This window comes from Kutzneria viridogrisea DSM 43870 (genome assembly GCF_000525635.1).
Taxonomy (GTDB): domain Bacteria; phylum Actinomycetota; class Actinomycetes; order Mycobacteriales; family Pseudonocardiaceae; genus Kutzneria; species Kutzneria viridogrisea.
Genome location: NZ_CP007155.1, coordinates 3894752 through 3952422, shown reverse-complemented (window position 1 = coordinate 3952422; position 57671 = coordinate 3894752). Strand labels below are relative to the sequence as shown.

Annotated in this window: 49 protein-coding genes (2 of these 49 running past the window's edge); 25 read left to right on the top strand and 24 right to left on the bottom strand. The window is 71.7% G+C overall.

The features are described 5' to 3' along the window. The 4 genes from KALB_RS17705 to KALB_RS17690 all read left to right on the top strand — a co-directional run. Window positions 1–79: the final stretch of a universal stress protein gene (locus KALB_RS17705; protein WP_025357053.1), read on the top strand. It extends 716 nt beyond the left edge of the window; only the last 79 of its 795 coding nucleotides appear in the window; its start codon lies beyond the left edge, outside the window; its stop codon occupies window positions 77–79. Between the two features lie 2 nt (window positions 80–81). Next, window positions 82–699 carry a CBS domain-containing protein gene (locus tag KALB_RS17700; RefSeq protein ID WP_025357052.1) on the top strand — a complete coding sequence of 206 codons (618 nt, stop codon included), beginning with the start codon at window positions 82–84 and terminating at the stop codon, window positions 697–699. After that, complete coding sequence (locus tag KALB_RS17695; protein WP_025357051.1) at window positions 696–3311, top strand: bifunctional acetate--CoA ligase family protein/GNAT family N-acetyltransferase; 2616 nt, start codon at window positions 696–698, stop codon at window positions 3309–3311. Before KALB_RS17700 ends, KALB_RS17695 begins: the two co-directional genes overlap by 4 nt. A gap of 86 nt (window positions 3312–3397) precedes the next feature. Next, window positions 3398–4462: an LLM class flavin-dependent oxidoreductase gene (locus KALB_RS17690; protein ID WP_201771930.1), complete on the top strand. Its 1065-nt coding sequence runs from the start codon at window positions 3398–3400 to the stop codon at window positions 4460–4462. Window positions 4463–4470: 8 nt separating this feature from the next. Here KALB_RS17690 and KALB_RS17685 read toward each other — a convergent pair whose 3' ends face one another. From KALB_RS17685 to KALB_RS17675, 3 genes are read right to left on the bottom strand one after another with little or no spacing between them, the layout of a single operon-like run. Next, complete coding sequence (locus KALB_RS17685) at window positions 4471–5034, bottom strand: DoxX family membrane protein (RefSeq protein ID WP_025357049.1); 564 nt, start codon at window positions 5032–5034, stop codon at window positions 4471–4473. An 11-nt stretch (window positions 5035–5045) separates the two neighbouring features. Further along, window positions 5046–6134 carry an acetate/propionate family kinase gene (locus tag KALB_RS17680; RefSeq protein WP_025357048.1) on the bottom strand — a complete coding sequence of 363 codons (1089 nt, stop codon included), beginning with the start codon at window positions 6132–6134 and terminating at the stop codon, window positions 5046–5048. Then, entirely contained in the window at window positions 6134–8461 is a 2328-nt protein-coding gene (locus tag KALB_RS17675; protein ID WP_236650359.1) for a phosphoketolase family protein, read from the bottom strand. Before KALB_RS17675 ends, KALB_RS17680 begins: the two co-directional genes overlap by 1 nt. A gap of 245 nt (window positions 8462–8706) precedes the next feature. On the opposite strand from KALB_RS17675, the gene KALB_RS17670 reads away from it, so the two are divergent. Next, window positions 8707–9519, top strand: a complete 813-nt coding sequence (locus KALB_RS17670) for a universal stress protein (RefSeq protein ID WP_025357046.1) — start codon at window positions 8707–8709, stop codon at window positions 9517–9519. Between the two features lie 6 nt (window positions 9520–9525). Here KALB_RS17670 and KALB_RS17665 read toward each other — a convergent pair whose 3' ends face one another. The 5 genes from KALB_RS17665 to KALB_RS17650 form a co-directional block, all read right to left on the bottom strand. Then, entirely contained in the window at window positions 9526–10506 is a 981-nt protein-coding gene (locus tag KALB_RS17665) for a Gfo/Idh/MocA family protein (RefSeq protein WP_025357045.1), read from the bottom strand. A gap of 69 nt (window positions 10507–10575) precedes the next feature. Continuing rightward, window positions 10576–12675, bottom strand: a complete 2100-nt coding sequence (locus KALB_RS17660; RefSeq protein WP_236650281.1) for a phosphocholine-specific phospholipase C — start codon at window positions 12673–12675, stop codon at window positions 10576–10578. A 191-nt stretch (window positions 12676–12866) separates the two neighbouring features. Then, window positions 12867–13787 (bottom strand): cyclase family protein, encoded by a 921-nt coding sequence (locus KALB_RS17655; protein ID WP_236650280.1) that lies wholly within the window; start codon window positions 13785–13787, stop codon window positions 12867–12869. Between the two features lie 104 nt (window positions 13788–13891). Then, window positions 13892–14071 (bottom strand): hypothetical protein, encoded by a 180-nt coding sequence (locus KALB_RS46540; protein WP_148309502.1) that lies wholly within the window; start codon window positions 14069–14071, stop codon window positions 13892–13894. A gap of 30 nt (window positions 14072–14101) precedes the next feature. Then, window positions 14102–14542 (bottom strand): MarR family winged helix-turn-helix transcriptional regulator, encoded by a 441-nt coding sequence (locus tag KALB_RS17650; RefSeq protein ID WP_025357042.1) that lies wholly within the window; start codon window positions 14540–14542, stop codon window positions 14102–14104. An 86-nt stretch (window positions 14543–14628) separates the two neighbouring features. Here KALB_RS17650 and KALB_RS17645 point away from each other — a divergent pair, with 86 nt between their 5' ends. Then, window positions 14629–15849, top strand: coding sequence for an alpha/beta hydrolase (locus KALB_RS17645; RefSeq protein WP_025357041.1), 1221 nt, complete (start codon window positions 14629–14631; stop codon window positions 15847–15849). Window positions 15850–15906: 57 nt separating this feature from the next. Here the strand turns inward: KALB_RS17645 and KALB_RS17640 are convergent, their stop codons facing one another. Both KALB_RS17640 and KALB_RS17635 read right to left on the bottom strand, forming a co-directional pair. Beyond that, window positions 15907–17331: a M4 family metallopeptidase gene (locus KALB_RS17640; RefSeq protein ID WP_025357040.1), complete on the bottom strand. Its 1425-nt coding sequence runs from the start codon at window positions 17329–17331 to the stop codon at window positions 15907–15909. A gap of 184 nt (window positions 17332–17515) precedes the next feature. Next, window positions 17516–18289 carry an IclR family transcriptional regulator gene (locus KALB_RS17635; protein WP_042220482.1) on the bottom strand — a complete coding sequence of 258 codons (774 nt, stop codon included), beginning with the start codon at window positions 18287–18289 and terminating at the stop codon, window positions 17516–17518. Window positions 18290–18388: 99 nt separating this feature from the next. On the opposite strand from KALB_RS17635, the gene KALB_RS49230 reads away from it, so the two are divergent. The 3 genes from KALB_RS49230 to KALB_RS17625 are packed head-to-tail and all read left to right on the top strand — an operon-like array spanning window position 18389 to window position 20069. Beyond that, window positions 18389–18754: a hypothetical protein gene (locus tag KALB_RS49230; RefSeq protein WP_236650279.1), complete on the top strand. Its 366-nt coding sequence runs from the start codon at window positions 18389–18391 to the stop codon at window positions 18752–18754. Further along, window positions 18755–19462 carry an amidohydrolase family protein gene (locus tag KALB_RS49225; protein WP_236650278.1) on the top strand — a complete coding sequence of 236 codons (708 nt, stop codon included), beginning with the start codon at window positions 18755–18757 and terminating at the stop codon, window positions 19460–19462. 25 nt (window positions 19463–19487) lie between these two features. After that, window positions 19488–20069 carry a nuclear transport factor 2 family protein gene (locus KALB_RS17625; RefSeq protein WP_025357038.1) on the top strand — a complete coding sequence of 194 codons (582 nt, stop codon included), beginning with the start codon at window positions 19488–19490 and terminating at the stop codon, window positions 20067–20069. A gap of 41 nt (window positions 20070–20110) precedes the next feature. On the opposite strand, the gene clsA is transcribed toward KALB_RS17625, so the two are convergent. The 3 genes from clsA to KALB_RS17610 all read right to left on the bottom strand — a co-directional run bounded on the left by clsA (window position 20111) and on the right by KALB_RS17610 (window position 24183). Then, complete coding sequence (clsA, locus tag KALB_RS17620; protein WP_042220480.1) at window positions 20111–20701, bottom strand: cardiolipin synthase ClsA; 591 nt, start codon at window positions 20699–20701, stop codon at window positions 20111–20113. A gap of 89 nt (window positions 20702–20790) precedes the next feature. Then, window positions 20791–20991, bottom strand: a complete 201-nt coding sequence (locus KALB_RS17615; protein WP_025357036.1) for a hypothetical protein — start codon at window positions 20989–20991, stop codon at window positions 20791–20793. Window positions 20992–21204: 213 nt separating this feature from the next. Beyond that, window positions 21205–24183, bottom strand: coding sequence for an AfsR/SARP family transcriptional regulator (locus KALB_RS17610; RefSeq protein ID WP_025357035.1), 2979 nt, complete (start codon window positions 24181–24183; stop codon window positions 21205–21207). A gap of 153 nt (window positions 24184–24336) precedes the next feature. Here KALB_RS17610 and KALB_RS17605 point away from each other — a divergent pair, with 153 nt between their 5' ends. The 5 genes from KALB_RS17605 (at window position 24337) to KALB_RS17585 (ending at window position 29380) form a co-directional block, all read left to right on the top strand. Next, entirely contained in the window at window positions 24337–25080 is a 744-nt protein-coding gene (locus KALB_RS17605; protein WP_025357034.1) for an SDR family oxidoreductase, read from the top strand. A gap of 246 nt (window positions 25081–25326) precedes the next feature. Continuing rightward, entirely contained in the window at window positions 25327–26358 is a 1032-nt protein-coding gene (gene tdh, locus KALB_RS17600; RefSeq protein ID WP_025357033.1) for an L-threonine 3-dehydrogenase, read from the top strand. Window positions 26359–26401: 43 nt separating this feature from the next. Then, window positions 26402–27586: a glycine C-acetyltransferase gene (locus KALB_RS17595; protein ID WP_025357032.1), complete on the top strand. Its 1185-nt coding sequence runs from the start codon at window positions 26402–26404 to the stop codon at window positions 27584–27586. Beyond that, window positions 27583–28458: a LysR family transcriptional regulator gene (locus KALB_RS17590; protein ID WP_025357031.1), complete on the top strand. Its 876-nt coding sequence runs from the start codon at window positions 27583–27585 to the stop codon at window positions 28456–28458. Before KALB_RS17595 ends, KALB_RS17590 begins: the two co-directional genes overlap by 4 nt. Before the next feature lie 58 nt (window positions 28459–28516). Continuing rightward, on the top strand, window positions 28517–29380 hold the full coding sequence (locus tag KALB_RS17585; RefSeq protein WP_025357030.1) for a 3-hydroxybutyryl-CoA dehydrogenase: 864 nt from the start codon (window positions 28517–28519) through the stop codon (window positions 29378–29380). Between the two features lie 191 nt (window positions 29381–29571). Here KALB_RS17585 and KALB_RS43980 read toward each other — a convergent pair whose 3' ends face one another. From KALB_RS43980 to KALB_RS17565, 4 genes are all read right to left on the bottom strand, one after another. Next, window positions 29572–30591 (bottom strand): IPT/TIG domain-containing protein, encoded by a 1020-nt coding sequence (locus tag KALB_RS43980; protein ID WP_025357029.1) that lies wholly within the window; start codon window positions 30589–30591, stop codon window positions 29572–29574. Between the two features lie 39 nt (window positions 30592–30630). After that, entirely contained in the window at window positions 30631–33528 is a 2898-nt protein-coding gene (locus tag KALB_RS17575) for an L-tyrosine/L-tryptophan isonitrile synthase family protein (protein WP_025357028.1), read from the bottom strand. Window positions 33529–34115: 587 nt separating this feature from the next. Then, entirely contained in the window at window positions 34116–34880 is a 765-nt protein-coding gene (locus tag KALB_RS17570) for a GntR family transcriptional regulator (RefSeq protein ID WP_030108484.1), read from the bottom strand. A gap of 676 nt (window positions 34881–35556) precedes the next feature. Continuing rightward, window positions 35557–35739: a hypothetical protein gene (locus KALB_RS17565; protein WP_148309500.1), complete on the bottom strand. Its 183-nt coding sequence runs from the start codon at window positions 35737–35739 to the stop codon at window positions 35557–35559. Window positions 35740–36006: 267 nt separating this feature from the next. Here KALB_RS17565 and KALB_RS49850 point away from each other — a divergent pair, with 267 nt between their 5' ends. Continuing rightward, window positions 36007–38841 (top strand): helix-turn-helix transcriptional regulator, encoded by a 2835-nt coding sequence (locus tag KALB_RS49850; RefSeq protein WP_025357025.1) that lies wholly within the window; start codon window positions 36007–36009, stop codon window positions 38839–38841. A 48-nt stretch (window positions 38842–38889) separates the two neighbouring features. Here the strand turns inward: KALB_RS49850 and KALB_RS17555 are convergent, their stop codons facing one another. Continuing rightward, window positions 38890–41211 carry a M4 family metallopeptidase gene (locus KALB_RS17555; protein ID WP_025357024.1) on the bottom strand — a complete coding sequence of 774 codons (2322 nt, stop codon included), beginning with the start codon at window positions 41209–41211 and terminating at the stop codon, window positions 38890–38892. Between the two features lie 191 nt (window positions 41212–41402). Beyond that, the gene (locus KALB_RS17550) at window positions 41403–42482 is read right to left on the bottom strand and encodes an alcohol dehydrogenase catalytic domain-containing protein (protein WP_025357023.1); all 1080 of its coding nucleotides are present in this window, start codon (window positions 42480–42482) and stop codon (window positions 41403–41405) included. 127 nt (window positions 42483–42609) lie between these two features. Here KALB_RS17550 and KALB_RS17545 point away from each other — a divergent pair, with 127 nt between their 5' ends. After that, window positions 42610–43398, top strand: coding sequence for a helix-turn-helix transcriptional regulator (locus KALB_RS17545; RefSeq protein ID WP_030109114.1), 789 nt, complete (start codon window positions 42610–42612; stop codon window positions 43396–43398). Window positions 43399–43464: 66 nt separating this feature from the next. Beyond that, window positions 43465–44637: a beta-1,3-glucanase family protein gene (locus KALB_RS17540; RefSeq protein ID WP_025357021.1), complete on the top strand. Its 1173-nt coding sequence runs from the start codon at window positions 43465–43467 to the stop codon at window positions 44635–44637. Between the two features lie 45 nt (window positions 44638–44682). On the opposite strand, the gene KALB_RS17535 is transcribed toward KALB_RS17540, so the two are convergent. Genes KALB_RS17535 through KALB_RS17520 form a run of 4 tightly spaced genes read right to left on the bottom strand, consistent with a single transcriptional unit; the run spans window position 44683 to window position 48017 of the window. Beyond that, entirely contained in the window at window positions 44683–45447 is a 765-nt protein-coding gene (locus KALB_RS17535) for an ABC transporter ATP-binding protein (RefSeq protein WP_081789372.1), read from the bottom strand. Continuing rightward, window positions 45444–46229 carry an ABC transporter permease gene (locus KALB_RS17530; RefSeq protein ID WP_025357020.1) on the bottom strand — a complete coding sequence of 262 codons (786 nt, stop codon included), beginning with the start codon at window positions 46227–46229 and terminating at the stop codon, window positions 45444–45446. The genes KALB_RS17535 and KALB_RS17530 overlap by 4 nt, the downstream gene beginning before the upstream one ends. After that, window positions 46226–46990: an ABC transporter permease gene (locus KALB_RS17525; RefSeq protein ID WP_025357019.1), complete on the bottom strand. Its 765-nt coding sequence runs from the start codon at window positions 46988–46990 to the stop codon at window positions 46226–46228. Before KALB_RS17525 ends, KALB_RS17530 begins: the two co-directional genes overlap by 4 nt. Window positions 46991–46997: 7 nt before the next feature. Then, window positions 46998–48017: an ABC transporter substrate-binding protein gene (locus KALB_RS17520; RefSeq protein WP_025357018.1), complete on the bottom strand. Its 1020-nt coding sequence runs from the start codon at window positions 48015–48017 to the stop codon at window positions 46998–47000. A 410-nt stretch (window positions 48018–48427) separates the two neighbouring features. Here KALB_RS17520 and KALB_RS17515 point away from each other — a divergent pair, with 410 nt between their 5' ends. The 6 genes from KALB_RS17515 (at window position 48428) to KALB_RS17490 (ending at window position 55338) form a co-directional block, all read left to right on the top strand. After that, window positions 48428–51328, top strand: coding sequence for a sensor histidine kinase (locus KALB_RS17515; protein ID WP_148309499.1), 2901 nt, complete (start codon window positions 48428–48430; stop codon window positions 51326–51328). Beyond that, the gene (locus KALB_RS17510) at window positions 51325–51756 is read left to right on the top strand and encodes a roadblock/LC7 domain-containing protein (RefSeq protein ID WP_025357016.1); all 432 of its coding nucleotides are present in this window, start codon (window positions 51325–51327) and stop codon (window positions 51754–51756) included. Before KALB_RS17515 ends, KALB_RS17510 begins: the two co-directional genes overlap by 4 nt. A 38-nt stretch (window positions 51757–51794) precedes the next feature. Next, the gene (locus KALB_RS17505; RefSeq protein ID WP_042220476.1) at window positions 51795–52367 is read left to right on the top strand and encodes a GTP-binding protein; all 573 of its coding nucleotides are present in this window, start codon (window positions 51795–51797) and stop codon (window positions 52365–52367) included. A 251-nt stretch (window positions 52368–52618) separates the two neighbouring features. Next, complete coding sequence (locus tag KALB_RS17500) at window positions 52619–53911, top strand: DUF1727 domain-containing protein (RefSeq protein ID WP_148309498.1); 1293 nt, start codon at window positions 52619–52621, stop codon at window positions 53909–53911. Further along, window positions 53904–54650, top strand: coding sequence for a type 1 glutamine amidotransferase (locus tag KALB_RS17495; RefSeq protein WP_025357013.1), 747 nt, complete (start codon window positions 53904–53906; stop codon window positions 54648–54650). Before KALB_RS17500 ends, KALB_RS17495 begins: the two co-directional genes overlap by 8 nt. Before the next feature lie 4 nt (window positions 54651–54654). Further along, complete coding sequence (locus tag KALB_RS17490; RefSeq protein ID WP_025357012.1) at window positions 54655–55338, top strand: GntR family transcriptional regulator; 684 nt, start codon at window positions 54655–54657, stop codon at window positions 55336–55338. Here KALB_RS17490 and KALB_RS17485 read toward each other — a convergent pair. After that, window positions 55287–56198, bottom strand: a complete 912-nt coding sequence (locus tag KALB_RS17485; RefSeq protein WP_025357011.1) for a dihydrodipicolinate synthase family protein — start codon at window positions 56196–56198, stop codon at window positions 55287–55289. The two genes, KALB_RS17490 and KALB_RS17485, sit on opposite strands and share 52 nt — an antisense overlap. Window positions 56199–56404: 206 nt before the next feature. Between KALB_RS17485 and KALB_RS17480 the strand changes: the two genes are divergently transcribed. Next, on the top strand, window positions 56405–56746 hold the full coding sequence (locus KALB_RS17480; protein ID WP_025357010.1) for a histone-like nucleoid-structuring protein Lsr2: 342 nt from the start codon (window positions 56405–56407) through the stop codon (window positions 56744–56746). A 408-nt stretch (window positions 56747–57154) separates the two neighbouring features. Further along, window positions 57155–57671, top strand: the 5' portion of a protein-coding gene (locus tag KALB_RS17475; protein WP_025357009.1) for a hypothetical protein. The gene runs 416 nt beyond the window's last position; 517 of the gene's 933 nt are visible here — the first part of the coding sequence; the start codon lies at window positions 57155–57157; the stop codon falls past the right edge of the window.

The following is a 57671-nucleotide window of genomic DNA, read 5'->3' as shown; positions in this document are numbered from 1 at the left end:
CTCCTGCGCCGTGGTCCTCGCCGGGCAGCACACGTCAGTGGCCACCGCGATACCCGCGCTGCACTCGCCGAGGAGCTGACCATGAGGGCGCAGGACGTGATGAGCAGCCCCGTCGTGGTGCTGCACGCCGAGCAGTCGGTGAAGGAGGCGGCCGCGGTGCTGGCCGGGCACGGCTTCACCTCGGCGCCGGTGGTGGACGTCGATGGCCGGCTGGTCGGCGTGCTCAGCGAGGCCGACGTGCTGCGCGGCCGCATCCCGGTGGACCCACGCAGCCGGATCTGGGACGAGGTCACCGACCAACTGCCGCCCGCGATGCTCGTGGCGGAGGTCATGTCCAGCCCGGCGGTGGCGGTCTCACCGGGCACCGACTGCGCGCAGGTCGCCCGCATGATGCTGGCCGACCGGCTCCGCAGCGTTCCGGTGGTGGACGGGGCCGAGGTCGTGGGCATCCTGACCCGCCGCGACCTGCTGCGGGTGATCGCCAGGGACGACGAGGAGATCCGTGTGGCCGTCTGCTCGCGGCTGGCCAACTACGGCGGCGCCGACCGCTGGGCGGTCACCGTGCACGAGGGCGTGGTCACCGTGCTCGACGAGTACGACGACGCCGTGGACCGGCACGTCGCCCAGGTCATCGCCGAGGGCGTACCCGGTGCGGTCAGGGCCGTGGTCACCAGCAGGACGCGGGAGGCCTCGCGGTGAGCCCGATCCGGGCGCTGCTCACCGACGGCACGGTCACCGCGATCCGCCCGCTGGACGTACGGGACGCCGCCGAGGTGCGCGCCCTGCACGAGGAGCTGCCCGAGCGGGGCAGCTACTTCCGGTTCTTCACGGCACAGCCCATGCGGCTGGACCAGCTCGTGGTGCGGATGACCACCGCGGACGTGCACCGCTGCGCACTGGGTGCCTTCATGGGCGACTCGCTGATCGGCGCTGCCTGCTACGAGGTGGTCGCCGACCCGTTCGTCGCGGAGGTCTCGGTGGCGGTTCGGCACGAGGTGCAGGCGCACGGGGTGGGCACGCTGCTGCTGGAGCACCTGGCTGAGACGGCTCGCGAGCGTGGGGTCCGGCAGTTCGAGGCGGAGGTGCTCGCGGAGAACTCGGCGATGCTGAGGGTGTTGGCCGACCTCGGGCTGCCAGTGCGTCTGGACCGGGACGGTGCGACGGTCCGGGTACTGGTCGCGCTGGAGCAGGACGACCGGTACGAGCAGGCAGTCGCCAGCCGGGAGGCGCGCGCGGACGTGGCGAGCATGCGCTCCCTGCTGCGGCCGGCAAGTCTCGTGGTGGTGGGTGCGAGCCGCAGGGCCGATTCGGTCGGCAACGCCGTGCTGCGCCGGGTTCTCGACGCGGGTTTCGCCGGCACGGTGGCCGCGGTCAACCCGCACGCGAGCTGGATCTCCAACGTGCGCTGCCACGCCTCGGTGCTGGACCTGCCGGAGGTGCCCGAACTCGTGGTGGTGTGCACGCCGGCGAGCGCCGTGCCGGAGGTGCTCGCGCACTGCGCCCGGCGCGGTGTCCCGGCAGTCGTGATCATCACCGCGGGCGTGACCGGTGATCCGCCCCTGCACCGGGCAGTGCTGGATTCCGTGCGGGGCAGCGGGATGCGTGTGGTGGGGCCGAACTGCCTGGGTATCGCCAACACCGATCCGGCGGTCCGCCTGGACGCCACCTTCGCCGCCGTCCGCGCACCCCGCGGCGCGGTCGGTGTGGTGACGCAGTCCGGCGGCGCGGGCATCGTGCTGCTCGACCAGTTGCGGCGGCTGAGCCTGGGGGTGTCGGCGTTCGTCTCGACCGGGGACAAGTACGACGTCAGTGGCAACGACCTGCTGCGGTGGTTCGAGCAGGACGAGAACACCGAGTTGGCCGTGCTCTACCTGGAGTCCTTCGGGAACCCCCGCAAGTTCGCCCGGCTCGCCCGCAGGCTCGCCCGCCGCAAGCCAGTGCTCGCCGTGCGCACGGGCACCAGCGAGGTCGCCCGCCGGGCCGCCGCCTCGCACACCGCGGCGACGGCCACTCCCGCCACCACACGCGACGCCCTGTACTGCCAGGCGGGCGTGATCGCCGTGGACACCCTGACCGAGTTGCTCGCGACCATCGCAGTGCTCACCGAGCAGCCGCTGCCCTCCGGTCCTCGGGTGGTGGTCGTGAGCAACGCGGGTGGCGGCGGGGTGCTGGCCGCCGACGCGTGCGCCCAGCAGGGCCTGGTGCTGGCCGACCCGTCGCCCGGCCTGACCGCCCGGCTCACGGAGTTGCTGCCCGCGCAGGCCTGCCTGGGCAACCCCGTGGACACCAGCGCCGGGGTCTCCCCCTCGGTGTTCGCCGGCTGCGTACGGGCGGCGGCCGAGGACGATCAAGTCGACGCCGTGCTGGCGATCACGGTGCCGACCGCGCTGGGTGATCCTGCCAACAGCCTGGCCGAGTCGATCCACGGCAAGCCCGTGCTCGCCGTCGACCTGACCCAAGCCGAGGCGGTGCGGACCCGTGGCGGCGCGCTGCCCACCTTCGCCGACCCCGCGGTGGCCGCCACCGCGTTGGCCAACGCCGTCGCGCGGCAGCGCTGGCTGTCCACGCCGGAAGGAGCCGTGCCCGATCTGGACGGAATCGACCTGCGGGCCGCGCGCGCACTGGTCGGTGCCGCGCCCGAGCATGGCTGGCTGGACCCCACGCAGACCGTGGAGTTGTTGCGGTGCTTCGGTTTACCGGTAGTCGACCTCGTCGCCGTGCACACCGCCGAGGAAGCTGTCGACGCGTGGCGGCGGCTGGGTACGCCCGTCGCGGTCAAGGCTTCGGTGTACGGTGTGCTGCACAAGACCGCCAGCGGTGGCGTGGCGCTGAACCTCGCCGACGAGTCCGCGGTGCGTGCCGCTGTGGCTCAGCTCCAACAGCGGTTCGGCACCGCGCTGGTCGAACTCGTCGTGCAGCCGATGGCCCCGCCAGGTCGTGAGCTGCTCGTCGGTATCGCCGGGGACCCCGGCTTCGGTGCGCTGGTCGTGCTCGGGCTGGGCGGCACCGAGACCGACCTGATCGCCGACCGGGCCTGCCGTCTGGTCCCGGTCACCGACTCTGAGGCCACTGCCCTGCTCACTGGACTGCGCGGGTCCCCCGCACTGGCCGAGCAGCGTCTCGACCTCGACGCTGTGCACGAGGTGCTGCTCCGCGTCGGTCGCCTGGCCGAACTGCTGCCCGAGGTCGCCGAACTCGACCTCAACCCGGTGATCACCCACACCAAGGGCTGCTCCATCGTCGACGCCCGCGTGCGCCTACGCCCGGTCGCGCCCGGGAACCCCCTCCTGCTGCGCAGGCTGAACGCGTGACCGCACCGGTGTGAGGCCTCGCGGTAGCGGGCGTCCACGGGCTGGACGCCGATCCGCCTCGCGCGACACGGGGTCGCTCAGCTGAGATGATCGCGGCGCTTGCCGCTGAACACCCCGCGGAGAGGACCACTGTGCCGCTGCCCTCGGAGCCGTTGCTGAAGCTGGGCTTTCTGACCATTGGCCTGTTCGACGCGGCCGATCCCCGCAGGGGCCACGAGTCGACGCTGGGCGTCATCGAACTGGGTGAGCAGCTGGGCTTCGACAGCGCCTGGGTACGGCACCGCCACCTCCAGTACGGCATCTCCTCGCCGGTCGCCGTGCTGGCGGCGGCCTCGCAGCGCACCAGCCGGATCGAGCTGGGCACGGCGGTCATCCCACTGGGCTGGGAGAACCCGCTGCGGTTGGCCGAGGACCTGGCCACGGTGGACATCCTGTCCGGTGGCCGTCTCAACCCCGGGGTCAGCGTGGGCCCGCCGATGCACTACGACCGGGTCAAGCAGGCGCTGTACCCCACCACCTCGGAGGTCGAGGACTTCGGCTACGAGCGGGTGCGCAGGCTGCTGGACTTCGTGCGCGGCGAGCGGGCCACCGGCTTCAGCGGGGTCGAGGGCTTCGAGGAGTACTCCGACCGCGTCCAGCCGCAGGCCCGGGGACTGGGACGCCGCATGTGGTACGGCGGTGCGAGCCTGCGCTCGGCCCAGTGGGCCGGTGAGCACGGGATGAACTTCCTGACCAGCAGCGTGGTGAAGGCGGAGGAGTCCGAGGACTTCGCCGGGATCCAGCTCTCCCACGTTCGGGCCTTCCGCGCCCACCACCCCGACGGCGCCAGGGCCCGGGTCTCCCAGGGGCTCGTCGTGATCCCCACCGACACCGCCACAGCGGAGCAGCGCGCGAAGTACGAGGACTACGTGCGCAAGCGCACTCCGCGCACCGCCACGCCGCAGGGTCCGGCCCGCCTGATGTTCGCGCCCGATCTGGTCGGCACCTCGGAGGAGATCGCCGAGCGGCTGTACGCGCACCCCGCGTTCCGCGAGATCAACGAGGTGGCGTTCGCGTTGCCGTTCACCTTCGAGCACGAGGACTACGTCCAGATCCTCACCGACATCGCCACCAGGCTCGGTCCGGCACTCGGGTGGCGGCCGGCCAGCTGACTCCTGCCTCAGCGCAGCCACCTGCGGTCGAACACGAGGGCTGTCCGCACCCAGTGGCGGCCCAGGCCCCAGGTGTTGCCCGCGGTGGTCACCGCGAGCACGACCAGCACCAGTGCGTAGATGACGTGGTAGTCGATCAGCGGGTTGGTCGAGCCGCTGGGCTGCCCGGTGGCGGTGGTCTGCGCCGGAGGCCACTCCGCCGCCCACATGAGCAGCAGCATGACCGAGCCGGTGACCGCCGCCAGGCGCAGCCCGATCCCGAGGGTGACGGCGAGCCCGATGCCCAGCAGACCGGCCATGAACAGCCAGTCCGCCCACCAGGCACCGGCGATGCCGTGGAACAGGTCCTGGAACGGGCCGACCTTGACCCCGGCCAGGAAGCCCTTGGTCGGCGAGCCACCGGCGATCCACGCGCGGGCGGCCGGTGTGGCGTAGCCGAGCCCGAACAGCTTGTCCGCGAAGGCCCACAGGAAGACCAGTCCGGTGCTGATCCGCAGCACGGCGAGCCACCGCGTGGTGACCCCCGTGATCCGCCCGACACCACTTTCCGATGCCTTCTCCTTGATTGACATGACTTCTCCTCTCAGTGCACCGCGGTGAGCACGGTGCCGAGTTCTCGTGCGATCTCCAACTCCTCGGCCGCACGCACGACCAGCACGCGGCTGGTGGCCCAGTCCGGGCTCACCACTCGGTCGCCGCTGCCCCGCAGGGCCGCTGGATCCGTGGCAAGGCCGAGGAAAGCCAGGCCGCCGACCAGTTCCGCGCACAGCCCCGGCTGGTGTTCGGCGACTCCCCCGGTCAGCACCAGCGCGTCCAGGCACCGCAGGGAGACTCGCGCCGCGGCGATCTCGCGGCACAGCCGGTGCAGGTACACCTGGACCGCGCGTTCGGCCTCGGCGAACCCTCCCGCGCGACGGGCGAGCACCTCGCGCAAGTCCCCGCTGGTGCCCGACAGCCCGGCCAGCCCGCTGCGGTGGTTGAGCCCGGACTCCACCTCCGCCAGCGGTAGTTCCCGCAGCAGGTGCAGCACCAGTCCCGGGTCCAGCGAGCCGGGACGGGTGGTCATCGGCGCGCCGTCCAGCGGCGTGAACCCCATGGAGGTGTCCACGCTGTGCCCGTCCTGGATGGCGGTGACCGACACCCCGCCGCCGAGGTGGCAGCAGATCAGCGACAGCGAGTCCGCGGCACGGCCGAGCAGGTCCGCGGTGCGGCGCAGTGCGTTGGCGCAGGACAACCCGTGGAACCCGTACCGGCGGATGTCGAACCGGTGGCGCCAGGCCGCGGGGATCGGGTAGGTGGCGGCGTGGTCGGGCAGCCGGGTGTGGAACGTCGTGTCGTAGCAGCCGAACAGCGGCACGCCGGGCATGGCCCGCAGCAGGGCGCGGGCCAGCCCGAGTGCCCTGGGCTGGTGGACGGGAACGGTAGGCTCGAACCTGCTCAGCGCCGCGATCTCGTTCTCGTCCAGGGGTGTGGGGCCGGTGCGGTCCCCGCCGTGCACCACCCGCAGCCCGACCGCGTCCACCCTGCCGTTGCGGAACACCAGCTCCGCGATCGCCGGCAGTTCGGGGCCCCCGTCCCAGTCCGCCACCACCGCGCCGTCCACCGGCACCCCGTCGTCCACAATGGACAGCTTGAGGCTGGTCGACCCCGGGTTGACCACCAGCGCGCGCATCAGCCGTTCCAGGTCCAGTCGCGGATCTCGGGCAGGTCCTCCCCGGTGCGCCGGATGTGCTCCTGGTGCTCGGCGAGCCGGTCCAGCAGCTGCTGGCGGATGTGCCCGAGCCGTCCCGCGACCCTGGGCACCCGCTCCAGCGCGGCCAGCGCCAGGTGGAAGCGGTCGATCTCGTTGAGCACGCACATGTCGAACGGGGTGGTCGTGGTGCCGTTCTCGTGGAAGCCGTGCACGTGCAGGTGTTCGTGGCCGGGGCGCCGGTAGGTGAGGCGGTGGATCAGCCAGGGGTAGCCGTGGTAGGTGAAGATGACCGGCTTGTCCTCGGTGAAGATCTCCCGGTAGGCGGTGTCCTCGAGGCCGTGCGGGTGCACCTCGGGCTGGGCCAGCCGGGCGAGGTCGACCACGTTGACCACCCGGACGCGCAGGTCGGGCACGAACTCGCGGAGCACCTCGACCGCTGCCAGGGTCTCCTGGGTCGGGACGTCCCCGGCGCAGGCGAGCACCACGTCGGTGTCCCCGTCGAGGTCGGTGCTGGCCCAGCGCCACACGCCCAGTCCCTGCGCGCAGTGCGCGGCGGCCCGGCGGCTGTCGAGGTACTGCAACGCGGGCTGCTTGCCGGAGACGATCACGTTGATCAGCCCGCGGCTGCGCAGGCAGTGGTCGGCGACCGCGAGCAGGCAGTTGGCGTCCGGCGGGAAGTACACCCGGACCACCTCGGGCCGCTTGTTGAGCACGTGGTCGACGAAGCCGGGGTCCTGGTGCGAGGCACCGTTGTGGTCCTGGCGCCAGACGTGCGAGGTGAGCAGGTAGTTCAGGCTCGGGACCGGGCGGCGCCAGGGCACCTGCGCGGCGGTGTGCAGCCACTTGGCGTGCTGGCCGACCATCGAGTCCACCACGTGCGCGAAGGCCTCGTAGCTGGACAGCAGCCCGTGCCTGCCGGTGAGCAGGTAGCCCTCCAGCCAGCCCTGGCACAGGTGCTCGGACAGCACCTCGAAGACCCGTCCGTCGTGGGCGAGGTGATCGTCGCCGGGTTCGGTGGCCAACTGCCACCGCCGCCCGGTCTCGGCGAAGACGGCGTCCAGCCGGTTGGATGCGTGCTCGTCGGGGGCGAACAGCAGCAGGTTGTGCTGGTCTCGGTTGAGGCGCAGGGCCTCCCGCAGGTACTCGCCGAGCAGCCTCGTCGACTCCGCCACGACCTTGCCGGGCTCGGTGAGTTCCACGCGGTGCGCGAAGGGCTCGGGCAGCCGCAGATCGCGCTGGGTGTGGCCGTGCGCGACGGGGTTGGCGCTGAGCCTGAGCGTCCCCAGTGGACGGTGGTCGCGGACCAGTGGCACGGGCGAGCCGTCGGCCTCGAACAGCTCCTCGGGACGGTAGGAGCGCAGCCACTGCTCCAGCAGCGCCAGGTGGTGTGCGTCCTCGCGCACCGCGGCCAGCGGCACCTGGTGGGACCGCCAGCTGCCCTGGACCTGCTTGCCGTCCACCACGTCCGGGCCGGTCCAGCCCTTCGGCGTGCGCAGCACGATCATCGGCCAGCGCCGCCCACCGTGCACGCGTCCGGCGCGCGCGGAACCCTGGATCTCGAAGATCCCGTTCAGGCACAGCGACAGCGCGTCGGCATAGGCCTCGTGGATCTCCTGCGGATCGGTGCCGGTGACCTCGACGGGGCGCCAGCCGTGGCCGATGAGCAGGGAGTTCAGCTCGTGCCTCGGCATCCGGGACAGCAGGGTCGGGTTGGCGATCTTGTACCCGTTGAGGTGCAGGATCGGCAGCACGGCCCCGTCGCGGACCGGGTCCAGGAAGGCCGTGGCGTGCCAACTGGTGGCCAGCGGACCGGTCTCGGCCTCGCCGTCCCCGACCACGCAGGCGACGACCAGGTCCGGGTTGTCCAGCGCCGCACCGGTGGCGTGCGCCAGGCAGTAGCCCAGCTCACCGCCCTCGTGGATCGAGCCGGGCAGGTGCGCCGAGGCGTGGCTGGGCACCCCACCGGGGAAGGAGAACTGGCGGAACAGCCTGCGCATCCCGTCCAGGTCCTGGCCGACCTCGGGGTAGAACTCGGAGTACGTGCCCTCCAGCCAGGCAGCCGCGTTCAGCCCGGCCGCGCCGTGCCCGGGACCGGCCACCAGCAACATCTTCTGCTTGCGCGCCATGATGATCCGGCTCAGGTGCGCGTAGGTCAGGGTCAGGCCGGGCACCGTGCCCCAGTGCCCGAGCAGCCTCGGCTTGACGTGGTGGGACTGCAGGGGCTCCCGCAGCAGCGGGTTGTCCAGCAGGTAGATCTGCCCGACGGACAGGTAGTTGGCGGCTCGCCACCACGCGTCCAGGCGCATGGCCCAGTCGGGGCCGGAGGGACCGGGCTTGGTTGTCGGTGCAAGCGAACCCGCGGTGATCATCCGGACTCCTGTGGTCTCTGCGGCCGATTCACCTCAACAATCGCCGCCGCGGCCGATCCGGGCCGCTGCCCGGGGACCTCAGCCCACCGGGACTTTGTGCCCGGGCCCTCGTGGCGACTGGCACTGGTCGGCACGCCGGCGACCTCGGGACAGTGGAACCCCAGCTCCCAGGAGGCCCCGGCATGACCACCACCGTCCCGTTAGCCGCACGCACCACCTCGGCCGCATCCCGCGAGGTCGGCCCGATCACCGTGGGCACCGACGGCTCCTACTGGGGCGGGCTCGCATTGCAGTGGGCGGCCCGGTACGCCTGCACGCTCGGTACGAAACTCCGGGTGCTCCGGCCGGGCACGAACGCGGAACTGCCCGCCGACGTGCCGCTCGACCTCGGCCTCACGCACACCATGCACCTGTACCCGCTGCTACCGGTGATCTGCACACCGATCACGGTCGACCCGCTCGCCGAGTTCGCCGAGGCCAGTACCGGCAGTGAGCTGCTCGTGCTGGGCTGCCGCGGGCACCTGCACCGGTGCACCATCGGCCTCGGCTCACTGGTGCTGCCCACCGTGTCGACGGCCCACTGCGACGTGCTCGTCGTGCGCGGCGCCCCGGCCGCGGTGTGGGGCGCGCACCGGACTGTCACCGCCATGGTCAGCGGCGGCCGGGAGGACGCCGCCGTGCTCCGGCGCGCGGTCGGCATGGCGGCCACCTACCGGTCAAGACTGCGGATCGTGCACGCCTCGCCGTTCGAGGAGGCCGAGGACGTGCTGCACCTGGCCGAGCTGCACGTGCAGACCCTGCCGTTCCGGCCCCCGTGCAGCCTGACCGTGGCGCGCGCCCTGCCGCACGAGGTCATCGCCCAGGCGGGCAACACCGATCTGCTCGTACTCGGCCGCGGCACCGGCCGCCACGCCGGTTCGGTCGCCAAGGCCGCGCTGCACCACTCCCGGTGCCCCGTCCTGCTCGTTCAGTCCACTGTGGACCGCAGCGCCTGACACGAGTCAGTGCCCGGCCTTCTCCTGGTGGGCCAGCACGGCGTCCATGGTTTCCATGATCGAGATCGTCTCGTCCAGCGGCATGAGCGGGCTCTCGGTCGCACCGGCCGCCAGCAGCCTGGCCACCTCGTCGGCCTGGTGGCGCAGCCCGCGGCCGAGGTGGCCCTGCTCGAACCGGGTCGGCTCGCCCTCACGCGGGATCAGCGTGAACGAGGTCGGCGCGTAGAAGTCGCCGTCGATCTCGATCCGGGCCTCCGTACCGACGATGGCGGCCCTGGTGGGGCTCATCGCCCGCAGCGTGCAGGTCAGCACCGCCTGTGCCCCGCTGTCGTAGCCGAACAGCATCGAGGTCTGGCCGTCCACGCCGGTGAAGGCGGGCGTGCACAGGGCGGTGATCCGGCTGGGCATGCCGAGGATCATCGACGCGAAGGACACGGGGTACACACCGAGGTCGGCCAGCGCACCGCCGCCCAGTGCCGGGGCGAACAGCCGGAAGTCCGGGTCCTCGGCGAACCACTGCCCGTGGTCCGCGGTCACCGTGACGATCTCACCGAGCACACCGCTGGCGACCAGCTCGCGGATCCGCCGGATGTGCGGCAGGAACCGCGTCCACATCGCCTCCACCAGCAGCAGACCGCGCTCACGGGCGACCGCGACGAGCTCGCGCGCCTCGGCGGCGTTCATCGTGAACGGCTTCTCTACCAGCACGGGTTTGCCTGCCCGCAGCGCGAGCAGGGCGTTGGCGTGGTGCATCGGGTGCGGGGTGGCCACGTAGACCACGTCCACCTCGGGATCGGCGACCAGCTCCACGTAGCTGGCGTGCCGGCGGCCGATGCCCAGCCGGTCGGCGAACCGGTCGGCGGAGGCCTGGCTCCGGGACCCGACGGCCACCGCGACACCCGAGTCGGTGTTGCGCAGATCGGTCACGAAGGTGTCGGCGATCCCGCCGGTCCCCATGATCCCCCACCGCACCGGGCTGCCCGCCATGAACGCTCCCCTCGGCCTGTACATCGCCTGCGGCACAGCATGTCACGGACAGCCCGGCGCGGCTCGCGCTCAGCAGCGCACGGCCGGGTCGCTGTAGCTGGGCCGGCCGTTCTCGTGGTGCCCGGCGAACCGCCGCCGGTACGCCCCGGAGCCCGGCACGGTGACGGTCAGGTCGTACCAGCCGTGGCTGGACCGCAGGTCCCACACCTGGCGCACGGTCTGGCCGGGCCGCAGGGACACCGACCGGGACGAGCCCTCACGGTAGGAGTTGTCCACGGCGACCCGCCGGGACCGGGTCCCCGGGTTGCTCAGCACGAGGGTGACGCAGTCCGAGTGCTGGTCCTCCTCGATGACGGCCCGCACCTCGTGTAGGTCACCGCCGTCCCCGGCGAACTCGGCCAGGTAGCCGTTGGCGCCCCAGACGCCGAACTGGTACCGGCCGCCAACGGTCCAGGTGTCCGACACGGTGTCACCGCGGGCGACCTGGTAGCGCCGGGGTGCCGCCTGCGGGGCGCTGCCGTCGCGCACGGCGAAGTAGCAGCCGGTGGACCCGGTGTTGTGGAAGGACAAGCTCAGCTCGGTGGCGCTGGCCCGGTCCAGTGCGACGCCGAACCGGTACGGCAGCGCCCTGGCCCGCCGGACCCCGGGCTCCTGGCGGGGCATGGCCTGCCTGGCGGGCACCGAGAACGGCTCGCCCCTGCCCTTGATCGGCGCGGGCGGGTCGAGGGCCAGCACACGCGCGTCGCGCCGGGAGAAGTCGAAGGCCGAGGTCAGGTCCCCGCACAGCGAGCGCCGCCATGCGCTGATGTTGGGCTCGGGCAGGTCGAACCGCTTCTCCAGGAAGCGCAGGACCGAGGTGTGGTCGAACACCTCCGAGCACACCCAGCCGCCCTTGGTCCACGGGGAGACGATCACCAGCGGGACCCGGGGGCCGAGGCCGATGGGCTGCTTGCCCAGCGGGTCGGCGCCGGGGATGAGCGGCCCGGCCTCACCGGGGTGCAGGTCGAGGTCGAGGATCTCCTGCGGCAGGCTGGCGGCCAGCGAGGCCGACACCAGGCCGTCGGTGCCCGGCTGGTTGCGGACCGGCGGCATCGGCGGCACCACGTGGTCGAAGAACCCGTCGTTCTCGTCGTAGTTGAGGATCAGCACCGTCCTCGCCCACACCTTGGGATCGGCGGTGAGCGCGTCCAGCACGGTGTCGATGTAGTAGGCCCCGTCGGTCGGCGAGGCCGAGGGGTGCTCGCTGTACTGGTACGGCGAGACCACCCAGGACACCGCGGGAAGGTTGCCCGACAACACGTCCTGCTTCAGCTCGGCCAGGGTGTGGTTGCTGGCCCCGCGCTCCACCAGCGGCCCGGACGCGCCCTCGGCGACCTGGTAGTTGGCGAAGAACTCCAGCGAGTTGTCGGTGTAGTTGTCGGTGGGCTGACCCGATACGCCGGTGCCGCCCTGGTAGACCTTCCAGCTGATGCCGCGCTGCTGCAGCCGCTCCGGGTAGGTGGTCCAGGTGTAGCCGTTGCGGCCGCCGCGCTCCTCGAGACCCGGCCCGTTCTTCTTGCGCCCCAAGGTGTTCTGCGCGTCGATGGTGCCGGTCCACAGGTAGATGCGGTTCGGCGCGGTGTCGGCGTGGATGGAGCAGAAGTAGGAGTCGCACACGGTGAACGCCTCGGCCAGCGCCCGGTGGTAGGCGTTGTCCTGCCGGGACAGGTGCGCCATGGTCAGCACGTCCTGCTTCTGGTTCACCCACTGGTCGTGGCGGCCCTCGTTCCACGCGAGGTGGCCGCTGCTCCAGCCGTGGTTCGTGCCGTCGATGTGCTCGCTGGTGCGCACCGAGTCCAGGTCGAAGGGCAGCACGTACTCGGCGTCGGCGGGCAGCCCCCGGTTGTGGTAGTCCTTGGTCTTGGTCGAGGCGGGCGGCTGGTGCCACACGTCGCGCCCGGTGGGCAGGATCCACGGCCGGGGGTCACCGAACCCGCGCACCCCGCGCATCGTGCCGAAGTAGTGGTCGAAGGACCGGTTCTCCTGCATGAGGATCACCACGTGGTCGACGTCCTTGATCGTGCCCGAGCGGACCTCGGGCTCGACGGCGAACGCCTTGCCGATGGCCCCCGGCAGGGCGAGTGAGCCGACCGCGGCACCCGTAGCACCCAGAAACCGTCTCCGGCTCACCTCAACCACTGCACGACCTCCGCTGTTCGCACTGCCTAGTTCGTCCGGGACAAGCAATCACGCGTACATGGACGGTAGCCGTCGGACAGCACGCCACGAGGTGAACAGTCCAGCCGAAAGGCCTGTTCACCTCGTGTTCCGCTCCCGCTCTTCGCTGCGTGCCGAGACACTGTCGGGTGCGAGTCCCGCGGTCAGAATGTGGCGATGGGGTTGACCGGGCTGCCGGACGTACCGGCGAAGCGGACCGGCGCGACCGCGAGGTGGAAGTCCCACTGGCCGAGCTCGGCAGCCGTCCTCGCGCACACCTCCAGGTCGCAGTTGTCGAGCAGCCACAGACCCATCGCAACCAGGCTCACGGCGTGAACCGGCATCAACACGTCCTCGTACCCCGACGGCTGAACCTCCTGCGGGGTGTCAGCGCCGATCAGCGCGACCTGCCGTTCATGCAGCCACGGCAGGCAGGACGCGTGCCAGCCGGCCTGCGTGACACCGCTGGCCGCACCGGCCTCGTGCCGGAACCGGCCATAGCCGGTCCGCAGGAGTACCGCATCGCCGGAGCGCACCCGCACACCCTGGCGACGCTCGGCCTCCTCGAGATCCTCGGGAAACACACCCTGCCCCGGTTCCAACCACGGCACATCGCGGACCCTCGCGATGTCCAGCAGGACACCACGCGTGATGATCCCGTTCGCCGCCGCCGTGACGGCCGCCCACGCCGATCCCGTTGCGGCGTCGACCAACGAGTGCGACCGCCCGTTGTACATCGTGCCGTCCCAGAAGATGTGGCACGGCGAGTCGACGTGGGTCAGGGTGTTGCCGTGGAAGGTGATGCCGAGCCGCTCGTGCGAAAAGCCCCAGCGCCGGTCGTTGCGGAATCCGGGCAGCGGCATGTCCTCGGCACCGGGCATGTCGGCGGCGCACGGGCACGTCGTCGTCGACCGCTCCATGTCCTCCGGTACGGCAACCTCCCATGCGCACGACACGCTCCTGCCGTGGCGCACGGCCCGCGCCGCCGCCAGCCGGACGTCGTCGGTGATGTGGTTCAGAGTGCCGAGCTCGTCGTCCTCGCCCCACCGTCCCCAGTTCGACAGCGTGTCGAAGTACCCGAGCACGTCGTCCTGTGTGGGTATCGGTCGCCCTGCCGTCATCCCAGCATCGACTCCTCCGGTCACGCGGTTCGAGGCACCAAGGCCCGCTGAACTGGCATGACACTAGATCAGCGGGCCAGCAGTCGGCCGATCAGGGCCTGCGGGTGAGCACCAACCAGGACCCGGTCCCACTGGTGAAGTTCACCGGCCACAAGGTCGAGGGCATCGCGTGCCTGCCCGGGACGACCCGTGGCGTGGTGGGCAATGACGACCGGGAAGCCGTTGCCGCGCAACTGGTTCTGACGCAACGACCAGTCCCAGGGCCGGCCTGACCCCGGTCAGAGCCGGTCGTAGACCTCGACGAGCTGGCCCAGCACCCGCGCGGCCCGCGCCAACTCCTGCTCGTCGAGGTCCCCGAACGCCTCGTCCAGCGCCTCGGTCAGCGCCTGACTGCGCTTGGCGTGCCGGTCCGCGCCCTTGTCGGTCAGGGCCACGGTGACCGAGCGCTGGTCGGTGGCCGATCGCTGCCTGGTGACGTACCCGGCCTGGACCAGCCCGTTGACCAGTTGGGTCACGCCCGCCGAGGTGGTCTCGGTGCCCGCGGCGAGCTGGCTGACCGTGCTCGGTCCCTGCTCGGCCAGCACGCGCAGGGCCCTGGCGTGGGTCAGCGACAGGGCGTCGGCCGACCTGGTGGCCCGGCCGCGCAGCCGTGCGTCGGCCGCGCTGAGCCGGTAGGCGGCCCGCCCCAACTGGTCCAGGGCCTGCTCTCGGTAGTCCATGTGGTGTGCACCTCTCTGCTTGACACCAGCCTAGCCTAAGTACTTAATAGCTAAGTACTTAATTAACCCTCCGGAGGGAGCCCACCATGACGACGCGGTCGACGGCGCAGAGCTGGACCCTGGACATCGCGCTTGCGGTTGGCGGCTTCGACGCGCTGCACCCTGAGGCCAGGGGCACGCTGGAGCAGCTCGGGCACGACCACACCGACTTCGAGAAGGTCTTCGCACTGGTCAGGAGCGGGGCGATGCTGCCGAAGGCCTGGGCAACGGTGGCCGCCCAGGCCCAGCAGCGGGCCGAACACCACGAGGCCAACGGCTTCCGCGGGACCGCGGCCGACCTGTACCAGCGGGCCGCGGTGATGTGGGGCCGCGCCCAGTACTCCTTCTTCGACGCCGCCGACCCGCGCAAGGCCGCGTTCCGCGCGCGGACCGACCACTGCGTGGCCAAGCTCGGCGAACTGCGCGAGGGCCTGGTGCGCCGCGTGGTCCTCGACTTCGAGGGCGGCCACGTCCACGGGCTGCTGCATCTGCCCGCCGGACAGGTGCGCGAGGCGCCCGCGGTGATCCTCGGGCCCGGCATGGACATGATCAAGGAGGACTACCTCTACGCCGCCGAGCGGTACTACACCTCGCGCGGGGTGGTGGCCCTGTCCATCGAGGGGCCCGGGCAGGGCGAGACCCGCGCGGGCGGGCTCACCGTGGACCTGACCAACTACGAGCGCGCGATCAGCCGGTTCATCGACCACCTCGTGGAGCTGCCCGAGGTGGATCCGGACCGGATCGGCATGTTCGGCATCAGCATGAGCGGGTACTGGGGCAGCCGGGCCGCGGCAACCGACCCCCGGCTGGCCGCGCTGGCCGCCTTCGAGGCCGTCACCGGGGACTTCGAGACGATCTTCGAGCGGGCCCAGCCCAGCTTCAAGCAGAACTACATGTACATGGCGGGCTACACCGACGAGGCCGCCTTCGACCGCGAGTTGGTGGCCCACCTGCCGCTGGGCGAGCTGGTCGGCCGCATCGGCTGCCCGGTGCTCTACGGCATCGGGGAGTTCGACGAGCTCACCCAGCTGCCGCAGGCGCTGGCCAACTTCGAGCTGGTGCGTGCCCCCAAGGAACTGCGCGTCTACGAGAACGAGTTCCACCCGCTGGGCGGGGTGGCGGCCGAGGTCTTCGGTTTCGGCGCCGAGTGGGTGCGGCTGGCGCTGGACGGGGCGTTCGCGGAGCCCGGCCGCGATGTGCGGCACTACCTGCACCGGGACGGCCGGGTCAGCGAGGGCACCGGCGAACCCACCTGGTGGGCCGCCTGAGGACTCCGGGACCGGGTCGGCCGCGCAGCACGCGGCCGACCCCGCGGAGCCTCGAACCTACTGGGCGTCCTGGTCAAGCTGGGTGGCCTTCACCGCGTTGGCGACCTGGGCGCAGTCGTCGGCGGTGATGCCCGCGGTGCCGTTCTGGGCCAGCGCGGAGCAGGAGGAGTTCAGAGCGTTGCCCACGTCGTGGAAGGTCGCGCTGGGGGTCAGCGTGTTCTCCACGCCCCACCACACCTGCACGGCCTTGTCCGCGCCGAGCCCGCGCACGGTCTGCCCGTTGAAGGTGTCCCCGTCGGTGATCAGGTAGTCGGCCTTGTTCACCACGCCGTCGTTGATGTGCACGTCGGGGTTGTTGGTGTCCCAGCCGGGGCCGTTGACCATGTCGGGCTGGTTGGTCGAGCGCGGGTCCTTCATGTTGCGGATGACGCCCAGCGAGGTGCCCGCGCCCAGGTTCCAGCGGTTGTCCCCCGCGCTGTTCGGGTCGTTCGCGCTGAGCGCGATGAACTTGCCGAACACGTCGGACAGACCCTCGTTGATCGAGTCCGCCTGGCTGCCCTGCAGGCCCGAAGTGTGCTGGGTGACCCCGTGGGTCAGCTCGTGCCCGGTGACGTCGTCGGTGGTGACGCCCTCACCGAAGGCCATCTGCTCGCCGTCCCAGAACGCGTTGAGGTACGGGCACTGCTCGCCCTGCACGCAGATCCGCACGGTGCCGCGCAGAGCGGTGCCCGTCCCGTCGCCGTAGTCGGCGCCGACCAGCGAGGTGAGGTCGACCCCCACCGCCTTGGCGTAGAAGTTCTGGGCGTCGCCGAAGAAGTTGTAGACGTTGTTGACGTCGGTGACCGAGGACTCGCCGCCGCCCTCGCCACGGGTCACCGAGAACGCGCCGCCACCGCAGCGCACCGACTCGGCGCTGCCGGAGACGGTCGCGCGTGCGGCGTCGCACACATCGCGGTTGACCGCCTCGTGGATGTCCGACCAGGAGGCGAGCACCTGCCTGGTGTCCGCCTTGACGACCTCGGTCCACTTGTCGTCCAGCCGGGGTCCGTGCACGAGGACCTGGTAGGTGGGCACGGCGACCGAGGCCCCCTTGGCGCCGCCGAGGGTGGCGTCGTACCAGTAGGCCCGCGGTGCGCCAGCGGTCAGCTTCGCGGCCGGGATGCCGCTGCGGTGGGCCACCTCGGCCACTGCCGCGGCGGTGACGCCCTCGCTGCTCGCGGGGAACTGCCCGCTGGTGGTCTTGGTGGTCTTGCCGTGCGTGGCCAGCACGTGCCCGTCGCGGTCCAGGGTGGTCACGACCTGGCCGCCGAAGACCGGCACCCCGGCGATGGTCTGCTGGTAACGCACGACGCTGCCGAAGGGCATGGCCCGTGAGGCGAGGTGCTGCATGGCGGGTGCCGCCAGCGCGGGACTGGCGGTCGCGATCGCGGTCGCCGCCAGCGCGACGGCCGCCGCACCGGTGATGACTCGGTTTCTGGACACTTCGCATACCTCCGCAGGGATCGGCGTCACTCGAAGTGATCGAGTGCGAATTCTGCTCACGTCCCGCTGCGGTCAACACCATGCGGAAGTAGGGAGAAATCCGCCAAAACGCCTGTCGCGCCACGCTCAGGACACCGAGGACGTGCCGCGATCCCTGCCCGAATTCCTCGTCACACCAAGGTGGTCAGAGCGCCGCCGCGCGGGAGATCGCGCGGGCGACGGCGATGACGGCCGGGATGTGGGTCGCCGGTGCCACCTGCTCGGAGCCGGTGATCACCGACACCGCGGCGATCGTGTTCTTCCGCCGGTCCACGACCGGGGCGGCCACGGAGGTCAGCGACACACCCCGCTTACGCCGCGAGGACACCGCGAACCGGTCGCGCCGGACCGCGGCCAGCCGGGCGCGCAACTCGGTGCCCGTGCCGTTGAGGTTCTCCTCGTCGGCGGACCAGTCCACCGCGAGCACCTCCTCCTGTACCCGCTTGGGTGCGAAGGCCAGCAGAATCAGCCCGTTTCCCGTGGAGTGCAACGGCATCCGGCCGCCGACCCGGTAACCCACCCGGTGCGCACCCCGCGCGGACAGCCGCTCCACGAGAACGGCCTCCACCCCCTCGCGCACGGACAGCAGCACGTGCTGCCCCGTCGCGTGCAGCAGGTCCTCCATGTACGGCAAGGCGTTCTCGCGCAGACCGTGCCCGCGCGGCGCGAGCGAGGCGATCTCCAGCAGGCGCAACCCGATCGTGTAGTCACCCGACTCGGCCTGCTCCAGCGCACCCAGCTCCACCAGCTTGCGGGCCAGGCGCAACGCGGTCGGCTTGGGCAGCCCGGCCAACTCGCTCAGCGCGGCGAGCGACAGGGTGGGCCGGTCCGGTGAGAAGCAGCCGAGCAGCCGGAAAGCGCGGTCCAGCACGGGTTCGCCCCGCGCGGGCCGACCACCACGTGCTCGCCGCTCGGTCACACCGACCTCCGTCGTTCCACTCAATGAAACGGGGGCTGGCCGACGGTCCAGGCCTGCCCAATGATGTGCGTCGTGACCATTATGGACGGATCAGCACAGGTGGGCAGGACCGTTCTGCACAACGTCCGCGTCTTCGACGGGACCGGACTGCGCTCCCCCGGCACGGTTGTCATCGAGGCGGGCCTGATCGGCTCCGGCGACGCCACCGGCGCCCGGGTCCTCGACGGTGCGGGCGGCGTGCTGCTGCCCGGGCTGATCGACGCGCACCTGTACCTGGCGGGCGGTCGGCAGGACCTGGTGCGGCTCAGGGAGTTCGGCGTGACCACCGCGCTGGACATGGCCTGCGCGCCGCCGGAGTTCGTGCGCTCGCTGCGCGGACTGCCCGGCCTGCCCGCAGTCCGCAGCGCGGGCACGCCCGCCATCGCACCCGGCAGCCCGCACTCGCACATCCCGCTGGTGGGATAGTTGGGCATCCTGCGGGGCGCGCAGGAGGCAGCGCGGTTCGTGGCCGAGCGGGTGGCCGAGGGTTCCGACTACCTCAAGATCGTGATCAACACCCCGGCGCCCAGCCACGAGCAGGCCACCCTGAACGCGCTCGTCGCGGCGGCCCACGCGCACGGCAGGCCGACCGTCGCGCACGTCACCTCCTGTGCCGCCGTGGAGGAGGCACTGCTTGCCGGGGTGGACATCCTCACGCACGTGCCGCTGGACCGGGCACTGACCGAGGACCTCACCGCACGGGTGCTCGCGGGCGGCCAGTTCGTCGTGCCGACACTGTCCATGATGGAGGGTGTCATCGCGCAGTCGGCTCCGCCCGGGGCCAGCTACGAGGCGGCCCGCGCCAGTGTGCGGCGGCTGCACCGGGCCGGGGTCCCGGTCATCGCGGGCACCGACGCCAACGCCTCACCCGGTGTACCCGCGGCGATCAGCCACGGCGACAGCCTGCACCGCGAACTGGAGCTGCTCGTCGACGCCGGTCTGAGCACAGTGGACGCTCTGCGCTCCGCGACCTCCTTGCCCGCCAAGCACTTCGGGCTCACCGACCGCGGAGTGATCGAGCCGGGCCGCCGGGCCGACCTCGTGCTGGTCGAGGGCGACCCGCTCAGCGACATCACCGCCACCCGGTCGATCCGGGCCGTGTGGTGCGGCGGGGTCGAGCACATCCCCGGCTGACCACCGACAAGGGAGAATGACCGCCGTGAGCGACATCTCGGACGTGACCCAGCTGGTCCTGCACGAACGACAGGGCCGTGACCGGGGCTGGTGGCAGCAGATGCGGGACTGCTTCGCCGCCGACTCGACCGTGCGGCTGAGCTGGTTCCGCGGCAGCGGCGCCGAGTTCGCCGCCGAGTCGGAGAAGATGGCGGCTCGCGGGGACAACGCCAGGCACCGGCTCGGGCCGCCGGTCGTCGACGTGCACGGGGACCGCGCGCTGGTCGAACTGCCCGCCGCGATCGAGCTGCGCACCGAACTGGACGGGGTCGAGGTCGACCTCACCTCGTACGCCAGGCTGGTCTACCGGGTACGGCGGCACGAGGGCCGCTGGCTGATCGTCTCGCTCGACCCGGTCTACGAACGCGACGTGCTGCTGCCCAGCGTGCCGGGCACCGCGCTGGCGATCGACCCCGCGGCGCTCGCCGCCCACCGGCCCGTCTACCGGCTGCTGGCCCACGTGCTCGGCTCGCGCGGCTACCCCGTCGGCGGGGACCTGTACGGGGATGACCGGCCCGAGCAGGTCGCGCGGTTCTACCGCGAGGCCCACGACTGGCTGCGGGCCTGACCGAACCGGCGCGGGTGCCCGTGCCGGACGGCCCGTCCGCGCTAGCTGGTGCGCCGCCGCAGCGCGGACACGGTCTGCACCACGTAGAGCACGCCCGACCACACGTGCATGCCCCCGCCCCAGGCGGCGAACCCGTAGGCGATCGGCGCGGCGATCATCGCGGCGGTGGACTCGCCCTGGGCGAGCAGCAGCAGCGGCAGCGCGTAGAGCAGGCAGAAGGTGGCCGCCTTGCCCAGGTAGATGACCTCGGGCGGGGAGTAGCCCGCACGGCGCAGCAGGGGCAGGCAGCAGGCCACGGCCACATCGCGCAGGGCGATGGCCACGACGAACCACCAGGGCAGGATGCCGCGCACCACGAAGGCGAAGGCGGTGGCCAGGATGTAGAGGCGGTCGGCGGCGGGGTCCAGCATGGCCCCGAACCGGCTGGCCTGGTTGAGCCAGCGGGCGAGCTTGCCGTCCAGCCAGTCGGTGAAGGCGGCCACGGCGAGCACGACGATCGCCAGCACGTCCTCGTGCGGGCCCAGCAGCAGCCACAGGAACAGCGGCACACCCGCCAGCCGCAGCAGGCTCAACGCGTTGGGCACGGTCAGCACACGATCGGAACGCTCCGGTGCCTGACCTGCCGAAACCACCGAGAGCCTCCCTGAAAATCCGAACCCGACCCGTGTGGGGTCCAAGCCTGCCACACGGGTCGGGGAACTCAGGGGCTGACCCGCTGGGGTCAGCGGGAGGAGGACCAGCCGCGCAGCTGAAGCTCGGCGCCGGTGAACCAGCGGGCACGGCCGCGGTCGTCCATGCCGACCCAGCGCGCCCTGCCGTGGGCGCCTTCGAGCACGTAGGCGTGCCCGAGGCTCCACACCACGCTGCACGGGGCGGTGGGCAGGGACTTCGGCTTACTGTCGGCCTCGACCATGACGCTCATCTGCTACCGATTCCTCCATCAGGGGGCCCGCCCAGGACGTCGTCCCGGTGATCCATCGCGGTGACCCGTGGTGATGATTCTGGCCGCCGCGAGGCGTGGAATGGGGCGTCCGCGGCCCTCCCGCGCCTACCGGAGCCATTGCGTCGCCCAACTGCGATCCACGTCACGTGATCATTTCGCGTCGGCTGAGCACGGCCTGCCGTTCGGCGCAGATCACCGACCGACCGCCGCTGTTTTCCGCTGTGTCATGGCCAGCGCATCGGCCCGAGACGTGAGCTGCTCGGCCAGCACCGACTGGCCCGCGCGCCGGTGCGTCTCGGCCAGCAGGCGCAGCATCCTGGCCTGCCAGTGCACCAGTCCGGCCTCCTCCACCAGCTCCAACGCCTCGCGCAGCCAGCGGTCGGCGGCCCGCGGGTCCGCCTCGCGCAGGGCCAGTTCGCCCAGGCTCCAGCAGGCCGTGGCCACCCCGAAGGAGTCGCCGATCTCCGCGAAGGAGGCGTGGCAGGACAGCAGCACCCTGCGGGCGTGCCCGCCGTCCCCGTGCAGCGCGAGCACGTGCCCGAGGTGCCGCACGCTGCGCAACTCCCCCAACCGGTCGCCGAACTCGCGGTACAGGGCGGCGGCCTGGGTGAAGTAGTCGCGGGCGATGTCGGGCTGCCCCCACTTGCCGTGGCTGGCGCCGAGGAAGCGCAGCACCTGGGCCTCCCCGTACTGGTCGCCCAGGGCGCGGAAGCCGTCCAGCGCCTCCCGCAGGCAACCCAGTGCCTGCCCGGGTTCGCCCAGGTCGCGGTGCAGCAGGCCGAGGCACAGCTGGGAGTTTGCCAGCCCGCGGTCGTCACCGACGGCCTCGTAGCCGCGGTGGGCCAGCCTGAAGTGGTGCCCGGCCAGGTCCAGCCGCCCGGTGTGGTGGTGCACGTCGCCGAGCAGGGACTGCGTGTGCGCCTGCGACGAGCGGTCGTCCAGGCGCGCCCAGCTGTCCAGGGCGCGGCACAGCATGTCCAGGGCCAGCTCGTAGTGGTCCTTGGCGAACCACAGCCTGCCCAGCCCGTACCGCATGAGCGCCGCACCGGGCTCGTCCCCGGCGGCGACCGCGCCCGCCAGCGCGCGCTCGTGGCCCTGCCGCCACTCGTCCCAGTACCCGCGCAGCTCCAGGTAGCAGCCCGAGGCGGCGGCGATGCGCCAGCCGAGTTCCGCGTGTCCCTCCGACACCGCCTGGTCCACGGCGACGCCCAGCTCCGCCCGCTCGGCGTCGAACCAGGCCAGGGCGTCACCCACCGGTTCGACACGGGCCCGGACCGGGCGGGGTGGCGGGCAGGGCCACCAGCCCGCGTTCGGCATGCGGGCCTCGGCCTGCGTGGTCGCGGCCAGCCAGGTGGTCAGCGTACGCTCCACGACCCCGCGGCGGTCCGCCTCGCTGTCGGTGGCCACCGCCTGTTCGCGGGCGTACAGGCGGACCAGCCCGTGGCTGCGGTACCGGTCGGCCACCCCGGTGAAGTCCACCAGCTGGGCGTCCACCAGCTGCTCGACCAGTTCCTCGGCACGGTGCGGCTCGCGGTCCAGCGCGGCGGCTGCCAGCTGCGGGGTGTACTCGCCGGTGTTGAGCAGCCCCAGCAGCCGGAACGCCCGCTGCTGCTCGGGGTCCAGCGCGCGGTAGCTGGTGGCCAGGCTGGCCCGCACCCGCAGGTCGCCGGCGGACAGCCCGTCCAGGCGCCGCCGCTCGTCCTCCAGTTGGCGCACCAGCCAGTCCACCGGCCTGCTGGTGCGGGCGGCCAGCCGGGCGCCCGCGATGCGCAGGGCCAGCGGCAGGCCGCCGCACTGACGCACCAGTTCGGCGCTGGCCCGCGGTTCGGTGCGGACCCGGTCCCCGCCGACCACGGTGCCCAGCAGGCGGACCGCCTGCTGCTCGTCCAGCACGCGCAGGTCCACGGTGTGCGCCCCGGACAGCCCAGTGAGCCGGTTGCGGCTGGTGACCAGCACGGTGCACGAGCTGTCACCGGGCAGCAGCGGGCGGACCTGCGCCTCGTCCACGGCGTCGTCGAGCAGTAGCAGTGCCCGCTTGCCCGCCAGGCGGTCGCGCAGCAGCAGGGAGCGGGCCTCCACGCTGTCGGGCAGGTGGTTGCCCAGCACGCCGAGCAGCCGCAGCAGCCTGCCCAGCGCCTCGGCTGGCGGCACCGCGCCCGCGCCGTCCTGCAGGGTCACGTGCAGCTGGCCGTCCGGGAACCGGTCGCGCAGCCGGTGCCCGAGGTGCACGGCCAGCGCCGTCTTGCCCACCCCGGCCATGCCCGCGATGACCTGCACCACGGGACTGCCCGGCTGCCGGGGCGGGGCGCTGAGCCGGGCGAGCATGTCGTGTACGAGAACGTCGCGGCCGACCAGGTCGGGCAGGTCAGGGGGCAGCGCGCGGGGCGGGGCGGACTTGGGCGGATCCGCATCGCAGCGCCAGTCCAGGCCCGGATCACCAGCCAGCACGGCGCGCTCCAGCTCCCGCAGCGGCTCGCCCGGCTCGATGCCCAGTTCCTCGACGAACGTGGCCCGCGCGTCCCGGTAGACCTCCAGCGCGTCGGCGCTGCGCCCGCACCGGTGCAGCGCGAGCATGAGCTGGGCTCGGAACCGCTCGTGCAACGGGTTGTCGGCGACCAACTCGGTCAGCTCGCCGACCAACTGGGTGTGCTCGCCGCGCCGCAGGTCCAGGTCCACGCGGCGCTCCACGGCGCTGCGCCGCAGCTCCGCGAGCCAGGGACCGGCCGTGGCGTGCAGCGAGTCGGAGGGCACGTCGGACAGCGCGGGCCCGCGCCACAGCGCACCCGCCTGTCTGAGCCGGCCGGCGGCCGTGTCCAGGTCACCGGCGGTCGCGGCCCGCTCGGACTCGGCCACCAGCGTGCGGAACACGTCCAGGTCCAGTTCGCCGGGTGCGACCCTGATCAGGTAGCCCGGCGGCCGGGTCTCGATCGGGTCGGCGCCGCCCTGGGCGGTGAGGCCGCGCCGCAGCCGCAGCACGTAGCCCTGCAACGTTGCCTTGGCGCTGGCCGGCGGCTCGCTCCCCCACAGCCGCTCGGCCAGTTCGGCGACTGGCACCACGTGGTTGGCGCGCAGCAGCAGCGCGGCCAGCAGCACCCGGTGCTTGGCGGCCGCCAGCGGCACTACGCGGTCGCCCGCGCTGACCCGCAGCGACCCCAGGATCGCGAACTCCATCCGATCGTCCCCATCGATCGACTTCCCCCACACCGAGCATGATGCCCCTCAGCACCGACAAAAGAGGAGCGAAAGCGTGAACGAGCTTGCGAGTGAACCACGTGACCGCGTGCCCGCACGAGGGTGCGCGCCGAGCACCAGCGAGGTGCGGGCATGAGCGTCACGGTCGTGACCGGCGGCAGCAGAGGCATCGGGGCGGCCGTCGTGCGCCGCCTGGCCGCGGCGGGGCACGCGGTGTGCCTGTCGTACCGGCAGGACGTGGACGCCGCCGAGCGGGTCGTCCGTGAGGTGGTCGACGCGGGCGGGCGGTGTGCCGCGGTGCGCGCCGACGTGACCTCGGAGCACGACGTGGAGGGCTTGTTCCGCACGGCGCGCGAGGAGCTGGGCGTGGTGACCGGGCTGGTGGCCAACGCGGGCGTGACCAGCCCCATGGCCCCGCTGGCCGACCAGCCGGTGGCGGCCCTGCGCGAGGTGGTGGACGTCAACCTGGTGGGCCCGCTGCTGTGCGCGCGGCGGGCGGTCCAGTCCATGTCCGCCTCGCGTGGGGGCGGTGGCGGGTCAATCGTGCTGGTGTCCTCGGCGGCGGCGACGCTGGGCTCACCCGGCGAGTACGTGCACTACGCGGCGAGCAAGGCGGCCGTGGACGCGGTGGCGATCGGCCTGGCCAAGGAGGTCGCCGCCGAGCGCGTGCGGGTCAACGCGGTGGCGCCGGGGATCATCGACACGGAGATCCACGCCGCGTCCGGGGCACCCGACCGGGTGCGCACCGCGGTGGGCCGCATCCCACTGGGCCGCGCCGGTCGGGCCGAGGAGGTGGCGGGGGCCGTGGCCTGGCTGCTGTCCGAGGACGCCTCCTACACGACCGGAGCCGTGCTACGTGTGGCAGGCGGCATGTGAGACCGCCCCAACCCCGGCGAGTCCCGCTCTCCTGCACGCGAGTCCCGCCCTGGCGGGGTGGGAGGGATGCCCCGATCCGGAAAGATCCACCCCTGCGATTCGCTCTCGAGCGGTCTTGGGTCGCGCCGCTGGGGTTCGCGTACCCGACCCGCCTGACGGGCGTGGGGACGCTGTGCAGTTCCCCTAACAAGTGAATTCAGAAAGTCCTGATGGACTGCACAGCGGACTCACACGACACTCATCGCCATGAAGGCATTGGTCAAGGCCACCGCGGCACCCGGCCTGCAGCTCACCGAGGTGCCCGACCCGGTCGCCGGGCCCGGCGACGTGGTGGTCCGGGTGCTGCGCACCGGCATCTGCGGCACCGACCTGCACATCGAGTCCTGGGACGACTGGGCGGCGCGCACCGTCACCGCCCCGCTCGTGGTCGGCCACGAATTCGTCGGCGAGGTCGTGCAGACCGGGTCCGCGGTCAGCGCGGTGAAGGTCGGGGACCTGGTCAGCGGTGAGGGCCACCTGGTGTGCGGCAGCTGCCGCAACTGCAAGGCGGGCCGCAGGCACCTGTGCGCCAACACGCGAGGCCTGGGCGTGCACAGCGACGGGGCGTTCGCCCAGTACGTGGTGCTGCCCGAACAGAACGCGTGGGTGCACCGCAACGAGGTGGACCTGGACGTGGCCGCCGTGTTCGACCCGCTGGGCAACGCGGTGCACACGGCGCTGTCCTTCCCGGTCATCGGCGAGGACGTGCTGATCACCGGCGCGGGCCCGATCGGCATCATGGCCGCCGCCGTGGCCCGGCACGCCGGCGCGCGGCACGTGGCGATCACCGACATCAGCGAGCACCGGCTGGAGCTGGCCCGCAAGGTGGGCGTGGACCTGGCGCTCAACGTGGCCGAGGGCACCGTGGCCGACGCGCAGGCCAAGCTCGGCATGTCCGAGGGCTTCGACGTGGGCATGGAGATGTCCGGCAAGCCCACCGCCCTGCGCGAGATGATCGCGAACATGGCGCACGGCGGTCGCATCGCGATGCTCGGGCTGCCCGCCGAACAGTTCCCGGTGGACTTCGGCAGCGTGGTGCTGAAGATGCTGCACATCAAGGGCATCTACGGCCGTGAGATGTACGAGACCTGGTACGCGATGTCGGTGCTGCTGGGGGCCGGGCTGGACATCAGCCCGGTGATCACGCACCGGTTCCACTACACCGAGTTCGACCGCGCCTTCGCCACCACCCGGCAGGGCAACTGCGGCAAGGTCATCCTCGACTGGACGGAGAGCTAGTGCAGCCGTCACAGGACCACTTCCCTTACTGGACGGAGAACTGATGTACGGCGCGATGCGCGAGGGCCTGCGGGCGGAACTGGACCAGATCCGCGCGGACGGGCTCTACAAGGCCGAGCGCGTGATCGCCAGCCCGCAGAACGCCTCGGTGCGGGTGTCCTCCGGCGAGCAGGTGCTCAACTTCTGCGCGAACAACTACCTGGGGCTGGCCGACCACCCCGCGCTGATCGAGGCGGCCAGGGGCGCGCTGGACGAGTGGGGCTTCGGCATGGCCTCGGTCCGCTTCATCTGCGGCACCCAGCAGCCGCACAAGCAGCTGGAGCAGCGGCTGTCGCAGTTCCTCGGCACCGAGGACACCATCCTGTACAGCTCCTGCTTCGACGCCAACGGCGGGCTGTTCGAGACCCTGCTTGGCGAGCAGGACGCGGTGATCTCCGACGAGCTCAACCACGCCTCGATCATCGACGGGGTGCGGCTGTGCAAGGCCAAGCGGTACCGGTACAAGAACCGGGACATGGCCGACCTGGAGCGCCAGCTGGTGGACGCCAAGGACGCGCGGTACCGGCTGATCGCCACCGACGGCGTGTTCTCCATGGACGGCTACCTGGCCCCGCTGGACCAGATCTGCGAGCTGGCCGAGCGTCACGACGCGCTGGTCATGGTGGACGACTCGCACGCCGTGGGCTTCACCGGCCCGACCGGTCGCGGCACGCCCGAGCTGTTCGGGGTCACCGACCGGGTGGACGTGCTGACCGGCACCCTGGGCAAGGCCCTTGGCGGGGCCAGCGGCGGCTACGTCTCCGGCCGTGCGGAGATCGTGGAGCTGCTGCGCCAGCGCTCCCGCCCGTACCTGTTCTCCAACTCGCTGGCGCCCTCGATCACCGCCGCCGCCCTGGCCGCGCTGGACCTGCTCAGCACCTCCGGTGAGCTGCTGGAGCGGCTGCGTGCCAACACCGAGCTGTTCCGGCGCAGGATGACCGAGGAGGGCTTCGACCTGCTGCCCGGTGAGCACCCGATCATCCCGGTGATGATCGGTGACGCCGCCGAGGCCGGCCGGATGGCCGACCTGCTGCTGGAGCAGGGCATCTACGTCATCGGCTTCTCCTACCCGGTGGTGCCGCGCGGCAAGGCCCGCATCCGCACGCAGATGTCCGCGGCGCACTCCACCGAGGACGTCGACCGCGCGGTGGACGCCTTCGTGCTGGCCAGGAGCAAGATGGGGGCGTGATCGATCCACGGAGGCTGCGGGTGCTGCGCGCGCTGGCCGACCACGGCACCGTGACCGCGGCGGGCCAGGCGCTGCACCTGACGGCCTCCGCGGTCTCCCAGCAGCTGGCGGCGCTGGAGGCGGAGACGGGCCAGCAGCTGCTGCGCAGGCGCGGGCGGCGCGTGTCGCTGACCGCGGCCGGCGAACTGCTGGTGGTGCACGCCAACGCGGTGGCCGCCGAACTGGAGCGCGCGCAGGCCACACTGGCCTCGTTCGGCGTGGGCGCGCGTGGCACGGTCAAGCTGGCCAGCTTCGCCTCGGCCATCACCCAGGTGGTGGCCCCGGCGATCGCGGCGCTGCGGACCAGCGCGCCGGAGGTGGTGGTGCTGGTCCGCGACGCGGAGGGGCACGCCAGCGTGCCGCTGCTGCTGGACGGGGAGATCGACGTGGCGATCACCGAGGAGTACCGGGCCGTCCCGCGGTCCGACGACCGGCGGCTGACCCGGTTCCCGCTCTACGCCGAGCCCTTCGACCTGGTGCTGCCCGTGACGCACCGGCTGGCCACCGAGCACGAGGTGGACGTGCGGGAGCTGGCCGAGGAGGACTGGATCGCCCCGCTGCCGGGCAACCCGTGCCGGGACGTGGTCGTGCTGGCCTGCGAGAACCCGCGGATCACCCACACCTCCGACGACTTCCGCGCCGTGGTGGCCCTGGTCGCCGCCGGGGCCGGGGTGGCGCTGGTGCCGCGCAACGCGCTGGCCCCGGTGCCCGGTGCCGTGCCGGTGCCGGTGCGCGGGCCGGTCCCACAGCGCCGGGTGTTCGCGGCCGTGCGCAAGGGCAGTGAGCAGCACCCGCTGCTCAGAGTTGTCCTCGACGGGCTGGCATGTAGTTGACTAGGGGGAAGCACCGGCGGCGATCCCGTCGGCAGCGGGCAAGCGAGAAGGAGTTGCTGTGACTGAGATCCGCCGGGTGGGTGTGGTCGGCGCCGGGCTGATGGGCTCGGGCATCGCCGAGGTCAGCGCGCGGGCCGGGTTGGACGTGCTGGTCAGCGAGGCCAACGCGGGCGCCATGGAGGCAGGGCGCGAGCGCATCACCAAGTCCCTGGCCAGGGGCGTGCGCAACGGCAAGCTGTCGGCCGAGGACCGCGACGCGGCGATGGAGCGGCTGAGCTTCACCACCGACCTGGGCGAGTTCGCCGACCGGGACCTCATCGTGGAGGCCGTGGCCGAGAACGAGCAGGTCAAGACCGAGGTGTTCGCCACGCTGGACAAGGTGGTCACCAGCCGGGAGGCCATCTTCGCCTCCAACACCTCCTCGATCCCGATCATGAAGCTGGGCATGGCCACCGGTCGGCCCGACCAGGTCATCGGCATCCACTTCTTCAACCCGGTGCCGGTGCTCAAGCTGGTCGAGCTGGTGCCCTCGCTGCTGACCAGCGAGCAGACCTCGCTGCGGGCACGGGGCTTTGTCACCGGCACCCTGCGCAAGGAGGTCATCACCTCCACCGACCGCGCGGGCTTCGTGGTCAACGCCCTGCTGATCCCGTACCTGCTGTCGGCGATCCGGATGATGGAGTCGGGCTTCGCCTCGGCCGCCGACATCGACAACGGCATGGTGCTGGGCTGCGCGCACCCGATGGGCCCGCTGCAGCTGACCGACCTGATCGGCCTGGACACCACCAAGGCCATCGCCGAGTCGATGTACGAGGAGTTCAAGGAGCCGCTCTACTCCCCGCCGCCGCTGCTGCTGCGCATGGTCGACGCGGGCCTGCTGGGCAAGAAGACCGGCCGCGGCTTCTACGACTACTCCGCCTGACCCCGGAGCGCCGACACACGGAGCAACCCCGCGTGTCGGCGCTTCACAGACCGCGTGTCGGCGCTCGGCGTACGGTGTGTTCGCACTGAGCGGGCGATTTCCCAGCTCGTGGGAGTCCGTTCCCCAAGCGCCGACACACCGTTCCGCAAGCGCCGACACGCGAGGTTAGGCCGCAGGCGGGTGAGTCCCGCTCAGGGCGTGTAGCTGTACAGGTCGCTGCCCGTGCTCGCGCTGGTCCCGCCCGCGGTGCTGACCGTCACGTGCACGGCCCCGACCCCGGCGGGCGAGGTGGCACTGCAGAAGCCGGTGCCGCAGGACACGTGTGCGGCGGGCAGCCCGCCGAAACGCACCGAGCCGCCCGCGAGGTTCGAGCCGAGGACGTAGACCAGGGTCCCGCCCGCGACTGGTCCACTGTGGACGCTCAGGCTGTTGACGGCCGGGGCGGGCGGCGGGGTGGGGCCCGGGCCGGTGTAGGTGAACGGGCCGGGGGCGTACGCGGTGCCGCCCGGGGTCACCACGGCCACGGGCACGGTGCCGGTGCCACCGGGTGAGGTGGCGGTGCACGAGCTACTGGTGCAGGACACGGCAGCGCTGTTGTCGTTGCCGAACAACACGAATCCGTTGTCCAGATTGGACCCGGTGAGCACGACCGAGGTGCCGCCGCTACCGGGTCCGGTGCTGGTGGAGATGCCGGTGACCAGCGGGGCACCCGGCACGGCGGGCGGGGTCTGCGGGCCGTTCACGGTGTAGCTGGCCACGTTGTTGGCGGGGTTGAGGTCCTCGCGGTTGGCGACCGTCGCCTTGATCACGCCGGAGGGCGTGCTGGCCGAGGAGCGGACCTGCACCTTCATGAAGTCCCCGCGACCGGGCGTGCGCAGGCCGAGGAAGGTCGCCTCCAGGCGGCGGCCGTCCGGGGACACGGTCTCGGTGAAGGTGTAGTCGTAGGGCGTGGAGTACATCAGCGCCCCGCCGGTGGTGAGACCGGGCGGCAGGTCGACGGTCAGGTGCGTGACGCCGGAGTAGTCGGCCCCGCCCACCGAGGTCCAGCTCACCGAGAAGTTGCCGAAACTGTTGGGCGTGGTCGGGTAGTTCCCGGCCAGGCTGACGGCGATGTCCGGGCCGGGTGTGGCCGCGGCGGCGGTCGGTGCGAGCAGGGCTGTGCAGGCGGCGGTGGCGGCGCACGTCAGCGCGGCGAGGAGTCGAGGTCTCACACGTGGTGTGATCGTCCCCGCCGACAGCCGCGTTAGCCTTCACTTGCGGCGCAAGTGGATTCCGTCGAGCAGGTCGGGCAGCAGCTCGGCACCGCGTGCGGGGTCGACCACCGCGGTGCGCGTGGCCGGGGCCATCAGCCAGGGCTGCCGCACCCCGAGCAGCGGCGAGTACACCGGCACGAAACCCTGGTCGTACAGCCACACCGCGAAGTCGGTGGACAGGGTGCCGCGCTCGTCCACCGCGGCCGTGCCGTGCCAGGGCAGCAGCGCGGACCCGCCCAGCGCCGTGAAACCGACCCGTCCCGGGGAGGGCATGCTCACGGTGAACCGGACGTGGTGCCCGAACAGCTTCTCGTACTCCAACTCGCGGTCGGTCAGCGCGGCGGCGAGGTAGCGGATCGTGTCGTCCCAGGCGACCTGCAACACCTCGCGGCGGGCCTGCACGACCTCGCCCGCGGTCCGGTTGTCGTCCACGTGGTACACGTCCGCGTAGACGGCCTTGGACCAGGTGAGCAGGTCGCGACCCGCGGGCAGCGGCACGGGCACCGAGTGCAGGATGGACCGGAACAGCTCCCGGAAGGACAGACCGCCCGGGGTGGGGTCCACCTGGTCCGCACCGGCCAGGGTGGCCACCGGGTTGCGGGTGATGTCCAGGCCGTCGAAGGCCTTGCGGTAGCCGCGCTCGTGGTACTCGATCAGCAGGGTGCGGTCCTCGGCCAGGGAGGGGCCGATGTGCTTGCGCGCGACCTCGTCGATGTCCTGGAACCGCAGGTAGTCGTGCCCGCCCACCAGGCTCAGGTACTGGTTGAGCTTGCGCAGGTAGCCGTCCACGATCGCGGGCGGGCGCGGGCGGAAGTGGTTGCCGTCGGTGAGCACGGTGATGTCCAGGCCCGGCGGGTAGAGGCAGCTCACCGCGCGCTGCAACTCCCGCAGCCGCACCAGCACGCCGAGCTCGGCCAGATCCGGCAGGTTGCCCAGCGCCTTGAGCCCGCTCTGGCTGTGCTTGATCGGGAAACCGGGCAGCACCATCCGGATCGGCGCCCCGGAACGCAGGAACGGCAACAGGTCGGCGCGGGCCATGTCCGGGGTGTAGGTGCTGCGCGAACCGCGGTGGAACTGCTTGCGCAGGAACACGTGGTGCAGCAGCAAGGCCGTGCGCTCGTGCTGCTCGGCGACCCCGGACAGGGCCTCGCGCAGGTGGCCGGGCGCCGCGGCGGCGGTGCGCTCCCCGCTGGCGTCGGCCTCGGCCACGAGCCGGTCGATGATCTGCCGGGACTGGCGCAGCGACAGGTGCACGGCGTGCCCGCGCACGGGCAGCCCGACACCGAGCTCACCGACCTGCAACTCGGCCACGGAGTGCGTGTGCGACAGCGCCGAGATCACCCCGTGCCGCCGGGGCAGCCGCTCGAAGGTGGCCACCAGCGGGGCCCCGTCGGGCGGCGGGCAGCCCGGTGCCCGGTCGCTGGCGAAGCCTGGGGCCTCCACCGCCAGCACCATCGCCCCGGGGAAGGCCAGCGACAGGGCCTGCCGGTTCTCGGTGAGGTCGTCGAACACCGCGACCACGTCGGTGCCCGTCAGCCGCCGCAGGTTCTCGATCTTCAGCTCGGCGATGGGCCGCACCCGGTCGTCGGGCAGGGTCAGCAGCCGCACGTGCGAGAGCCCTCCCCTGGCCAGCACGGCCTGCGTGTGGTCGCGCACCCGGTCGCGGCGGCCGGTGTTGAACACCACCTCGCCGCCCGCGTCCTCCACGTCGCGCACGAAGCGCACCAGGCCGGGGGCCAGCGAGTCCGAGCGCAGCCGCTCCCACGGCCGGTAGAAGGCCGGGCAGAACTCGGCGTGCACCTCGTCCCAGGCGACCTCGGGGTAGCGCCCGGCCACCCCGGACACCTCCAGGAACCGGTCCCAGGCGGGCTTGGAGTACGAGGGCAGCGCACGCAGGGCGCTGGGCCTGGCCAGCTCGGGGATGCCCTGCGGGGCGCCGTGCCGTGGCCTGGCCAGGGTCCTGGCCGCGTGCAGGGTCCTGGCCTTGGGCACCAGCCCGCACAGGTCCAGGTCGATCACCACCAGCGGCACCGGCCGGTCGGGGTCCTTGCGGCGCAGCGCGGCCCGCTCCTCGACCCGGCGCAGCACCTCGTGCAGCAGCTTGTCCTGGGCGGGCGGCACGCTGTGCACGTAGCGGTCCAGCGGGTGGTCCCCGTGCAGCAGCTCGGCGGTGTCGGGGTCGAGGAAGCGCAGCTCGGCGGCCAGTGTGCGCTCCACGGCGGCCCGCACACTGCGCTCGCGGTAGCGCTTTCCGTCGAAGCTGGTCTGCTGGAACGCCGAGACCAGCTCGACCAGTGCCTTGTGCAGCGCGCGCACCGCGCGGTCCCGCTCGATGACGTCCAGGTCCGCGCTGTCCTGGAGCAGGGTGACGTCGCTGAGCACCACGCGGCCGGTGGCGCGCACCTGTGGGGTCAGCTCGAACATGATGCCCCGGTCGTCCAGGGTGGTCAGCGCGAGCCCGTGCCGGTCGAGCAGGGTGCGGAACACCGCGATCAGCGGGCGCACCAGGTAGTCGATCAGGAAGTCCAGCGGGTCGACCCGCTGCTCGTGCCGGTTGGCGACCACCCGTTCCAGCAGGGTCGGCCCGTTCACCCCCGATCGGGACAGCAGGGTGCGCAGCGCCACCGGCAGGCCGGTGCCCGGGCAGCGCGGGTGCTGGGGGTACAGGGCGTCGCTGGGACCGTGCAGGCCGGTGACCGTGTCGACCAGCTCGTTGGGCGGGCACAGAGCGAGGTGCAGCCGCAGTGTGGGATCGACGGTGACCAGTTCCACCAGGCGTTGCCAGCGGCCGACCACGAGCAGGTGCTCGGCGCAGGCTGTGCTCACCGCGTCATCGGTCGTCGCAGGCAGAAGTGCCGGCGGGTCGGTGCGCTGTCGCAGGTACCAGTCGGTCATACCAGGGCCCTAACGAACACGTGGCTCCCCACATATTCAGCCGCACTTGCACAGTCCCCGGTATTCGCGGCGCTACATCGAGTGTAACGAGCGAGGGTGCCAGAAGTGCGCATCATCCAGGCGTTACGTGATCTATATCACAGGGTTTGAAGTCAGCTTGACACGTCAAGCCGGTCTGCCACAAGATGGCAGATTTCGATGCATCTGGATGAGTTCATCTTTTGCGCCCCCGGCTTTCGCACTCGATTCACGAAACCACCGCGAACCCGCTCCGGTAATGGGCCGGAACACCCGGCGCGCGGTCAGCCGGGCAAGTCCCATGCTACGCGTCACCGAGCAGATGTACCCGTTCAGCGGAAAACCACGCACGACGAGAGCCAATCACACCCGATCGTGTCACTTGTGACCGAGTACCGGTGAACACCCGGTGAACGCGCCGCCGAATGCTTCCCACCTGCCCCTCCCCCGACCGGGGTCGAGCAGATCCAGCCGACGCCGTACCTCGCCCACAGGTTGCTCGCGCGACAGATTAACAATTAACCGACCGGCGCAGCAGAATCATCCCAACAGGGCAAGTCGAGCCGGATTCAGTCCTCGGGCCGCAACCGGGTGCTGAAGCTGAACCGGTCCCCCCGGAACAACGAGCGGACCCGTTCGATTGGCACGCCCTCGGGGTCGAAGGACAGCCGGTGCAGCAGCAGCATCGGCAATGCCGGATTCGTCCCGATCAGCTTCGCCTCGCGGGGAGTGGCCAGCACCGTCTCCACCCGCTCCTCGGCCTCGGCGAAGACCACGCCGAGCTGGTTGCTCAGGCAGCCGTGCAGGGACCCGGCGGGATCGAACACGTCCAGCAGGGAGGGGAAGCGCCGCGCGGGCAGGTAGGTGGACTCCAGCCCCACGTTCTGCCCGGTGGCCACCACGGTGCGCTCGATGTGCAGCACCAGGTCGCCCGGCTCGATCCACAGGTCCTCGGCCAGCGTGGCATCGGCGGGCAGGTGCTCCATGGTCACCAGCTTGCGCCCGGGTGTGCCGCCCTGCCTGCGGATGCCCTCGGTCAGGCTCACCAGCGACAGCGGCTGCACCAGCTTGGGCGGCATCACGTAGGTGCCGCTGCCGTGCCTGCGCTGGAGCTTGCCCTCCAGCACCAGCTCGGACACCGCCTGGCGCAGGGTCATCCTGGCCACGCCGAAACGCTCGGCCAGCTCGCGCTCCGAGGGCAGCACGGCTCCCTCGCCCCAGGCCCTGGTCAGGTCCAGCAGCTGGGTCTTGACCGCGTAGTAGCGCGGCACCCTGCCGTCCTCGGGAATGCCCGCGCGCACCGGCTCGCCCGCCCGGTGCCTGCGCACGTCCACGGTGTCCGCGGTCGGCGGCTCGGCCTGCACCACGCCCTGCTCGGAGGGGGTCACCCGGGAGGCGGTGATCGGCTTGCCGTCCACCGTCATCACCAGCCGCCGGTCGGCCATCGGACTGGTCAGCCGCACGCGCAGGGTGGACAGGGTGGCGTCCACGCGACTGCGGCCGGCCACCGGGAGCAGCTCGCCCGCACTGGCCAGTTCCACCTTGACCTCGGCGCCCGCCTCACTGACGGTGCGATCGGCGAACTGGGCGCCCTCGGGATGTGTCACCTGGATGGCCAGCTCGTGCTCGTTCGGCTCGACCCACCACACGGGATTGAGCGGGATCCCCGTTCTCACGGCGCCGACGCTACGTAACTACTCGCGAGTAGCGGTAGCCGGGTCCGGCATCTCCAGCCCGATGGCTGCGTGCACGAGTCCACTACCCACGCTGCGTGCGGACGAGTAGGCCGACCGGGTGTGACCCGGTTCTCCGCTGCGACGAATGGCGCCGCCCCAGTGGCATCACACCGGGTTGCCTACACCCGTTCAGGTGAGACGGTGGTCGCGGGCGTTGCCCCCGCCCACGACCACCGCGTTCATGTCTCCCCTCGGTGCATCACTCGACCAAGTGATGCCGGTCCGCCTGGCCCTCCCAAGCCGTCCGGACCACCCCAGACCCCCAGTACAGGTCCTAGAGGTCGAGGGCGAAGGCCGCCGAGTGCACCGGTGCGCAGGGCCAGACCTGGCCGCAGTCCACACAGTGCTCGCCGGACCGGACGTGCGCGCTGAGCACGTCCGCGGCCATGTGGTGGTAGGAGTCGAGCAGCCGGTCCAGACCGCTGTCCCCGCCGGGAGTGGCACTGGGGTGCTTCATCGAGAGCACCATCCGTGCTCACCGCCTTCCGTTCGCCCCTCAACTGCTCTGTTGAGGTGTGGCAGCCGCCACACTGATTACGATCCGCTCATGTCCGACCCGGGACATCCGCCAATAGGCGGAGAAATGTGGCACGGCGCCGACAGGCCTCACCACTGTGGGCTACCACCGCGCCCGACAACCGGACAGTTGACGACGGTGCGTGACCGGATTGGCGTCCGGGTGGCGGGGGCGCGGCCGGGCTCAAGATCCGTCTAGGCTCGCACCATGCGGCCAACCGCGGCGACCGAGACCTTCGCGGGACGCGACGCAGACGTCGCCCTGCTGCAGGGCCTGCTCCGTGACGCGGTGGCCGGCCGCGGCCGGTGCGTGCTGCTCGAGGGCGATCCCGGCATCGGCAAGTCCGCGCTGCTGGCCACCGGGCTGGCCGCGGCGCGCGGACTGGGCTGCGAGGTGTTCTGGGGCGCCGCCGACGAACTGGGCCAGCCGTTCCCGCTGCGCGCGGTGCTGGACTGCCTGGAGGTCGCCACCCGGCCCGAGGACCCGTGGCGCACCGAGATCCTCGCCCTGCTGCGCCAGGAGCACTCCCCCGGCATGACCGGCACCGGCGACCCGGTGCTGGGCGCGACCGAACTGCTGCTGGCACTGGTGGACCGGACCTGCGAGTCGCGGCCGGTGCTGCTGGTGCTCGACGACATGCAGTGGGCCGACCAGGCCAGCCTGCTGGTGTGGCACCGGCTGGGCCGATCCGTCGAACAGCTGCCCTTACTGCTGGTGGGGGCCTACCGGCCGGTGCCGCGCCGGGCCGAGCTGGACCAGTTGCGGCGCGGGCTGTCCGGGCGTGGGGGCACGACGCGGGTGCTCGGTCCGCTGGCGCCCCAGGAGTCCCTGCGGCTGGTCGCGGCCAGGGCGGGCGGCCAGTCCTGCGGGCCCGAGCTGACCCACCTGGCCGAGCGGGCGGCGGGCAACCCCGGCTACCTCACCGAACTGGTGGACGCGCTGGCCCGCGAGGGCGGCATCCGGGTCACCGGCGGGGTGGCGGAGCTGGCGGGCCGGGCCGTGGGCGGCCGGGCGCCCGCCTCGCTGGCCGCGGCGATCGCCGACCGGCTGGACTTCCTCTCCGAACAGGCCACCGCGACCCTGCGCTCGGCGGCGCTGCTGGGCACCGAGTTCGCCGTGCACGACCTGGCGGTGGTGCTGCGCAGACCCGCCAGCGAGCTGATCGCCGTGCTGGAGGAGGCCGTCGGGGCCGGGGTCATCACCGAGGCGGGCGCCAGCCTGGCCTTCCGCTACCCGCTGATCCGCCAGGCGCTCTACGAAGGCACGCCCCAGGCGGTGCGCACGGCACTGCACCACGAGGCCGCCCGCGCCCTGTCCGAGGCGGGGGCGCCCACCGTGCAGGTCGCCGAGCAGCTGCTGCCCGCCGCCGACACCGTGGACGAGTGGGTGCTTGGCTGGCTGGCCGACGTGGCGCCCACGCTGACGCACCGCGCCCCGCAGACGGCCATCGAGCTGCTGCGCAGGGCCATCGACCACGTGCGCTCCGACGACCCGCGGCGCGACCTGCTCGCCAGCTGGCTGGCCACGGCGCTGTCCGGCATGGGCCGCAACGCCGAAGCGGCGCAGCAGGCACGGCAGATCCTGGGCAGGACGAGGGAACCCGCACGGATCGCGGAGATGGCCTGGGTGCTGGCCTACACGCTGATGCGCACCGGGCGCAGCGCGGAGGCCCTGGCGGAGCTGGACTCCGCGCTGGCCCAGCGGCTGCCCGCCGAGTGGGCGGCCCGGTTGCGGGCGCTGACCGCTCTGGTGCGGGCGGTGGAGGGGGACTACGCCGCCGCGCGGCAGACCGCGGAGCTGGCCATCGAGGCGGGCCGCGCGGCCACCGACCGGCTGGCCGTCGGCGTGGGGCTGCACGTGCTGTCCCTGGAGCGCAACTTCGCCGGGGACGAGCGGCGCAACCGCGAGCTGATCGACGAGGCGCTGACCGTGCTCGGCGATGACCGCGAGCACCTGGACCTGCGCCTGCTGCTGCTCACCAACCGGGTGATGGCCGACCAGAACCTGGACGAGCTGGGCGCGGTGGACGGCACGCTGCGGCTGGTCCGCGAACTGGCCGAGCAGGCGGGCGCCGCGCGATTCACCCAGGTGCACGTGATGATCGCGACCTACTACTTCCGGCTGGGCCGCTGGGACGACGCGCTCAGCGAGCTGGAGTCCATCCCCGAGCTGTCCGAGGGGCGCTACTCCTTCCTCACCCTGCACGGCCTGCTGGCGCTGATCGCCGGGCACCGCGATGACCGCACCACGGCCTCGGTGCACCTCAAGGCGGTCAAGACCGAGCCGCTGGCCATCGCCGACGACCGGCGCAACGCCGGCTACGTGCTGCTTGCCCGCGCGCTGGCCGCCGAGCGGGACGGGCTGCACGCGCAGGCGTGCGCCGAACTGCTGCCGGTGCTGACCCCGGGCACCGCGCTGGAGATGGACGTGCGCTACCTGTGCCTGCCCGAGCTGGTGCGGCTGGCGGTGCTCGCGGGCGAGGACGCGACCGCCCGCAGCGCGGCCGAGGTGTGCCGTGCGGAGGCGGAGGTCTCGGCCACCCCGGCCAAGCTCGCCGCGGCCCAGCGCTGCCAGGGGCAGTTGGACCGGGACGCGGGGCCACTGCTGGCCGCCGCCGAGCACTACCGGGTCACGCACCGGCGGCTGGAACTGGCCACCACCCTGGAGGACGCCTCGGTGCTGCTGGCCGAGAACGGGGACACCGCGGCGGCCCGGTCGGCGCTGGGCGAGGCCATCGAGGTCTACGCCGAGCTGCGCGCGGACTGGGACGTGCGCAGGGCCGACGCCCGCACCCGGCCGTACGGGGTGCGGCGCGGCCAGCGCGGCAGGCGGGACCGGCCGACCACCGGCTGGGAGAGCCTGACGCCCACCGAGTTGAAGGTGGCCCACCTGGTGGCGCAGGGCAGGTCCAACCCGGACATCGCGGGCGCGCTGTTCCTGTCCCGGCGGACCGTGCAGACGCACGTCTCGCACATCCTGGTCAAGCTGGCCGCGCACTCCCGCAGCGAGATCGCCCGCGAGGCGGCGCACCACGCCCAGTGACCAGCGGCCCCGGCACGTCACGGGGCCGCTGATCACTTCAGGCGGCGATCAGCAGGCCCCTGCGTCCTGCCAGACCGCCCACGACCCCGGCGCACCGGGCTCCGCCCCGGTCGAGTACCAGGTGGAGTTCCACTTGTGCCCGGCGTGCGACACCGTCTCGCCCGGGCCGTAGGCGGTGGCGGCGTTCCACTCCGCGATCCCGCCGCAGCCGCCCGGCGTGCCGGTGACGGTCAGCGTGAAGGTCACCGCGTGTGCGGCGCCCGTTCCGGTGCCGGTGACCGTGACGCTGTAGGTCCCCGGCGCGGTGTCGGCGGTGGTGGAGATCGTCAGCTTCGAGGAGCCGCCGGAGGTCACCGAGGACGGGCTGAACGCCGCGGTGGCACCGGAGGGCAGGCCCGCCGCGCTGAACGTGACCGACTGCGCGCTGCCCGCGGTGGTGGCCGTGGACACCGTGCTGGTCACCGAGGACCCGGCCGTGGCCGAGCCGCTGGTCGGGTCGAGCGCCACCGAGAAGTCGTTGGTGGGCGTGCTGCCACCGACGGTCAGGCTGTAGGTGGCGGTGTGGCTGGTGCTGCCGGTGCCCTTCACGGTGATCGTGTAGGTGCCCGAGGCCGCGCTGGCCGAGGCGTTCACGGTCATCGTCGAGGACGAGCCGGAGGTCACCGAGGACGGGCTGAAGGACACGGTCACCCCGGCGGGCTGGCCGGTCGCGGTCAGCGCCACGGACTGCGCGTTGCCGGTGGTGGTCGTGGTCTGCACCGTGGAGGTCACCGAGGCGCCCGGCTGCACCGTGCCCGAGCTCGGGCTCAGCGCGAGGCTGAAGTCGTTGGTGGGCGTGCTGGTGCAGTTCGGGTCCCCGGACTGGGCGGGCACGCTGACGGCGTTCCACGCGGCCTTGACCGAGTTGTACTGGGCGCAGGTCGGGTCCAGGTTCTTGGCCGCGGTCAGCGTGGCGGTGCGGTAGCGGCGGTAGGACATGCCGGAGGTCTTGAGCAGCATGGCGTTGTAGAACACCTTGCCCGCGTTCTGGATGCCGATGCCGGTGACCGTGGAGTTGTCGCAGGTCGGGCTCTGCGCGGAACCCTCGGCCAGCAGGTAGAACCAGTGGTTGAGCGGACCGGCCGCCGCGTGCACCTCGGTGCTGGGGATGGCGCTGGAGTAGCAGTTCGGGTCCCCGTTGACCGAGGAGGGGTTCTGCATGTTGCGGATCGGGCCGTTGCCGACCAGGTTGATCGACTCGCCGACGGTGTAGTCCGGCACGTCGTAGGGTGCGGGCTCGTTGGTGTAGGCCTCGGTCAGCGCGCCGAAGATGTCGCCGGTGCCCTCACCCAGCCCGGCCTCGGTGCCCGCGCCGCCGGGGGTGTACTGGTCGATGGCGTGCCCGTGCTCGTGGCCCACCACGTCCATCGAGCCGATCCACTCGTTGGCCTGGTTGTGACCGATCTCGATGTGGTCGCCGGTCCAGTAGGCGTTGATGTCGCCCAGGCCGACCTTCACCGTGACGCCGCGGCCGTTACCGTCGATCCCGTTGCGGCCCAACCAGTTCTTCAGCATGTCCCACTCGTGCTGGGTGGACCAGAGCACGTCCACGCAGCCGGTCTCCTTGCTGGTGGCGTTGCCGTTGCCGAAGTTGTTGCTGGCCTTGGTGAACGGCTGGCTGGTGGAGTAGTCCACGCACTGCAGGCCGGGCCGGGTCGCGTCCACCGTGCTGTTGTTGCTGGTGGCGATCGTCAGCGGGTTGGGGCCGTTCCACTGGCTGGTTCCGGTGCCCGCCCGGACGTCGTCGCGGGTGCCCTCCACGGCACCGGTGCGCGCGTTGACGTAGACGTGCAGCCTGCTCGGCGCCCCGGACTTGGCCTTGCCGGTCAGCACCGACTCGTACACCAGGGTGCCGGTTCCCCCGGCAAGCACGGACAGGGTCGTGCTCACATGACTGTCCACACGGGACAGTTGGTCGGCGGCGATCGTGTCGGCCTTCTCCGGGCTGAGCTTGGGCGCCGTGTTCAGCGCCAGCGTGCCCTTGTTCGCCGACACGGTGTCGAGCACCTTGCCCGCGGCGTCGGTGGCCACCACGGCGTCACCGCCGATCACCGGCAGGCCCTTGTAGGTGCGGTCGTAGGACAGGTAGTACAGATCCCGCTTGCCCGGGTTGCCGCCCTGGTAGACGGCTCTGCGGGTGAACTGCTCATCGGGGCCCTTGGCCAGGGCGTCCAGGCCGGAGGCCGCGGCGGAGTCACCGGCACTGATGGCCAGGGACTTGGCGTCGGCGGTCACCGCGCCCGGCACCACAGGGGCCGCGGCGCTGGTGCTGACTTGCAGGGACACAGCCGCCAGGCAGGCGGCCGAGAGCGCGACAACGGTTCGTCTCACGCTAGCTCCTCAAGAGGACAGGGGTCTGGAAGAGATCGCGCTACCAACATGGTGATCAACCGATCACCCCGTCAACGACCCGCCACCCTTGCCGACACCCTTGACGTGGTCTGAACCAAATCAGGCAATCGTCAACCGGGCGGCGGCATGCTGGGCAGCGGGTCGCGACGTGTCCCGCATCCGTTACGGAGTCATGGCCGCAGAACGGTCACCGCGAACCGCCCGTTGCCCGCCGCGGCATGCGCGACCGCCTTCTCGGCCTCGTCGAGGGCGAACTCGGTGACCTCGAACTGGCCCAGGTCCAGCAGACCCGATCGGACCAGCTCGATGAGGCGGGCGTTGGTCTCCGGCGGGAACATCCACTGCCCCTGGACGGTGATGCTGTTGCGCATGATCCACGGGTAGGGCAGGGCGAGGTCCTCGCCGCCGAGCATGCCGACCCCGCCCATCAGCACGACCCTGCCGCGCTCGCGGACGGTCATGGCGGCGGCCCGCACCGGCCTCGTCCCCGCGGTGGGCGGCAGCAGGTCGAGCACCACGTCGATCGGGCCGGGCGCCGCCTGCTTCATCCGCTGGCGGTCCGTCTCCTCGTCACCGGTCAGCGACACGGTGCGCAGTCGCGGGCCGAACCGTCGTTCGAGGTCGGCCAGCACTGCCCCGTTGCGGCCCGGCGCCACGACGCACCCGGCGCCCATCGCGAGCGCGACGGCCACGGCGGCGCTGCCGAAGTTCCCGGTCGCGCCGCTGATCAGGACCGTCTCGCCGGCCGTCAGCCCGGCCGCGAGCAGACCGCCGTAGGGCACCAGGCACACGCCCAGCGCGGTCCACCGCCCTGCCTGGGCCGGGTCGATCGACCCGAGCGGGAAGACGTTCTCGGTCGGTACCAGCAACTGCTCGGCGAAGGAGCCCTGCCCGTAGTGCTTCTGTAGGTGCAGGCCGCCCTCGCCGCGGGCGCTCCAGCCCTGCAGGGTGATGTCCGGGGTCAGCACGCCGTCCCGCGAGCGCACGGTCGGGTCGCACAGCACCCAGTCCCCCACGGCGAGCCGGGTCGCGTCCGGTCCGAAGGCGCGCACGCGGCCGACCGCCCCGAGTCCGGGCACCACCGGGAGGGTGAGCAGGTACCGCCGTGCACCGCTGAAGACCTCATCCGTGTAAGGCAGCACGGCCGTCGCCACGACGTCGACGATCACCTCACCGGTACCCAGCTTCGGGTCCGGCACTTCCTGCACCGACAGTGGCGCGCCGAATTCCTTCAGAACCGCGGCTTTCATGGTGTTTCCGCCCTCTCCGGACCAGTCTCGTCAGAACCGGACCCATCGTGGGCGGCCCACGCCACCGCATCCAGACCTAGCATTGTCCTAGGACTGCGCAGTGCCACCCTGCCGAAAGGTGACGATCATGTCCGAGCACCGCAGCGGACTCGGTGAGTTCCTGCGCTCCCGTCGGGAGAGGCTGACTCCCGAGGCGGTCGGCCTGCCCGCCCGCCCCAGGCGCCGCACGCCCGGCCTGCGCCGCGAGGAAGTGGCCGAGCTGGCCGGAATCGGGGTGGACTGGTACATCCGCCTCGAACAGGGCCGGACCGTCAGCCCCTCGACCGCCACGATCGACGCCCTGGCCCAGGCGCTTCGACTCAACGACACCGAACGCGTCCATCTGCGGACGCTGGCCCGCGCCCCGGCGAAGGCCCCCTTCGTCCGCGAACGCGTGCCGAGCGGGCTCAGGCGCCTCGTCGAGAGCCTCGGCCACCCGGCCTACCTCACCGGCCGTCGCTGGGACGTGCTGGCGTGGAACTCCGCCGCCGCCGACCTGATCACCGACTTCGGTCAGATCGCCGAGGAGAACCGCAACATCCTCGACTACCTCCTGCTCGACCCCGGGGCCCGGCGCCTGTTCGGTGACGTCTGGGCCAGCCAGGCCAAACACGTCGTGGCCCAGTTCCGCGCGGTACACGACCTGTGGGCCCCGGACCCGGCGTTCACGCGGCTGTCGGCCCGGCTCCGCCACGGCTGTCCCGAGTTCGGCACCTGGTGGGAACAACACGAGGTGCTCGGCAGCGGGGCGGGCCAGAAGCTCCTGCACCATCCCGCCAGGGGCGCGCTCCGCTTCGACTACGCGACCTTCCAGGCCAACGAGGACCCCGCGCTGCGACTGACGATCTACACCCCGGCCGGGCCGACACTGGTCTGAACCTATTCAGCTCCGGCCGCGTACGTGTCGAGCGCCAGGCATCGACGCGAGGAGGAGGTCGGCGGGATGATCAGCAGGAGGGCGTTGCTTGGCGGCGCCGCGGCACTGGCCGTGGCCGCGCCCGCGGGGGCGGCGATCGCGACCTGGACCACCGGCGCCACGGCCGCACCCGCCCCGGCGGGCCTGCGGCTGCGCGTGGTCAACAAGACCGGGGTGCACGCCAACAACGCGCTGTCCATGTACGTCGTGGGCACCGATCTGGCCAGCGGCAACCAGGCGTTCGTCCGCGGGGACGGCACGCTGAGCGCGGTGTCGTTGTCGGACAACGGGCCCGGCGGCTTCGCCGACCTGAGCATCCCGTTCCCGGCGAGCGGGGACGCGGAGCTCACCCTGCCGAGGATGTCCGGCCGGGTCTACTTCTCCGCCAACGACAAGCTGAGGTTCACCGTGGTCGCGGACGGGGCGGGCAAGCCCGCGCTACGGTTCCCTGCCGGGTGGGTGCGCACCGATCCGAGCTTCGGCGTGCTGCACGACTGGGTGGAGTTCACCTTCAACGAGGCCGGGATGTTCTGCAACACCACCATGGTCGACATGTTCAGCATGCCGCTGGCGATCCGGCTGGACGGCCAGCGCTCGCAGACCACCGGCACGCTGGTCCCCGGCGGCCGGGCCAGGGTGCTGTCCGCACTGGCCGCCGACCCGGTGTTCGGCAAGCTGGTCGTGGACGGCGGGCAGCGGGTGATCGCCCCCGGCCACGGCATCGAGGCGGGCCTGTTCCCCGCCGACTTCCTGGACTCCCACATCCAGCAGGTCTGGACCAGGTACCAGTCCACCGACCTGGTCGTCACCACGGACCGGGGCAGGTTCACCGGGCGGGTCGCCGGGGAGGTGCTGACCTTCTCCGGCGGGGTGGCGCCGATCAGGAAGCCGTCCACAAAGGACGTTCTGTTCTGCGACGGCGCACTGGCCGCGCGCAACGACGGCGTCACCGGCCCGGTCGCGGCCGTGCTCGGCGCCGCGCTCAACCGCACCACCCTGCTGGACACCAGCGCCCAGCCCGCCACGGACCCGCAGCGGTTCTACCGTGCCGCCACGACGAACCTGTACTCGAAGGTCATGCACGCCAACAGCGTGGACGGCAGGGCCTACGGCTTCGCGTTCGACGACGTCGCCGGCTTCGCCGCGTTCGTCCAGGACCCCGCGCCCACCGCGATGACGATCACCCTGACCCCGTTCTGACGCCGTGCCCCTTGGGACCTCGCAGGTCCCAAGGGGCACGCTCGATCAGTGCCGGATCAGCTGGGCGACCTCGGTGCGCAGCCGCACGAAGGTCTCACTGCCCCGGGTGGTGATCTGGTCGCGCGGACCCGGCAGGTCCACCTTGAGCGTCTCCACCACGGTCGAGGGCGAACCGGACAGCACGAGCACCCGGTCGGCCAGGTACACGCTCTCGTCGATGTCGTGGGTCACCAGCAGCACCGTCATGTCCGCCTCCTCGCGGACCTTGAGCACCAGGTCCTCCAGGTCCGCCCTGGTCTGGGCGTCCACCGAGGCGAAGGGCTCGTCCATCAGCATCAGCGCGGGCCGGTACGCCAGCGCCCGCGCGATGCAGACCCGCTGCTGCATGCCCCCGGACAGCTGCCAGGGGTGCTTGCCCGCCGCCTTGCTCAGGCCGACCCAGGACAGCGCCTCGGCGACCCGGTCCCGGCGTTGCGCCTTGGACAGTCCCCGGTCGCGCAGCGGGAACTCCACGTTGCCCGCCACGGTCCGCCAGGGCAGCAGCGAACGGCTGTAGTCCTGGAACACCACGGCCAGGTCGTCCGGCACGCCGGAAACCGCATTCCCGTGGAGCGAGACCGATCCCTTGCTCGGCTCGAGCAGCCCGGCCACGCAGCGCAGCAGGGTGGACTTGCCGCAGCCCGAGGGCCCCACGATGCACACCAGCTCGCCGGGCTCCACCGTGAACGACACCTCGCCGACCGCGGTGTGCGCCTTGTCCCCGCTGCCGTAGGTGTGCCCGAGCCCGCTGACGTCCAACATGCCGTTCACTGCTCCCACCCCATCGCGCCGCGGTGCCAGGCGAGCAGGCGGTGCTCGACCTGGAGCAGCACCCTGTTGAACACGTAGCCGAGCAGGCTGATCAGCACGATCCACGCCCACATGCCGGGCAGGTCCACCTGGCCCTGCGCGGTGCCCAGCTGGTAGCCGATGCCGCTGGTGCTGCCGCCCAGCTCGGAGATCACCATCAGGATCAGTGAGATGGACAGGCTCACCCGCAGTCCCGCGAAGATCTTGGGCGAGGCCGCGGGCAGCACCACGCCCAGCACCCAGCGACCGCGGGAGATGCGGAACGCCCTGGCGGTGTCGACCTTGACCTGGTCCACCGACCGGGCCCCGTCCATCGTGTTGAGCAGCACGGGCCAGATCACGCCGAACAGGATCACGGCGATCTCCATCCGGCTGTCGATGCCGAAGGCCACGATGAACACCGGCACCAGCAGCGGGGGCGGCAGGGTGCGCAGGAAGCTGAACAGGAACTCGAAGTAGTCGGCGACCACCCGGGAACGACCCAGCCCCAGGCCGATCACCACGCCCAGCACCGAGGCCACCGCCCAGGCACCGAGCAGCCGGGCCACGCTGGGCAGCACGTTGGTGCCCAGCAGCGGGGACAGCCACAGCCGCCCCGCGGCGCCCGCGATCTGCACCGGTGGCGGGAAGTACGGGTTGGCCGCCCGCGCGGCGAGCACCTGCCACAGCAGCAGCGCGCCGAGGAAGACCAGCCAGCGCTGGACCGTGCGAACCCTGTTCTGCGGCAACGAGATGGCGGTCATGCCGTGGCCCCCTCAGGTCCCCAGGACACCCACTTGCGCTGCACCAGCGAGAAGCCGGCGTTGACCAGGCAGCCGAACACCCCGGCGAACACCGCGGCGGCCAGCACCACGTCCATCCGCCCGCCGCTGGTGCCCCACACGTAGGCGTACTGCCCCAGCCCGACGCTGCCCCCGGCGAGGAACTCGGTGCCCACCACGGCGATCAGCGCGATGGAGGCCGAGATGCGCACCCCGGTGAGCACGAACGGGCTGATGCTGGGCAGGGTCACGGTGAGGAAGGTGCGAGCCCTGCCCACCCGGAAGGACCGCGCCGTGTCGGCCAGTTGCGGGTCCACCTCGCCCAGGGCGTAGATGGTGTTCATCAGCGTGGGCCAGGCCGCGGCGAAGGCGGCCAGCACGATCTTGGTCTGCGCGTCGGTGCCCAGCAGCGAGATCACCAGCGGGATCAGCGCAACGGCGGGCAGCGGGCGCAGGAACTCCACGATCGGCATGGCGATGGCGCGCAGCACCGGCACGCTGCCCAGCACCAGGCCGAGCAGCACGGCCAGCACCACCGCGCAGCCCAGCGCGATGGCCCAGGACAGCACCGTGGACACCACGTCCACCAGGAACTTCCGGTCGGCGAACAGCCCCACGAAGCGGGCCAGCACCTCCGAGGCCGGGGGCACCGACTTCGGCGAGACCAGACCGGACCGGCTGGCGGCCTCCCACAGCAGCAGGAAGCCGACCAGCCCCACGAGCTTGCGGACCAGGCTCGGCATCACGGCCTCAGCTCGCGGGGGCCGGGACCACGAGAGCGCTCACGTCCATCGGTTGTTGCAGGTAGCCGTAGGTCTTCATCAGGGTGGCCACGCGCTGCAACCGGGTGGCGTCCACCGAGGTCGGGTACACGCCCAGCTTGAGCAGGGCCACGCTCTGCCGGTCGACACCGGTCAGCTCGGGCAGCACGGTGGCCAGGGTGGTGCGGTCGGCGGCGGCCTTCTGGGCCTTGACCATCGCACGCTGGAAGGCGGTCACCGCGGGACCGTTGCCGCTGATGAACTTGTTGGTGGCCACGTAACCGCTGAGCGGGATGTCGCTGGTGGCCCCGGTCACGATCTTGAACGTGGGCTGCGCGCCGAACTGCTGCTCCGCCTGCGTGACGTAGGGCTCCAGGTCGCCGCCCGCGTCGATGGTGCCGCTGTCGAGCGCCTTGGGGATGTCCGGGAACTTCACCTCGACGTAGTTCGGGGAATTCGGGTCCACGCCATTGTCCTGGAGCACGGCCTTAATCAGCAGCTCGACGATGTTTCCCTTGGCATGCACGGAAACCTTCTTGCCCGCCAGGTCCTTGGGTGCGCGGATTCCGGACTCCGGCTTGGCGAGCAGCACCATCGAGTCGGGGGTGCCCTGGTAGGCGTCGGAGATGACCTTGCCGTCCAATGCCTTCTTGGCGATCGCCTGGAAGTACGAGACGTAGTTCATCAGGGTGACGTCGATCTCGCCGCTGGTCAGTGCGGGCAAGGTTTGGTTGACGGAGGGGTAGACCTTCACCTCCGCGTCCAGGCCCTCCTCGGCGAAGAAACCCTTGGCCTGGGCGAGTTTGACCGGGGCGTCGTCCACCAGCGAGATGATGCCGACCTTGATCTTTGTTCGCCCACCGGACTGCGCGGTGCCGTCCTGGCCACTGGAACCGTTGAGCAGACTGCAGCCGCTGGTCAGGACCGCGAGCGCGGTCACGGCTGCCAGCGCGGCCCGGCGAGCACCACCACCCGTTCGGCGGACGGGTGGGGTGGGGCGGGTAGCCATCAGTGAACTCTCCTCACGAGGGGCCGATCGGGGGATCGGGGGTGATCCAAATGCGGGGTGCGGCCATTACGGGGGGGCCGCCGTAGCAGATCGAACACTGTGCGTGATTCAATCGTCAATATGGATGACGCTTGATGGAGTGAGGTTGTTCAGGTCGGTCTACAGCGAGCCCCCCAACAGTCACGAAGACCACAAGTCGTCACCAGGTTTCTTACGTTGCAGGATCATCTCCACACCGCCAGGACCAGTCCAGCCCGCCAAAGGCTTGATCAGACTCCCCCGAAGGCACCACTATGCGCATATCCCTGCATGGATCTACTCCGAACGGCGGTATGGAATGAGCCCGGGGCACTCCAAGATCCACCTTCGGCGAACCATGCCCGATTCGATCACTGGGGAGTGTGCTGACTGTGCGCGGTCAGGCCGACGCGGCTGAGCTGCGCCAGCAGGCGGCGGACGGGCTCGCGGACAACGGCGAGCCCTCGACCGCGGACGCGGCGGCAGCCGCTGGCCGCTGGTGGCAGCTGCGCAACTGGCGCCTGAGCAGCAAGCTCATCATCGTCCTGCTGGTGCCCTCGCTGAGCACGCTGGTGCTCGCCGGGCTCCGGCTGTCCAGCCAGCTCGACGACGCACGCCAGTTCGCCGGGATCCGGCAGGAACTGGCGCTGGCCTCGAACGCGGCCGCGGTGACCGACGCGCTACAGGGCGAGCGCGACGGGGTGGTGTCCTACCTGGCCGGCCGGCGCTCGGAGAGCATGCCCCGCTTCGACCAGTCCGACGCGGCCGTGGACCGCCTGCGCGAGGTGTCCGCGAATTCCGATGGCGTGGTCGGTCCGGTGCGCGAGGCCGTGGACCGCGCGCTGGCCGGGCTGAGCGCGCTGGGGGCGCTGCGCAACAGCGCGCTGACCACCCGCCTGCCCGACACCGCGGCGCTGACCTCCTACACCGAGATCATCAACTCGCTGACCGCGGTGAACCGGATCGTGGCCACCAACGTCAGCAACCCCGCGCTGACCCCGCTGACCGGCTCGCTGCAGTCGCTCAGCGACGCCAAGGAACAGCTGGCGCTGCAGAACGCGATCGTCGTGTCGGCGGCACGCCACCGCGAGTTCCCGCCCGACCAGGCCAACGCCCTGCGCGCCGCGCAGGCCCGCTTCGACGCCGAGCGCGAGGAGTTCGCCAACGCGGCCAGCGCGGACAACCGGCAGCTGCTCGCCGACGTGGTCAGCGGCCCCTCGGTGGACGAGCGCAACCGCCAGGTCCAGCTCGCGCTGGTGCAGTCCGACGCGGGGCAGCCGGTGACCGTGGTGCCCAACTCCGTGGAGCAGCTGGGCAACGCCACCGTCGGGCTGTTCATGAAGGTCATCACCAACATCGGCGGGCAGGCCGACGCCGCCGTTGGCGACCTGGTCGGCGCCGCGCGGGCCAACGCCTTCCGCGACGGCGCGCTGGTGGTCGTCGCGCTGCTGATCGCGCTGGGGCTCACCCTGTACGTGGCCCGCTCGATGCTGGTGCCGCTGCGGGTGCTGCGGCGCAGCGCCCTGGAGATGGCCCGCACCAAGCTGCCCGCCGCGATCGAGCGCATCCTGCACGACCGGGAGGCGGCCGGTCAGGCCGTGGAGCCGGTGCCGGTGCACTCCACCGAGGAGGTCGGCCAGGTGGCCAGGGCCTTCGACGCGGTGCAGAGCGAGGCGGTGCGGCTGGCCACCGAGCAGGCCGCGCTGCGCAGCAACGTCAACGCGATGTTCGTCAACCTGTCCCGGCGCAGCCAGGCACTGGTCGAGCGGCAGATCAGCGTCATCGACCGGCTGGAGCAGGACGAGCAGGACCCCGACCAGCTGGCCAGCCTGTTCGAGCTGGACCACCTGGCCACGCAGATGCGCCGCAACAGCGAGAACCTGCTCGTGCTCGCGGGCACCAGCCTGGCCCGCAGGGTGACCCGCCCGGTGCCGGTGGCCGAGGTGATGGGCGCCGCGGTGTCGGAGGTGGAGAAGTACGCCCGCGTGCAGGTCGCGCCCGCCCCCGAGCTGACCATCCAGGGCCGGGCCGTCAACGACCTGACCCACCTGGTGGCCGAGCTGCTGGACAACGCCACCGCCTTCTCCCCGCCCTCCACCAAGGTCACGGTCCGCACCGCGCGGATGCGCCGGGGTGAGCTGGCCATCGAGATCCACGACCGCGGTGTGGGCATGGCGGAGGAGGAGCTGGCCGCGGCCAACGAGCGGCTGGCCGACCCGCCCGAGGTGGACGTCACCGCGTCCAGGCAGATGGGCCTGTTCGTGGTGGCGCAGCTGGCCAAGCGGCACGACGTGCGGGTTCGGCTGCGCAACAACGACGACATCGAGGGCGGGGTCACCGCGCACGTGGTGGTGCCCGCCAACCTGGTCGGGGTCGCGGACCCGCAGGCCACCCCGCTGCCCCCGGCCGGTCTGCCGCGCAGGCCCGCCACCAGCGAGCCGCCCACGGCGATCAGCACCAGCGGGGTCGGCCTGATCGCGCCCCAGCCCGCCGCACCGCCCGCCCCGGAACCAGCCGAGCCGCCAACCCAGGGCATGGACCTGTTCGCGCCGCGGCCGAAGAAGGACGCCGCCGCCGAGCCGGTGACCCCGAACGCCTCGGACAACGGGTTCCAGCCCTGGCCCGCGCCGCAGCCGCGCCAGTTCGACTACGACGACCCGCCCACCGAGCGACTGCCGATCTACGAGGAGGTGCTCTCCCAGTGGTTCCAGATCACCGATGAGGAGACGCCTGCCGCGCAGCCCGTGCGACCGCCAAGGCAGGCGCCGGTCCAGCCGCCGGTGGCCGAGGAGGGCACCCGGCACCAGCCCGAACCGGAGCCGCAGGCGCAGCCCAAGCCAGAGCCGCAGCCGCAGCCGCAGCCGGAGGCCAAGGTCGCCGCCGAGCCCGCGGCCGTGGATGCCGAACTGCCCTCGGCCCCGCCCGACAGCGTGCCCGAGCCGAGGACGGCCGCCGCCGAGCCGGTCCAGGACCGCTGGCAGTCCCCCGCCGACGAGGGCTGGCGCGCCGCCCAGGCGCTGCTCGAGCAGGTGCCCGACGGGGTGACCCAGGCCGGGTTGCCCAAGCGGGTGCCCAAGGCCAACCTGGTGCCCGGCTCGGCCTCGGCCCGCCCGCAGCAGCCGCAGCAGAACCGGGCTCCCGCCAAGCCTCGCCGCTCCCCCGACGCGCTGCGTGAACGGCTGGCGACCTACCAGCGTGGTGTCACGTTGGGCCGCCACTCGATGAGCGAGGACAATGCGGCCAGCGAACTCGACGCAGGCTACAGCGACGCACGACCCAAGGAGCAGGAGTGACCTCCCCGTCCGAACAGCAGATCGACGACTTCAGTTGGCTGATCGACGACTTCGTCGACAGGGTGGCCGGGGTCGCGCACGCCGTGGTCGTGTCCGCGGACGGACTGCTGCTCGCCTCCTCGCAGGGCCTGCCCCGCGACCGTGCGGAGCAGTTGTCGGCGGTGTCCTCGGGGCTGGTGAGCCTCACCCTCGGCGCGGCGCGCTGCTTCGAGGCGGGCGCGGTGAACCAGACCGTGGTGGAGATGGAGCGGGGCTACCTGTTCCTGATGTCGATCAGTGACGGCTCGTGCCTCGCGGTGCTGGCCGCACCCAGCTGTGAGATCGGACTGGTCGGCTACGCGATGGCGCGGCTGGTGGAACGGGTCGGTCAGCAGCTGACCCCCGAGCTGCGCGCGCAGCTGCAGATGGCCGCCACGGTGCGCAGGTAAGAGGGCTGGAGCGAGTGAATTCCGCACAGGGCCGGTCGATGGCGACCAGGCAGCCGACCACGTCCGCCAAGATCGTGGTGGCCGGTGGGTTCGGCGTGGGCAAGACGACGTTCGTGGGTTCGGTGTCGGAGATCGTTCCGTTGACGACGGAGGCGGTCATGACCGAGGCCAGCCTCGGCGTCGACGACCTGTCGGCGACGCCGAACAAGGTCACCACCACGGTCGCGATGGACTTCGGCCGCGTGTCCCTGGACAGCGACCTGATCCTGTACCTGTTCGGCACGCCCGGACAGCACCGGTTCTGGTTCATGTGGGACGACCTGGTCCGCGGCGCGATCGGTGCGGTCGTGCTGGTGGACACGCGGCGGCTGGCCGATGCCTTCGCCTCGATCGACTTCTTCGAGGACCGCCGACTGCCCTACGTGGTGGCGGTCAACTGCTTCGACGGGATGCTGCACCACCGCATCGACGACGTGCGCGAGGCGCTGACGATCGACGCCGCGGTGCCGATGGTCACGTGCGACGCGCGCAACCGGGAGTCGACCAAGCAGACACTGATCACGCTGGTGGAACACGCCATGCGCCAGTGGATGACCACCACCCGCACCTGAGCCCGGGACTCACCAAGCCCCCGCGCGTGTCGGCGCTTCGTGTACGGCGTGTCGGCGCTTCGTGTACGGCATGTCTGCGTTCGGCGCGCGGTGTCCCAGCAGGCGGGATTGCGTACCGGAAGCGCGAACACGCGGCACCGGAGGCGCGAACACGCGGTGCCGGAAGCGCCGACACGCGGTGCTGGGCGGTGGTGGTCGGGGGTTTCGGTAACCTGATGGCCGAGTCAGTGCGTGTGGACGATAGGTGGCTGATGGATCGCGCGAGCACCGGGGTGGACGAGGTGTCGACAGCACAGGGTGGGGATCTGCCCGCCAGGACCGCGGCGGCAGTGGTCGCGGGCAACCTGGCGGCGAAACTGTCCAAGGTGGCCGGTGGCGGCGGTGGCATCATCGGCGGCCGGGTGACCCTGGCGCTGGACCCCAACGCGCTGGGGCGGCTGTGCCGCGACCGCACGGTGGCGCTGGTGACCGGCACCAACGGCAAGACCACCACCACGATGATGCTGGCGCGGGCGATGAGCGTGTTGCAGCCGGTGGCCACCAACCACAGCGGCGCCAACATGCCCGACGGGCTGGTGGCGGCGCTGTCCACCGACCAGGCCGCGCCGCTGGCCGTGCTGGAGATCGACGAGAACTACCTGCCGAAGATCTCCGACGCCGTGCAGCCCGCGGTGATCGTGCTGCTGAACCTGAGCCGGGACCAGATGGACCGGGTCGGCGAGGTGCGGCACACCGAGCGCAACCTGCGCACCGCCATCGCCCGGCTGCGCGACACCACCGTGGTGGCCAACTGCGACGACGTGCTGGTGACCTCCGCCGCCACCGAGGCCGACAGCGTGATCTGGGTCAGTGCGGGCGGCAACTGGCGCGGTGACTCCACCTCCTGCCCGCGCTGCGGCATGCGCGTGCACGTCTGTGTCACCGACGGCACCGTGACCGACTGGTACTGCGACTGCGGGTTCCGCCGCCCCACCCCGACCTGGGCGGTGCGCGAGGGCCTGATGACTACCCCGTCCGGGGAGTGCTTCGAGCTGGCGCTGCGCCTGCCGGGCAGCGCGAACGAGGCCGACGCCACGCTGGCACTGGCCGCCGCCACGCACCTGTCCGTGCCGCTCAAGCCCGCGCTGGACCGGATCCGCACCATCACCGGGGTCGGCGGGCGCTACACCACGGTCAGCCGCAACGGCCGGATCGTGCGCATCCTGCTGGCGAAGAACCCGGCGGGCTGGGCGGAAACCCTGCCGCTGCTGCGCGAGGACACCAGCCGCCCGATCATCATCGCGGTGAACGGCCGGGAGGCCGACGGGCGCGACCTGTCCTGGCTGTGGGACATCCCCTTCGAGCAGCTGGCGGGCCGCCAGGTGCTCGCGACCGGGGAGCGCTCGGCCGACCTGGCCGTGCGGTTGACCTACGCCGGGGTGCAGCACACCCACGTACCGGACCCGTACCAGGCGATCGACGGGGTGGACCCCGGTTCGGTGGAGCTGGTCGCGAACTACACGGCCTTCCGTGACCTGAAGTCGGGGTTGAGCAATGGTGCATGATTCTGTCGTCCGCATCGGACTCGTCCTGCCCGACGTGCTGGGCACCTACGGTGACTCCGGCAACGCCACGGTGCTGCTCAAGCGGCTGGAGTGGCGCGGGATCCGGGGCGAGGTCGTGCAGCTGGGTGTCGGCGATCCGGTGCCCAACTCGCTGGACATCTACCTGCTCGGCGGCGGCGAGGACCGCGCGCAGACCCTCGCGGTGAGCCACCTGACCGAGCACCCCGGCATGCAGCAGGCCGCCGCGAACGGGGCCGTGGTCATGGCGGTGTGCGCGGGCCTGCAGATCCTCGGCGAGGACTTCACCGGCTCGGACGGGGTCACGCACGGCGGGCTGGGCCTGCTGGACGTGCGCACCACGCCGGGCTCCAGCACCCGCGCGGTGGGCGAGCTGCTGACCCTGCCGGACAAGGAGCTGTTCGCCGACCCGATGACCGGGTTCGAGAACCACCAGGGCCACACCCAGCTGGGCGCCTCGGCCAGGCCGCTGTCCCGGGTGGTGTACGGCACCGGCAACGGCGAGGGGCACGACGGGGCGTACCAGGGCCACGTGCTGGGCACCTACATGCACGGCCCGGTGCTGGCGCGCAACCCGGCGTTCGCGGACCTGATGCTGACCTGGGCGGTGGGCTCCCCGCTGGCGCCGATCGACGTCCCGGCGATCAGCCAGCTGCGCAACGAGCGGCGGCGCGCGGTGCAGCAGATGGCCAACCGCCGCAAGCGGCTGCTGCGCTTCTGAGCCGGTGCCGAGCCTGACGCCGCTGGGTCCGGCCGCGACCCGCTCGGAGGAGGTCGCCGACGCGATCCGCGCGGCGATCCTGTCCGGGCACCTGCGGCCGGGCGACACGCTGGTGGAGCGGCGGCTGGCCGACCAGCTCGGCGTGTCCAAGACCCCGGTCCGCGAGGCGCTGATCTCGCTGGCGGCCTCCGGGCTGGTGGTGCTCACGCCCACCCGCGGCTCCACCGTGCGCGAGCTGGACGCGCAGGCCCTGCGCCAGGTCTACGACGTGCGGCTGCTGCTGGAGCCGTGGGCGGTGTCGACCACCGCTGGCGGTCAGGACCCGGGCCCCGCGGTACGGGCCAGGCGCGCGCTGGAGACCGCGCGCGGGTTGCTCGCCGACCCGGACCACGCCGAGCTGAGCCTGGTCAACCGGGAGTTCCACCGTGCGCTCTACACCGGCTGCGGCAACCCGTTCGTGTCGGCGACCCTGGACGGGGTGCGCGACCTGAGCGCGCTGGCCGCGGTGAGCCTGGTCTGGTCCCAGCCCAGTTGGCGGACCGAGTTCGAGGAGCACGAGCGCATCCTGGACGCGGTGGAGGGCGGCGACGCGGCCACGGCCGCCGCCCTGACCCGCGAGCACATCGAGCGGTCCGGTCAGCGGGCCGCCGCCGCGGTCACCGCGCCGAGCACGCCCGCGACCCGCTGACGCCCCGGCTCGTCCAGCTCGCTGATCGGCGGGCGCACCGCACGGCGGCACAGTCCCAGCTGGGCCAACGCCTCCTTGACCACCGACACGTTGTCCGCGCTGCCCCGCACCGCGCGCAGGTCCTCGAACGGCTTGAGCCGGTGCCACAGCTCCATCGCCCGCGCGGACTCGCCCGCTTCCAGCAGCCGCCACAGCCGCAGTGACAGCTCGGGCAGCACGTTGGCCAGGCCCGAGGTGAAGCCTCGCGCCCCGGCCGCCCAGAAGAACGGCGCCCAGGACTCGGCCAGCCCGCAGACCCAGGTGAGCCGCTCCGTGCCGATCGCGGACACGGCCTCGCCCAGGGCGAGCGGGTCGGGCACGGCGTACTTGACGCCGACGAAGTTGGGCGCGACCTCGGCGAGCCGGGCCAGCGCCGAGACGGGCACGTGCGGGCTGCGCAGGTAGCAGACCAGCGGCAGGTCGGGGGCGGCCTCGGCGATGGCCCGGTGGTAGTCCACCCAGCCCTGCGCGGACAGGAACGGGTGCACCGGCTGGTGGACCATCACCCCGTCGGCACCCGCCTGCGCCGCGGCGACCGCGGCCCGCGCCGCCGCCCGCACCTCGTGGCCGACCCCGGCGATCACCAGGGCGCGGCCGTGCGCCTCCCGCACGGTCAGCTCCAGCGCGCGAGCGCACTCCTGGGCGTCCAGGGAGTAGAACTCGCTCGTGTTGCCGTTGGGTGTGACCACGGGCACACCAGCGTCCAGGGCCCTGGCGAGCACCTCGCGGTAGGCGGGTTCATCGACCTGCCCGTCCTCGGCAAACGGCGTAACGGTGATCATCACGACCGACCGCAGAGCCCGTCTGACGTCCTCGATCATGCCCGCCCCTCTCTCTGGTATCTGGTATACCAAGATAGTTGACAGCGCACCGCGGAGCAATATCGGTGTCCACCAATGTCACATTGACGCCAAGCGAGTGTGCACCTATCCGAGGTATTTCACGCGCACCCACCCACACCGGACCGTATCGTGCGATACGGTGGGAATCGGCTTCGACAATCATACGCAGGGCAAGTGGAGCAACCATGGCACAGAAGACGATCGTCGAACTGGTTGACGATCTGGACGGCGGCGTCGCGAGTGAGAGCGTGGCATTCGGCATCGACGGTGTCGAGTACGCGATCGACCTCTCCGAGGACAACGCCAAGAGGCTGCGTGATTCCCTCTCGCCCTACGTGGACAAGGCGCGTCGGGTCGGCGGGCGCAAGCAGCGGCCGACGACTGCCCGCAACGGCCGCGCCGTCGGGGACAAGGCCCAGAACCAGGCGATCCGCGAATGGGCACGCAGTCAAGGTGAGAAGATCTCGGATCGCGGGCGCATCCCGTCCGATCTGGTCTCGCGTTTCCAGGCAGCGCACGGCGGCTGAGTAGCACATCCTCGCCGACTTGTGGTGGGCGACTTTCCACGAATTCGCGTTCGTTGTGAAAGCCCAGGGTGTGCACGGGGGCCGGGAGGTCCCGGCCCCCGTGCACCAGGTTGTTCCCGCCGGTCCCGCACTGCCAGGAGGTCACCCCCCTGACCCCTTTCCGCGGTGACCGGCCGTGAAATCACCGCACGCCTGATCCGGGCGTGACCCGTGCGCAAGGCGAGCTCGCGGCAGCGCACAGCCGCGTTCCCGGAGTCCGGTTCAGCAGCCGTACGGGGGTTGTCAACCCTCCCGTGGTCAGCTCGTGTTAAGAGTTAACCGTCCGAAGAGGAGCAACGGATCCGGGGTTGAGCGCCAAAATCGTCCTCCTAGCCGACTGGACCGCGGCCCCCAGGAGCGACACCGATCGTGACGACGATTCCCGGACAACGGACCCCTGCCGACCGGTTCGGTGCCGGGGGGCCACTTGTTGACGCACTGCTCAGCGGCCCGTTCCACCTGGCACTGGACCTGGCGATCCAGCACCGGGAACTGAGCCTGGACGGAATCCGGCGAAGGCTGGCGATGCACGGGGTGCAGGTGAGCCAGGCGAGCCTGAGCTATTGGCGGCGCGGGCTGCGCAGCCCCGAGGGCGAGCGTTCCCTGGCCACCGTGCACGCGCTGGAGGAGGTGCTCGGGCTGCCACGCGGCGTGCTGAGCAGGCTGCTCCCCCACCAGCGCGGCACGGGCTGGGCGCCCGCGGTGCGCCTGGACACCGCGCTCGGACTGCCCGAGTTCACCGACATCGACCTGGACGCCAACGGCCGACTGTCGGTGATGTCCCTGCACAACACCGCGCTGGTCGGCCCGACCCGCGGCGAGGAGTCGGTGCACGTACGCTGCGTGGTGCGCGGCCAGGCCGAGGGCGCCGACCGCTGGGTGTGCT

What these genes read in the sequence shown, in the direction of transcription:
- KALB_RS17700 (WP_025357052.1), top strand. Translation starts at nt 82, where the DNA reads ATGAGGGCGCAGGACGTGATGAGCAGCCCCGTCGTGGTGCTGCACGCC.
- KALB_RS17690 (WP_201771930.1), top strand. Translation starts at nt 3,398, where the DNA reads ATGATCGCGGCGCTTGCCGCTGAACACCCCGCGGAGAGGACCACTGTG.
- KALB_RS17685 (WP_025357049.1), bottom strand. Translation starts at nt 5,034, where the DNA reads ATGTCAATCAAGGAGAAGGCATCGGAAAGTGGTGTCGGGCGGATCACG.
- KALB_RS17680 (WP_025357048.1), bottom strand. Translation starts at nt 6,134, where the DNA reads ATGCGCGCGCTGGTGGTCAACCCGGGGTCGACCAGCCTCAAGCTGTCC.
- KALB_RS17675 (WP_236650359.1), bottom strand. Translation starts at nt 8,461, where the DNA reads ATGCGCCTGGACGCGTGGTGGCGAGCCGCCAACTACCTGTCCGTCGGG.
- KALB_RS17670 (WP_025357046.1), top strand. Translation starts at nt 8,707, where the DNA reads ATGACCACCACCGTCCCGTTAGCCGCACGCACCACCTCGGCCGCATCC.
- KALB_RS17665 (WP_025357045.1), bottom strand. Translation starts at nt 10,506, where the DNA reads ATGGCGGGCAGCCCGGTGCGGTGGGGGATCATGGGGACCGGCGGGATC.
- KALB_RS17650 (WP_025357042.1), bottom strand. Translation starts at nt 14,542, where the DNA reads ATGGACTACCGAGAGCAGGCCCTGGACCAGTTGGGGCGGGCCGCCTAC.
- KALB_RS17645 (WP_025357041.1), top strand. Translation starts at nt 14,629, where the DNA reads ATGACGACGCGGTCGACGGCGCAGAGCTGGACCCTGGACATCGCGCTT.
- KALB_RS17615 (WP_025357036.1), bottom strand. Translation starts at nt 20,991, where the DNA reads ATGAGCGTCATGGTCGAGGCCGACAGTAAGCCGAAGTCCCTGCCCACC.
- KALB_RS17610 (WP_025357035.1), bottom strand. Translation starts at nt 24,183, where the DNA reads ATGGAGTTCGCGATCCTGGGGTCGCTGCGGGTCAGCGCGGGCGACCGC.
- KALB_RS17605 (WP_025357034.1), top strand. Translation starts at nt 24,337, where the DNA reads ATGAGCGTCACGGTCGTGACCGGCGGCAGCAGAGGCATCGGGGCGGCC.
- tdh (WP_025357033.1), top strand. Translation starts at nt 25,327, where the DNA reads ATGAAGGCATTGGTCAAGGCCACCGCGGCACCCGGCCTGCAGCTCACC.
- KALB_RS17595 (WP_025357032.1), top strand. Translation starts at nt 26,402, where the DNA reads ATGTACGGCGCGATGCGCGAGGGCCTGCGGGCGGAACTGGACCAGATC.
- KALB_RS17575 (WP_025357028.1), bottom strand. Translation starts at nt 33,528, where the DNA reads ATGACCGACTGGTACCTGCGACAGCGCACCGACCCGCCGGCACTTCTG.
- KALB_RS17565 (WP_148309500.1), bottom strand. Translation starts at nt 35,739, where the DNA reads ATGAAGCACCCCAGTGCCACTCCCGGCGGGGACAGCGGTCTGGACCGG.
- KALB_RS49850 (WP_025357025.1), top strand. Translation starts at nt 36,007, where the DNA reads ATGCGGCCAACCGCGGCGACCGAGACCTTCGCGGGACGCGACGCAGAC.
- KALB_RS17550 (WP_025357023.1), bottom strand. Translation starts at nt 42,482, where the DNA reads ATGAAAGCCGCGGTTCTGAAGGAATTCGGCGCGCCACTGTCGGTGCAG.
- KALB_RS17545 (WP_030109114.1), top strand. Translation starts at nt 42,610, where the DNA reads ATGTCCGAGCACCGCAGCGGACTCGGTGAGTTCCTGCGCTCCCGTCGG.
- KALB_RS17540 (WP_025357021.1), top strand. Translation starts at nt 43,465, where the DNA reads ATGATCAGCAGGAGGGCGTTGCTTGGCGGCGCCGCGGCACTGGCCGTG.
- KALB_RS17530 (WP_025357020.1), bottom strand. Translation starts at nt 46,229, where the DNA reads ATGACCGCCATCTCGTTGCCGCAGAACAGGGTTCGCACGGTCCAGCGC.
- KALB_RS17525 (WP_025357019.1), bottom strand. Translation starts at nt 46,990, where the DNA reads ATGCCGAGCCTGGTCCGCAAGCTCGTGGGGCTGGTCGGCTTCCTGCTG.
- KALB_RS17520 (WP_025357018.1), bottom strand. Translation starts at nt 48,017, where the DNA reads ATGGCTACCCGCCCCACCCCACCCGTCCGCCGAACGGGTGGTGGTGCT.
- KALB_RS17505 (WP_042220476.1), top strand. Translation starts at nt 51,795, where the DNA reads ATGGCGACCAGGCAGCCGACCACGTCCGCCAAGATCGTGGTGGCCGGT.
- KALB_RS17500 (WP_148309498.1), top strand. Translation starts at nt 52,619, where the DNA reads ATGGATCGCGCGAGCACCGGGGTGGACGAGGTGTCGACAGCACAGGGT.
- KALB_RS17485 (WP_025357011.1), bottom strand. Translation starts at nt 56,198, where the DNA reads ATGATCGAGGACGTCAGACGGGCTCTGCGGTCGGTCGTGATGATCACC.
- KALB_RS17480 (WP_025357010.1), top strand. Translation starts at nt 56,405, where the DNA reads ATGGCACAGAAGACGATCGTCGAACTGGTTGACGATCTGGACGGCGGC.